Here is a 57,671-nt window from a genome sequence, read left to right as displayed (position 1 = left end):
CCGATGCTCTTTGACAGGTCAGCCTGGTAAGTACGGACATCCGCACCGGCCTCCATGCATTCCTTTGCTGTTCTTTCGGCGCCATCCCTGCTGCGGTTGTAGTGCAGGGCTACGTTCCATCCATTTTTTGCAAGTTCTACCGCTATTGCGCTTCCCAGTCCGCCGGATGAGCCCGTCACAAGAACAAATTTTTTCGTCATCTGACCGACATGGAAAAATGTTTTTTAATACTTTTACCGAAGAACAACTGTCACTACGCGGGAAAATGCGCATAAGAGCAGGGAACACCATGACACACGCATGCCGACTGGTGATGCCGGCAGTACCGGTTGTGCCGAGAGGGAATGAATTCAATCAACAGAAGAGAGCTAAGAGAGAAAGAATCGAGGGCGGATCAAAACCTTCGCGCTGCAACAGAATAGCCGTCCGATCGTAGGTGCGCAGTGTCGCGCAACTGCTCCCATAAACATTTTCAGCACAACGCGGCAATAGCGGCGCACGGATGCAAACGGTCTGCATGACAGGGTGGGGGGAAAATCCGGTTCCATCCATGCTTCCTGTTTTCAAAAGCGTGTGCAGGCGTATGCCCGGTGCACTTATGATACGGTTTATCCGGATTGTTGCAAGCCGTTACTGCCAACCGGAAGTGTAAATCTATGAGCTGGAGAGCCGCCGTCAAATGCCAGCAGGTGTTACCCATTATATAGACATGAAGAAGTTTATGGTGGGCAGGCTCTCTGAGGGGAGTGTGATACACGGGGAAAGAACGGGCGTTTTCTGCAGGACCCCACATCTCTGCACACGTTCATGCCTCTAACCTTAAGGAAAAATGGAAACAGGCAAATCTGTTTCTCAGACTGAAGAAACAGGACACTGCAATGATCGGACTTTTCCTGGCTTATTCGGCCGGATGGTCATGGATAACACTTTCGAAATATTACTCCCTGCATACATACGTACTTGACCTTGGCGTTTCATCGCAGCTTGTCTGGTCCGTTTTCAGGGGCAAATTTCTGTTTGTCCCTGAAAAGCTGATATATCTTTTTATTTCCCCTTTCTATGCCCTCTTCCCCTATCAGCCGGCCCTGCTCGTCTTCCAGAGCACATGGATAGGGCTGGGTTCAATACCCCTGTTTTACCTGTCAAAAAGACTGGGAACCGGAAGCTACTCGGTAATTGTGCCGGCGGCCTATCTCCTTTATTTTCCGATGGCCGGAGTCAACTGGTTTGACTTTCACTTCATGGCGCTGCTGCCGACATTCCTCTTTTTTGCACTTTATTTCAGGCTTAGCGGACACCTTGCGCTCTCATCGGTGTTTTTTGGTCTGGCCTCGATAACAGACCTGATGGCGCCTCTGATAGTGTCCATCACCGGTCTTGTCCTGCTGCTTGATTACAGGCTGTCCCGAAATCACAGTTTGTTTGCATCTGATGCCGAAGCGGCAGTGGATCACAGGAGGCTGGATTCCTGCATTTTTCTCGCGCCACTGTTGTTTTTTCTGGCGACAGTCGGTATATTCGGGACGGAAACAGTCCTGCAGTATCTGCCAGCCCATTTCGAAATAACCTCACTGGGCAGTTATATCGGCTACGAACTACTGTTCAAACTGCTGTTTGTGTTTCTCTCGCTGCTGCCGTTTATACTCCTTGCCTGGAGGGCTCCGCTCTGGCTTCTGCTCTCGCTCCCGTTCTTCCTGCTGGAGCTTGCCGGAACCTATGCGCCGTATTTCATCCCTTTCTATTTCCAGTACCCTTCGCTTTATGTTCCCGGTCTCCTGCTTGCGGCTGTCTTCGGACTCAGGAAACTGATGTCCGGCAGGAGGATTTCACGCAGCACATTGCGCAAACTGACAGCAGCATCTCTAATTGCCATATCAGTGACGGGCACGATGTTTCTGCCCTATTCCCCGCTGAACGGCAGGACTGCAATGCCTTTCATCAGCGGGAATTACTCTTTCAGAACACAGACGACAGTTACGCGGACGGAGCAGGAGTTGCTAGCAGTATTTTCAACAATACCGCCGAACGCATCCGTTCTGATACAGAACAACATGCCGCAGCTTGCTCAGCGTATGAATTTTTCGATGCCCGGCCTTTATTCGGGTTCATACCTGCCCCAGTTCGTTGTTACGGATGCACAGTCGAGGTTTCTGACACTGAATCTGTTCGGAAACTACAGCGGGAATATGCTCTACTGGGCCGACAGTTTTCTTGCTTCGGGCAGGTACGGCATTTATGCCGAAATCAGCAACGATCTGATACTTGAAAGAGGGTATGGAGGTCCTGTAAGATATTTTGCGCCGTACATCCTGCAACTACCGGATATGGCCGGCGCTCATCCGTTATTCACAAACGTGACGGGCAGGAATATCACGATGCTGCTTGCCGAAGGAAGTTATACGCTGAGGGTGTCGGGAGGCAGTTTTACAGATCCGGCACTTCTGACGGACGGAACAATTCTGCCACATCCGCATTGGAAAATATCAGACAGCAATGGATCTGCATATGCTTCAGTAAGCATCTATTGCAGTTCTGCCTATTCCTATGTTACAGTACGGCTTCCGCCGGCCGCGTTATTGAATGATACTGTCATCTCGGTTATCCAGACCGGATAGGCGAATAACTGGCATACAATGCGAACAGTTGGCAAAACACATGCCATCCGTTTCTATACCCGGACATGATTCTGAACAGGACGAAGAGAGAGGTCAGGTTAAATAACAAATTATCGCGGCTCCCTTTCCCGAGACCTGACATCCGTACAATCGGCAATCCATCACTTCCGGTTTCTCGGATACTTATAAGTGGAGCAGCTTTCATGCGACGCCTGAATGCCGAAGATACCCTTCCTCTTCTTTCGGTTTCTAGTATCCAAGATGCTTGTAAGCATCCTCTTCAGTGCTTTCACCGTATTCTTCCTGTGGGAAATAGTTGAGACATACCATTCCGTATTCCTTGCGGGGCTGGTTGCTACCATATACCTTGTCGTCCAAATGCTTGTATCCGTTCCTGTAGGACACATGATAGACAGGATGAACAGCACTGTCATCGGCATGATCGGCTCAGTGATAGTCCTGCTGAGTCCCCTCTTGCTGACAACAGGCTACACGCTTCAGGTTGTGTACTCCTCAACTGTGTTAATCACGGTTGGGTGGACAATGAAAGGGGACAGTTTTTCTGCAACGATCAAGAAGCATCTGAGCGAGGATCAGTTCATGGCATCAAATTCCTTTAACCTTGCAGCAACATACGCTGCATCACTGACAGGAACAGCTCTCGGTGGAGCGGCGATCCTGTACTTTGCGCGTCTTTTTCCCTACCTGCTTCTTGTGACTGCACTCGCCTCCCTTCTCCTGTCGATGCCGGTCAGCGAGGAGATGCCAAGGCGCGGGCACTCAAGAGTTGTCGGGGAACTGGCATCATCGCTTGCTTTCTTCCGGAAGATAGTCGGGTTTCTCGTCATAGCCTTTGTTCTGAACGGCCTTTTCATGGCTCTCGATGTCTACTCCTCAGGTCTGTTCCACATCATACTCCATTCCAACGCAATCTTCTACACCCTGTTTGTGATGTCCATCCCGGTCGGCGGAATATTTGGATCATTCCTGGCCAATTTCTTTAAAAACAGTATTCAGAGACCATTCACAGTCGCCTCTCTGGTCCTCCTATTCGCTCCTATGTTTCTTGTCCTCGGCATTAGCAGGAATGCTGTTGCGGACGTAATCGATGCGCTGCTGCTGGGCCTCCTGTTGCCCGTGATCAACCTGCCGCTGAACGTTAAACTGATGAAAATCGTACCCTCAAGGACATATGGCAAGATCATGGCCTTCCTGCGGATCTTTGTGGGCGGCTCCACTCCTGCAATGGCCGCTCTCTTTTCATTTATCGCGATATATTTCCCTGTCAGTGAAGTGCTGCTGTACGTCGGCATACTGCTCTTCCCGCTGACCGGTCTGTCATACATTGTTTTACCCAGATTCATGAACATGAGACCGGAGGAGGACTGAACCGGAAGATGGCAGAATAGCAGCGCTGATTGCGGCATGCCGTCGCGCGAATCCTGACTGAATGGAGATCCCCACGATCTCAGGACTTGCGGAGATGAAATGCACCGCAGAGAGATGGCGGACAGCACAGCCGGCGTCATCTGGAACATGACCTGTAACACTTGCGGACAAAGTCGAATAAGTGTCCTTTCCCTGAATTGAAATACAATGAGCAGGTCAGGCTTCCCTGGCAGTCCGGACACAGGAAAGAGAAGGTCACACAAGGTCACCGGCATGATACGGTCATCCTGGCAGGCAGACGGTGGGAACGAGTTCGGTTTCAATCTTTACATAGCATCTCAGGTCAGGTCGGGAAGACATCTCCATCCTTATTGGCCATTTAAAGGCGGCGGCCTGCGCGCGGTTCAGGAAAAAGGAGGCGAATAAGCCCAGGAAGATTCTGATTTCTATGGACCTGTAATCTGCTGGGCATGTCCAATTGAAACACACGTGACTGCTTTTGAAAATAAATGCCTGAAGGAACCAGTGCTGTGCAGTTAAAAAGTGATTTATCTTCACACGCAGCTCAGAAAAGAGTGAAGTCAATGGCAGAGGTGTATTACTCAGGTCCGGAATCTGTGAAAAATGGATATCCGGGAACAGACGTTTCATAAATGCTGGAAAAGATGGAGAACACAAACGAATAGGTGGTAGTCAACGGAGAAGCGGCCCATGATATGTGCTTCCGGCCATTCCACTATGGCTGTGGAAAAATTCATTCTGATATTGAAATCCCACTCCATCTCACTCGTTGTTGACATAAGGACAATTCCGCGTTCCAGGTACAAACTTCAATGATTGCTTTGCATGGTCTGACCCCTTATTATGAGACAGTGTCTGCTTATCCATCGGCTGCACGGCGGCAGCTGTTTTCCCGCCATTATCGCAGGCAGCTGCTCCTGTCACTTTTGATCTGCTCCACTTCTGCTGAAAGATTGCCTGCTCTGCGGCATACAATATGCCTGGATGTGTAATTCAGCATCAGCTGTGACTGAGGATTCTCTGGATCGACAGGCGTTTGCCTTTGCAGTATGAATGCAGCAACAGTTCCGGAGCTGCAGGTAATCACTCCGCTGTTGAAGGAGCCCTCCTTTCGATTGGCGATGACGCCCTCCTTTCCCAATGGACTCACTGAAGCACTGTGAGAGGGCGATGAGCGTTTCCGCCAGAGTGACTCATCCGCTGCCCGGAGGGCTCTTCCTGCGCCTCATTACAGCAGCAATCACGACAGCTCCGACCACGATGCCAGCCGCAACCCCGCCTGCAGCCGCTGTAAGCAGGCTTGCAGTGCTGCCCTGGTTGTTGCTCTTTGCCGCCTGAGTCGAGGAAGAGGTGACCTTGATGTTCACCGATTTCGTGACTGTCTTGCCGGCAGCATCCGTCACGCTGACAGTAACCGTGTAATTGCCCGGCCTGCTGTATGACTGTTGAGGGGACTGCTGCGTCGATGTATTGCCGTCGCCAAGATTCCAGGCGTAGGAATACGGCGATTCCCCACCGGTGACTGCAACTGTGAAGTTTACAGTGTTGCCTGCCCTGACTGTTGAAGCGCTGTTTATTGAAATCTGCGGATCCGGCAATACAAGGACCAAATATGCTGCTGACGCAAGCTGTGTGGACGAGTTGGAAACAACGAGGGTGACCTTATAATAACCGGGGGAACCATAGGCCTGTGTAACAACGGCAGATGAAGACGTATTGCCGTTACCCAGGCTCCATGCATATGTCAGGGCTGTACTGCCATACTCTGTTCTGGCGGAGAAAGTGATAGGTAGGCTTGCATCTGTCACATTGCTGCTTGCAATTATGGAAAGTGTCCCGCTTGCAACTGTCACCTCCGTCTGATTCGTTGCCGTGTATCCTGCCGCATCGATCACCTTCAGACTCACGTTGTAATTGCCTGCCTTGATGTACGTATGGCCAAGGGAACGCTGCGTGGACTGATTCCCGTCGCCCAGATTCCACTGGTAGATGTAGGGACTCAGACCGCCTGTAACACTGGCACTGAGGGTAACATTGCCTCCGGCCGCGACAGCCGACGGTGAGACGAATATGCTGACCTGCGGGTCAGGCATAACCACGATCAGATATGAAGCTGTGGAGCTTTCACCTGCGGAGTCCATGACGGTTACGCTAACAGTGTAGTTTCCACTGGATGAGTAGGCATGTGTGACAGTGGGCGATGAAGAGGTACTGCCGTCTCCCAGAGACCACTTGTAGGTGATCGGCGTGCTGCCATGCTGGAACTCGGCCGAGAAAAGAACCGGAATGCCTGCATCTGTCAGGTTGCTGCTTGCCGATATTGTAAGGTTCTCAGGAGGGAGGGAAACTATCTCCGTAATCGATGCTCTGGTCACAGTTCCAAGCGAGTCGGTGACGGTAGCGCTCACCGTGTAATTGCCGGAAGCACTGAAGACATGGCTTACCGGATTTCCATTAGCACCTGTTCCGTCTCCGAATGACCACTGGACTGAGTATGGGGATGTTCCGCCTGCTATGCTCGCGGAGAACTGGACAACCTGACCGGCGTCTGGTGTTGTGGAAGAAGCTGCTATCGAGGCGCTGAGCGGCGGACTGACTGTCAGCTTGACAGATGCATCTGTTGTCTCACCCGCGGCGTCGCTGACGGTGAGTGTAATGGTGAATGTGCCGCTTTCCGTGGGGGTACCGCTTATGGTGCTGGAATTCTGCGAAACCATGCCTGCAGGAAGACCTGAATACGAGTAGGTTATGGACCCTACGCCAAATGTGACGGAGGATGAAGCGGAAACGCTGGAGCCCTCATCGATTGTACTCTTTGAAAGGCTGAATGAATTGATCACTGGTGGAATTCCCGCAACAGTGTAATTTCCAACCATAATGCCACTGCTGATCAAACCGATAGAGGGGAACCACAGGGAACCTCCCTCAGAGGATGGCTGGGAGGGGATGAACAGGCCACCGAGCGGGAACGAGCTGGAGGCAAGCAGTGCAACCGGATTGGCAGATGTGGGGGATGTCCCGTTGATGACAGCTATGGTCCTGTTATACATATCCTGACCTTGGTAAATACCAGATGTGTCTATGAGCTGCCATGGCAGGCCGTTCTGCGTCAGATAGAGATCCTTGTTGTTTGGATCATAGGTAAGCATGCCTGCCACATTTGGCCCAAAAGGAGAACCCGCAGGCAGATCGTTGGAAAAGGTAAATCTGCTCAAATGAACGTCCGGCATTGAGAAATTGAGAACATACGACTGCGTGTAAGCATTGATGATGCCTATCCCTTCGGGATAGGGACCTGTTGATGGAGTGGAAGAGTTAATATAAGAATACGAGAAATAGACCGAACCATCGGCCGGATCATATGCGATGCCGCCAAGAGCTACATTGGATGTACTAAACGAACCCAGACTTGGCATCGAAATGAGATGTTCGGAATAGTTGTTCATATTGATTGCCATCACTTCAATATTGCCTGATGATGAATTAAGGCCCAGGACAAACAGTGTGGAGAAATTCGAGTTGAAAGTCATGGATTCTGCATAGATACTGGAGAGCGACGGGGGGTTTGCGTTCGTCAGGTTCTGTGCAACATTGTATATCGTTAAGACAGATGACACAGGAGTGGTTGTAGTTAACACCTGTAGAATATATGCCTGCCCGTTAATGGTGTCATAGAGTGTGTTTGCCACATATCTGGGATACGGCAAAGACATCGTCGCGATTGTTTTGTTTGCATATGTATTGTACACCTGAATAAACGCGTTCGTTCCATTGTTTTCGCCGAGGATGATGTTACCTGTGCCGGTGTCCCAGGCAGCGCTGGTGACCTGATGCAAAGTGGGTATGTCGCCTGAGAGCAGATATGCCGAGGTGGCATTAGCCTCAAGCATGCCGTTGAAAAAACCACTTGGATTTACTGAACCCTGTATTGCACCTGAATAGATCAGGCCATCATAAGGGTCATATGCACCCGGCACAGGAAAGGGAGCTGAAGAGTCGGTGGCACCAAAAGAGAGTGTTTTGATTATTCTGCCGGGATAGGAGGAAGGCTGGGATGCGGAGCTCGTGCCTGCTCCGGGTGTGAGTGAAACGCCCGACGTTGCCGAACCGGAGATTGCCACTGAAGTACGGACCTTGCGGTGAGCCTGACTCACCGTCAATAAACGTGTTCCGCTGTAATTGCTGTGCGTCAATGCTCCAGCGGCGGGGCCGATTGCAACAATGAGCACGACAAACATCGCAAGAAGCACCGCGCTCTGTCCTGAGCGACAGATTCCTGCGTTCTTCATTGGTTGCTCAGCAGACTCGTTCCAATTTAAAGGGCAAAAATTCATGTTTTTCAAAAACTCCTAAGATCGGAAGGGGCAGGTTACTGTTTTATTTAAACCCTTCCCTCAGCTCGTGAGTGGGACATAAGTCCCCTATCCGGAAGTCATGTTGAACAGATTATGCCATGTGCCCTTGCACATGGCAGCAGTCCTGATCCTGTCCTCTCTTCTCTGCTGTATCCTCCATCCCGTTGTCCTTTTGTCTGCGGAGAACTGAGACTCCGAGTTCTCCCTCCTGTAGTATTCGGAAAGGAACTCCATCGGCGAGTCGATGAGTCTGCCGATGAGTTTCTTCCATGCCGGCGGTTCCCTGATTGTTGTGCTGCTTCTGGGTATTATGAAACGCCTTTGTTCCTTCAGAGAAGTCGTCCAGTGTGTACTGTGTGCAGTAATACTGGTCGAGGCGGATGCTCCCGGCATCCGTCAGCGTGATGTCGAGCATCCTGAGCGCATCGCGGTATGCATCCTTCTCAGACTTCATGCTCACACCGTAGGCAACATAGAGATTGGTGCCCAGGTCGAGTATTGCGAACGCATATACGAAGAGTCTGTGGTCGGGATTTGTCTTTATGCAGTTGCCGTTCACTCGCATGGAACGGTAGTGACGCGTTATCGACAGGGAGCAGCCGGTGCCGTCGCCGGTCAGGTTGCCTCCTGTACCGGAGGCAAGGAGAATGAACATGTTGTGTATTATGAGCCTGACCGGCAGGGCGGAGTATGCCCTTTCCACTGTTTTGTAGCATATGTCTATGTCTGTCAGCGGACCGAACAGCGACAGCAGTCCGGACATCTTCCTGTTGCTCAGTGAGAATATCTCCTTCAGCAGCAGTATGACAACCTTCTGTTCAGGCGTCACCTTCGGCGGCCTGCCCATGCGGTCGTCCGTAGAGAATATGATCGATGACGCACTCTTCACTACAGAGTACACTTCAGCTGCTGCATGCCTGATTCTCTGTTCGTATGACCGCTCATATGCACTCCGGTCTCTTCCGGTGTGCCTGGAGTACTGTTCCCTGTACTTCCTTACAAGGAAATCGAACTCATTGTGAAATCTGTCAAACTGCTCATTCGTCAGCACAAACAGTAATATATCTGTACATATATCAACATGCCGGTCGTTATGAGAACAGTTGAGGTCGTTGACGGCAATCTGCGACTGTCAGATGAGGTTGTTGCAGTCATAGAGAAGGAAGTGACAAAATTCGGTACAGGGGCAAAGGTTGACTGCCCCAGGAAGTTCCTGGGGAAAAGGGTCTATCTTGTGATATGCGAGAAGGGAAGAGAAAAGTGACTTATGTCCCACTCACAGCAGGAACCATCGGTATTTTATATTAATATATTAATTGGTTTTCCGGGTGGGTAGCGGATGATGCATGTGTGGATGCGCTCCGTTGGACTGGCAGATTGTCCGTGCCGCATGTTGCGTACCAAAGCTGTCAGCATGAAACGAGAGAGAGCTACACAGTGATGCCGTTATCCCGAAAGAAAGATTGAAAGATAAATTGAGAGATGAGAAGATGAAGATATCAGACGGATCTAATGGAACTGGAAAGTTGAGGATGCTGGCTGTCGCGCTTGTAGCCGCAGCAATGATTCTGAGCGCGTTTCTTGTTTTTGGAGCGGCACTGTCGCTTGCAAGCACAGGGGTGACGCACATAAGCAACACTGTTCAGCACTATTCGGTCTGGACTGTAACGACACCGACTGTTGTCAGCAACTCAACCATATATGCGGGCAGTGTCGTGGTTACAAACAGCTCCCTTCTGTCTGTGGTTAACGGCAGTTCTGTTGTGGTGAACTACACGGTTGTTGTGGAGGGCGGTGCAACTATGAACATGACATCAAGCACGCTCATATTCAACTCCTCTTCTTCTCCGTCGGATGTCAATGTATATACAGGGTCCAATCTGCAGTTTTACAGATCACTCGTTACTCACGCCCCAAATTCAGGAGGTGGACTGGACGGTGCATCGTATTATATCTATGCGAACAGCACCTCCGCTTCTGCAAAGGCCCGAATTAGCGTTGTTTCCTCGGAACTCACTCAGCTAAGCCTTCTGGATATACTCGCCAACGCGACCGGAACGCTGTACAATACGACTGTCTATTCACACACCAGCTACTCACCCACAGGACCGGTATACAACGATACCGTCAACCTTTTTTTCAATGGGGGCTCCGGAAGCCTCGGGGATTCATCACTCTATGACACATTTGTGGCTGCACAACACGCTCCCGGCCTTCAGATTTCAGCCAACAGATTCGTTGAAACGGAGAACAGCAATTCATCACTGAAGGGTAATTACGTAATTAGTGTCATGGATTCAAATGGAATAAGTGTTGCACAAAATAGCCTGACAGGCATAGCTGGTGAGGGCATTATTTTGTTCCTGGTGAATGACAGCTATTTAAGCAGAAATTCGTTAAGCTCAGGATTTGCCGGAATAGGAGTAGTACAGTCAAATCATAACTTAATAGAAGATAACAGAATTGTCGATTCGGGCATCTACGGACTGGTTTTACTTGAATCATACGGCAATTCGCTATACTCAAACACCATGAGAAATGAATCTTTCAATTTTGGCAATTATTGGACATACGGCATGGACCCGCTCTACCTTTACAATACAGTAGCCTCAAACAATACGGTTAACGGTCTCAATGTCTACTACATTGTAAACGGAAGCAGCATGGCATTTTCAAATGCAGGATACATCACATTCGTCAACAGCAGGAATATGACGGTTACTGGAGCCAACCTCACTTCAAACATTGTAGCGGGCACAATTTACAACAGTTCTGGGATTTCGGTAAGCAGCGTATCAAATGCATCCATGGAGGCGATCTCAGGCCTGGATATTGTCAATTCCACGGATGTTGCCTTATCGAATTCTGATTTCAGCAATTTCATAACTGAATTTGCTTCCAATGAACCGGCAATCGGCGTCTACAATGTGAACGGATTCTCCCTTACCGACAGCACTGTAAACAACATAACCTCCAGTCACAATGACTACGCCGTCGATGCGTTCAATACAACTTCCTTTACGATTGGATACTCCAACCTTTCAAACGACTATTACGGTGCGCTGTCATTCAGCAGCAACTTCAGCGGTCTCACCATCACGCACAGCAAAATGACCGGCAACTACTACGGCGGCGTAGGATACAATGGAATCACATATGCAACCGATGTCAGTTTGATTGATTCCAACTTCAGCAACGATTATTACGGCGGTGTGGGTTACGGCGGACTGACAGGCCAGGGAAGCATTGCCTACACAAACAATCTGAAGATAGTTGATTCGCTGTTCGCGAACGATTTCGCCGGCGGAATAGGGTATCAGAGCATCGCATACACAAACAACACCTACATTCTTAATTCCACATTCACGAACGACTACCTTGGCGGAATAGGGTATGCAAGCGCCAACTTTGCATTCTATTATTCAAGCAATGTTACGATAATGGGAAGCAACCTGAGCAGCGACTACTACGGCGGAATAGGGTATTACCCGGATGAGCATACAAGCAATTTGAGGATAATCGACAGTACTCTCACAAACGACACTTACGGCGGATTTGGAAATATCGGACTTTTTGCAGTAAGTGGACTTGCAATAATGAATTCCAATCTTTCAAATGACCTCTACGGCGGAATAGGGTATTACGGCATATCAGGGTCTAACAACATTACAATTTGGAACAGCACCCTCTCCAATGACTATTACGGCGGAATAGGGTATTACGGATTGAGTTCGTCCAGCAACATACTGATTGCCCACTCCACATTCAACAATGACACATATGGCGGAGACGGTGCCAGTGGCATGAATCAGCTTGCAAACATTCACATAATCGATGACAAATTCACAAACAGCTACGCAGGTTTGAACAGCATAACATCCAGCGCAGGCGTGGTCATACAGGGTTCTGTATTCAGCAATGACGAGTACGGCCTGGGCAGCCTTGCCAACGACGGTAACGTTGTGATTGACAATTCGACATTTTCGCACAATATCCGCTCTGGGATTGGCTCGATAACCGATTCCTCTAACGTGGTGATAATGTCATCCGTCCTGAGCCACAACAACAAAGGTATTTCGGATGTTTACAGCAGCGACCTGATTGTTGTCAAATCGAATGTCAGTAACGACTACGGCGGAGGCATCTACGTCGGTTCATATTCCTATGTTTCAGTGCAGAGCTCGGTTCTTGATGCTGATTATTTTGGGCCGCTCGACATCTCAAGTAACGCGTATGTCGCTGTGAATAACTCTGTGATGACAGGTAATGAACAGGGCATTTCCATAGGATCAAATTCCTTCCTCCTGATTGAGAATAGCACAGTCAATGGACTGCTCTATACCCTGAGCATGAGCGGGTCCACTGTGATAGTCTACAACAGCACGGTGAACACCAACAACACCCAATTCAGCGGAGATCTCTTCCTTGAGGCGCAAATGGCCAGGGTTCAGGTTCTGGACGCTGCAGGCAATCCGCTTTCCGGAATCTATGTAAATGTCTACTCGGCAGGACAGAATGTTTATTCCGGCTTCACGGGCAAGGACGGCTACACGCCGTATTTCTTCGCATACACTTACGAAATGTCCTACACGTACACAGGCGTGCCTCTGACAACTGTGACGCCTCAAAACACAGGACCTTACACTTTCTCGAATGCATATAACTTCTATGTTACTTCCCCAATGACGACACTTGTGGTCAATGCCACATCAGGCGTGTCCAGGCCTACAGCACCCAATGACGTTTCAGCAACTGCCGGAAACGGCTACATACTTGTGAAGTGGCTGGCGCCTTCCAGCTCCGGTTCCTCTCCGATCACGGGCTACAATGTAACGCTGACATGGTCAGGAGGTTCAATGACGACACAGGTCTCGGCAAACACACTTGACGTCAACTTCACCGGTCTGACCAACGGAGTGACTTACACAGTAACTGTGACTGCGGAGAGTTCCCTCGGAACCGGACCTGCGAGCAGCCCTGTAACGGCAACCCCGACACAGCCCCTTGCTATGCCAGGCGCTACTGACCTCTCACAGGCAAGACTGACCGGCACTTCCCAGGTGACACTGACATGGAGTGCTGTTTCCGGCGCCACTGAATACGAAGTGTTGATGGGCACATCCCCATCCCAGATGGCTGTCATAGCCACTGTCAACTCAACATCATACACGGTCACCGGCCTTAGCCCGGGAACAACGTACTACTTCAGCATCAGGGCAGTGAACAGCGCAGGTGCCGGTCAGCAGTCCAATGTCCAGTCTGTGTCCACAGCGACATCGTCCGCACAGCAGTTTGCCGACTATGCGCCAGGCATATCGCTCATAATCATAGCAATAGCCGCGATTGCCGCACTTGCCGTTGGAGTGTATGTGACGAGGGAGAGAAAGAAGAAGTTGTGAAACAGCACATGCAATGCTGGACAAACCACTTAAAAAACACCTTATTTTTCTTAATATTTACACCAATTGAACTCGATATGGACATGGGAGCAGCAAATCATCAATGGATGGGCGTCATGACCTGCTATGCGTTCAAATTTTTCAAATGTGTTCCTGAGCAAAGGTATAAACTACCTCACAGGCGACCTGCCATTCACTGCAATGATGCGGTACATCGGACTTGTTCCTGGCGATGACATGCGCAGGCTCGGCAAGTATGTCTCAGAGACGCTCATCGAGGCGGCAACATATATCGACCATTATGAAAGGCTCGTTCTCAGAACCTGGGGACTGCCTGGCGGGAGGACAGATGAAGTCTGGCTATCACCCGACCACCGGAGAGCGCTTGGCGATCTGCAGGAGTTCGGACAAAATACTGTACCATGGCAACCATCATTGTTTTTCAACCAGTTTTTCCAGTCTGACCGCATGGCAGTCTTTGCACTCGTTCCTGAAGCTCCGCGCTATGATGAAATAAGAGGGTTTGAAACCCCTATGCGGATACTGCTTGCTCTTCGTCATCAAATCTGCGCATATCCGCCTGCAATCGACGTTCTCCTTCCATTTGACTTCAACAAACGCAATCTCCTTCCTTTCCTTGTTCAGGGCGACAGCATCAATTTCAATGCCGGATGACCAGAAAGCACCGCTCCTGTAGATCGGAAAAGGGATAAGCCGGTGCAGAAGCTGGCGTCGGACCAGATTCTCGACCTGTTTTCCGACAAAGGAGTTGAAATCATCATTGAAGTGTGCCATGGCATTGTTCAGGTTGCCTATTTCCAGATATGATTTGAACGGCTCCACAAATCTGAACCAGAATGAAAAGAAATTGTTTTCCAGCACGTATATCCCCTTCCTGCCCTTCGTGTCATGGACGGAGGTCAATCGTCTTATCAGGCCCAGGGAGACCAGATTGTTGATGTATTTTCTTATGTCCGTTTCTTTGATGCCTGTCTTGTCTGAAATGTGAACAAGCCTGCTGCTGCCGGTCGCAATGGCCCCCATAATGTTCTTGTATGTCTCGGGTGATCTGAACTCTTCCCTGAGGATGAAATCAACCTCTTCATAGAGGCTTCCAGACCTGTTGAAGATCACACTGGCCACATTCTCCTTTGTGCTCAAACGGTCACTGAACTTCCTGAGATAATGCGGAGTTCCTCCGAGGATGCTGTAAAACTCAACGTTTTTGAGAAAACTGTTATGCGGGAAGAATTCAGGAAACTTTGTAAAGGCAATATCATCCAGGCGCATTGACATTGTCCGTCTGCCGTATAATGGACTTCTGTGACTGAGAACGCTCTCTTCCATCATGGAAATGCTTGAACCACAGAGTACGAGCATCACTCTGCCCCTGAGGAGCAACTGATCAACTATCCTCTGAAACAGGGATGGTATGGATTCATCTTTCTCAATCAGATAAGGAAACTCATCGATGACTATCAGTGTACGGTCGTCGAATTTCTTTACGATGTGTTCAAAGATGTCATAGAAGTCATTACTTTCAATTGGCTGTTCACCAAAATAATCAGCGACAAGTCTCTTGAATCTCTCTCCGTTACGAAGTGTACCGCCCTTATCGCAGAGAAAATAGATCCCTTTTTTTTCAGAAAGCAGCTTTTCAAGCATGAATGTCTTGCCAACCCTTCTCCTGCCGTAAAGAATGACCAATTCGAATTTGCCTGAATCGAACTTTTCTGAAAGTGATGACAATTCGGTTTCCCTGTCAATAAAATCAAGGTTCATAATACTAATTATCGTAATCCTAATACTTAATTGTAGCTGATTATTGCTGTACATTCACAAGAGACTGTCCTTTTAGTCTGTCTTGGTATGGTGAAGTGCTCGAAGTGCATATGTATTTGACATGAAATTGCTGGCCGAGCCATGATTCAATCGTCTTTCAGGGAGTCTGCAAGTAGCCATACAAATCACTGTTGCAGCCGGTTCTGCCTTGGTTTGGTGCCTTTCCGCCTGCATTCGTGCCGATGCGTGCTTTGCATGGTCTGACCACCCATTATGAGACAGTGTCTGTTTATCCAACGGCTGCACAGCAACAGCTGTTTCGCCGCCATTATCGCAGGCAGCTGCTCCCGTCACTTCTGATATACTCAACGTCTGCTCAATGATTGTCTGCTCTGCGGCATACAATATGCCTGTATGTGTGATTCAGCATCAACTGTGACTGAGGATTCTCTGGATTAACACACGTTTGCCTTTGCAATACGGCCTACTTCTTTTAGACGCATCTTCTTAGGAATGAATAAGGAGACATACGAAAGGCAATTTAAGCCGTAGGACACAAAGCGGATGTCTTCAAAGGGACAGATAATCATATCCAAAGAAGGCGAGAGAAAAGTTCGACTTGAAAGCTGGTGAGATGATCTTTCTTTCGTAACTGAGGAGAAAGAAGTCATAATATCCGGGGGTGAACGAAAACCAGTTTCTCCCAAGTGGCCTTTGAAATTTGTATCGTTGTATAATTCATGTATAGCGAACGTGTAATACTGCGTTAGCACCCATAAATGGTTTATCTCTGCTGTTACTCCGATGTAATTGGTCCGCTTGTACTCGACAGGCAGACCAATTACCCCATGTCAAGGTAACGAGTAGGATATAAATCCGGAAAAGGAGAAGACAGCAAGTTAGAGCTACAAACCATGGGTTCAGAGGATAACAAGGCAGTGGTTCTTCATTTCGTCCAGGAAGCGCAGGGAAAGCACCGGTTGGATCTTGTCGCTGATATGTTGCACCGGGATTACATCGGCGGACAGTGTCCGTGCTGATGTTGGGTTACAAGTCATTGCCAATTGTTCTGATGATATCCTTCGAATTGAGCGGCGATAACGTGTGGGCGAGGCTGTTCGGACCTGTCGAACCTTTCAGTGCTTCCATCGCATTCTGCAGAGTGACAAGACATGGTCTATCACCCGACGCAAGCCACCTGAAGATGGTTGGCACGTTGGTTCCAAGCGGGCGGGTGCGCACACTTTGTGTCATAGACTTGTGAGTGTATTGAGGATAAACAAGTATCTGATAGACCATTATTTGTCTTTATCACACTGAAATAGACGCAAGAAGAAGCACTCCACCACTTACCATTCAGCCTGACAAATGCTCACAGGCTTTCGATGTAGAAAATTTCAGGGAAAGAGACTTGCAAGGCAGAAACATCACATATGGCAACTTGCGTCAGATTTGAGCGGTCTTAATGCAAGGAGATGGTAAAAAGCGTCCGGTTTGGCAGGTTGGGTATGAAAGACTGAATTTCCAGTTTCAGAGGGCAAAAGAGTCATCCGGTTCAGGCAGTTCGGAGGCAGTTCGCATATTCATGCAAATTCATGCAGCTAAGTCCTCTGCCTTCTTTACCGTAATGCCGGCAGATTTTCCCGCCGAAGCCATTTTCCTGTCGTTTGTCACAAGAGGCAAATTAAGTTTCCGGCTCTGGAATATGTAAGCCGCATCGTAGAAAGCCGAACCCTTCTCAAGTGAAAGCAGCAGCACTTTTTTCAGATCTTCCGGCTCAAGGTGAATCCTCTCAATGGCGCCCAGCACCCTGGAGAATTCACGAGAAAGCTCGAGGACACTATCACGGTGCAAGGCCCCTTATGCGGTTGTCCTTTCCCTTGCTCAGTATACTTCCGATTTCATACAATGCCAGATCGAGAATGAATGAGCTGCCGAGTATGGGTAAAATACTTTGATCCGAGCTTAAGAAAACAATTCAAACATTGAACTCCCATCGATAACAAAACCTTGCGGCAGATGCTCAACTCCTTTCTCTGTCCTTACGGAATTCAAGCACCAGTTGCTCCATGTCCACTCCCTTCAGAAGCTGGTGTATTCTGTAAACGCTCCCTGCGAGTTCCTCATCTCTCCTTTTCCTTATTTCCTCCTTCAGTGCCGCCCTGACCACTTCAGAGCAGTTGATTTTCAGCCGTCTCGATTCTTCGAGCAGATGCTCATCAATCCTTACACTCAGGAGTCTGGTCATACATCATTATATGACGATTGCTGTACATACTTATTCTGTTGTATGTTTATCACAGTCGGGCCGTTCCAGCCAGGCCGGCAGTTCCACAGAAATCTGCCGTTCAGGCGTTTTTCAGCCGGCATTGTAAATCTTCTGTTCAGTGCGAGCGGCGCGGAGACGCCAAGATGCCTGGCAGTTGTCCCCTGCCCTGACCCTTATGCCATGTGCCTCATGCCTGATGCTTCCTACTTCGTATAATGTGTACCATGCTTCCTTATCACTTGGCAACTGTCTGATAAACTGGCTGACAGCGCGACGACCGGACCGGTAAAAACATGAACTGAACAGAAGAGGAAGGCGATGACAGTGTCTGCTCTATCTCGATCCCCCTCTTCAGAAACTCGTAATATAAATGCCGGTTTGCCACCACTGTCATCGTTATTGCCGATACATCGTCTTTGTTCCATCGAAATATCCTGAAGAGTGATGGATGGCTTTCCCTGACAGAGGTAGGAAGCATAATGTTCGGATGCTGAACGCGGCCGCTGCCTGAATTGTGGCAAAGTGTGGCGGCCACCACATTCTCGCTCCCAGGGAACATGCCTGCCAATATTATTTGGAAAGTCAATCCGGCCTGTCCCGCACCAAAATTAACCTTCACTTCAGCCAGATTTTGCAAAAGCGCAATTGCCTGATTGGATGGCAGCGGGACCAAATTAAGCGGCGGCCGACAGATATTCATCAGGCCATCGTTAGGATAGCACACCGCCGTCCACAATGGAGATGCCGAAGGATATCCGGCCAATAACATCTGATTTCAACGGACTGACCCGACACATATATTGAACAACCATAGTGGGCGTATAGCGGGTATCAGCTGTCTGTTCCTGATAGTAAAAATTCTAATATAAGAGGATTGATCGTTTGATCAGCGGCCGGGAGGGTTGTCTCGACGATCCGTTGTGGGCCTTGTGCCCACTCCCGGTTGTCCTTCATTTATTCTGTTCGTCCTTTTTATTCATTATCGACTTGTCGGCTTGGTCGACTGAAACAGGTTGTGCATTTCACCTTCCGATTTCAACTGCGACTCCGTATGGTTCATTCAGGGGAGCGTGCTCTCATCGAAGGCCGGAAACGCCAGTTGATCCCTGAAATATTGATATATTTTCTGGGACCAAATTGCATGACTAATTATCGAATCGCATCAGATTTGAGAAAGTCGAGTTGAGCTAAAACCTCAATGTTCATTTCTCTGCTGGCCGGTCAACATTGTCTCTGCATATTCCGCCAGCCCTCTGAAACCCGAATCAAAGCTGAGAATGAATTTGATCTTCTTGTCCTCAATGTGGGCCAGGGAAATGCAGTCAGTGAAGCTGAGTCTCTTTTCACTATATCGCCTGAACATCTCCCAGGCTGAAGAGAATACACTCCTTTCAGTCCACAGAAGCCTAATCCGATCCGACTTGAATATGAAATCTCCTATATCGAACGCAATTTCTGGTTTTCCGGTTCTTGCGAGCGCAAGAGTAACTGCTTCGTCAATAACATAATCTGAGGTGTAAACCGCCCCGAAAGCACCCTTCAGCGCCTTTTTGATTACCTCGACACTCAGCCTGTGCCTGTCGTCTCTGGAGTTTCTTGCACCGACAAAAACACCCGTATCTATGAAGACAGAAATGGCATCATTCCTCCTGGCGCTCCAAGCCATACAGGTACTTGTCTACACTCTCTGCCGCGTCTCTCACTCCCCAGTTGACTGGTTTGCTTAGCATCTTCCATGCAGCGTCTCTTTCAAGGGGTGTTTTCTTGATTTGCCTTACAAATTCATCTTTGTGAGCGGTGCCGAAATCGATAAGGGTTCCCACCGCGTCCTGCTCATTGAGTTTAATTCCTTCCTCCAGAAATAGGCTCGCGAGAAATTGCTGGAGCGTCTGCTTCTTTTCTTGCTTTATCCTTATCGTTGTAGACGTCATATACATGTATATATGTATACAAAATATATAGTCTTTCAGTTGTTCTCCTGTATCTGTTTCCGATTTCGAGCAGACATAGATGAAAAACACATTTGCGTAACCGCTGACATATATCCATCAAACGGCAGTCCACTGTTTCCAATTTTAACATAACAGTATAGAAGTGACGTCTTCATCCGAATTCGACAGTTTACTCACTGTATAAACTGCTCGTGAAGGAGTAACTCGGGTAAATCGAGCTTCGTTGAGATTGACTATTGACATATGAATAAACATTTAAATGTATACTGCAATATACATAAATAGTATGACCAGGACAATAACAGTAAGTGTCGATGAAGAAGTCGAAAAATCGTTCAGAGAGGCAGCTGGCCGCAGATACGGGAAAAGAAAGGGCTACCTGGGGAAAGCCATCACCGAAGCAATGAAAGAATGGTCCGAGAAGAGCCGGGAGAGTGCTGAAGTGAAGTTCCTTGATCTTCTTGAGAAGGGAGCCAGGATGAAGAAATGGAAATTCAACAGAGAAGAACTGCATGATCGATGAAGTGTTTTTCGATTCCAGCATCATATGCTATGCCTTTGATTTGAGGGAACCGAGAAAAAGGGCCATCTGTCTTGAACTGATAAGACAGGTTCTTAACAGTGAAATCAGGGGTGTGGTGTCCAATCAGGTTCTGGGCGAAGTATTCTATGCAACCGTCAGGAAATTCGGTCTGCCTGCCGATCAGGCATTTACAATAGTAGACGGCATAGTCAGGTCAGACAAATGGAGAAAAGTCGACTATACCTGTGAGACAATAGATGTAGCGGCCAGAAAATCCAGCCAGTCAAGGATGCATTTCTGGGGCGCAGTGATAATGGAAACTATGAAGGAGAATGGCATCAGGAAAGTCTTCGCGGAGAACGTGAGGGATTTTGCCGACGTCAAAGGCATCGAGGTTGTGAACCCATTTCTTTGAGCATTGGTCTGTCTACAAATCCCGGTTGCGATCCAGGTTTGCTTCGACTTAGAAAATTGAGATTGTGTAGGACGGAAGTAGTCTTCTCGAAACCTTTTGCTGAAGGCATGAATTGAAGGTGCTTACCGACTTGTGTACGGTCTCGCACCAATAGCCCAGGCTAGTTGGCGGCTGTCCCCGTCGCTGCGTCAAAGGCTCATTGACGGCAGGTGTGAAATCGAGTCTCTCATCTGTCACTGGATTGTGGCCTTTACGTACTCTCCGAAGAGCGGTGTAAATAAACTGTAATTGCCCCGTCCGACTTTGCGTACGCAATCCTTGTTAACCAGTCGATCCAAAGCCACCCATACTGTTTTCAACGGAACATCGCAAATACGACTCACCGATTTAGGGGTGGACGGTCCATCCAACTTTGCAAGACCGCCCAGTATTTCCCTTTCCTTGGGGCTTGCAGAATCAAACCTCTCTTTGAAAAGCTGAACTGAAAGTCTGGACATCACCACCGGAACGATGCTGTCGAAGACCCTCGCATCTAGATTCTTTTCGCCTGTTTCAAACGCAAAAAATCCAAAGGTCTGGACGACATATGGATGCCCCCCACTTTTTTCATAAACTTTCTGGACCGCATCGCTCTTGAATTTGCGCTGGAATGCTTCCATCGGTCTTTCCAGTGTTTCTCGCGTCTCATCCAGCACCATTTCCTTAATTTCTAGTGGCAGAAAGAACCTTTCCATCGGGGAGTGAATTTCCCTGATGCCTCTGAAAAGGTCCAATTTACCGGCCACGACCAGCATGTAATTCATATTACTCTCCGCGAATCTCGTGAACAGAGTTCTCAGGAAACTCCATGAACCTTCTATTTGCTGAAGTCTCTCTGCTTCGTCAAGCAGAAAAACTATTGCAGGTATTTCGTTTTTCACTTCGGCCCATACCCTTGCGAACTCATCATAAAACACATCCTGCAGGAGTGAAACCCCTCCCTGCCTCTGCACGGATACACCGGAACCCATTATCGAGACGTTCAGTGAGTAGTTCTGGAAGAACTTCCTGGTTCTACTCGACGCTTTCATTCTTGCCGAGAATATTGAAGTACATGACGCCTTCAGCGCATATAGCATGAACTCCATGAGAGAATTTATTGAATCGACCGTCGTGTCCAGCTCTCTCCTGACCGCCAGAAAGCCACGATCTGTTGCGAGGTCATCGTACTTTCTTAGAAGGGAGGACTTGCCGATTCCGCGTTCTCCCATCACTGCCAGATGGTGCAGATTCCCCGTGGAAGAGTAATTCAGGCACTCTTCGAAAATATCCAGCTCTTTCTTGCGCCCTCCGAAGTACTTCGGGTCTATTGGCTGACCGGGCCTGAACGGGTTAGTGTGGTACATAGTCAACAATACCAACAAAAACATCAACAATATATAAGCATTGTTGGTTTCGTTGTTATTGTTGTACCTGCCATTGGAGGCAACACATGGCCGGGCAGCTTCACCGCGCTCATCGTTCCGCTGCAGCAGATGGGCAGTGTGGCATAAGTCATTTCAAGGATGCTAATGTCCCGCTCACCTTCGCCCGGGTAAGGCTGAACGCTACATATGCATAGATTCTCGTGATAACGCTCAAAATAAGCAAACAACCATCCTATAAGGCAAAACAGGCCCTGTTACAGGCTAATTGACAGATCCTCGCAAAGATAAGGAAGAAGCTGCCGGAGAGAAAGAAGATGTTACTGTCAGCACCGACCCGACGGGGATGAGGGGAAGCAGTGATGGTTTGGGACATCCTTTGTTATGCGTGAAGTCCACACTTCACCTGCTGGTAAGGGGCTGATCGATTTCCTTTACCGTTTCAGCAACCTTAATTCGTTTTTCAGCCACTGTTCTCATCTCCTTGCAAGTCCAGGCATCACCATCTGCCCGTCTCCGAACACGTCCAGCCGCCTCCGGTTGCTCCAAGCCGGCTTTGATTATTCGGGACGGAGATCTCCGGGTTCATTGAGCCTGTCTTGGTGTACCGCTCCAGGCTCCGGCCACAGCGTCATAGCTTCAAGATGCCGGTATGGCTCTCCGGCAATTACGCTCCCGTCAAATCCCTTCCCTCAGGGACCGGACTCTGTATTAACGCGACATTGTCTGATTTCAGATATGTGATGGATGAAGGATGACATCTCACAAGATGTGGGAATATCTTTCGATGCCACAGACTTGCTTCTCATGTTTGCAGAGCGCCCGGTTCTCACTAATCCAGCTCAAGCTTCCCGGACCTTCAAGATAGAGAGACAGTAGCAGCCTGGCCAGACCGGACTGCCTCTCCATCGCTCTAATCGGCTCGATTTTGTCCAAAGGAAGACATTTGAACGCCCAGTATCGTATGGTAAGAAATCAGGGATTGCTGAAAATTACCGAAACCGGAAGCAGTTCCCCAAACTCGATCAAACTCGAGCCGGAAAGCTGGCAAAGATTGATACGATAACCTGCAGGATTCTTGGTTCCAGGTGTGGTTATGAGCCTTATGAGAGGATACTTGAGCAGCCGGATTTACACTTCGGATGCGTTGCACTAGTTCTTTTTATAGGCAAGGCGGTTTTGATTGTACTTGAGTTTATCAGCTGAGTGAGCTGGATGTTTTCAGACCCTAATTCACCACAGATCCAAATTATCTGCTGGATGCTGAAAAGGGGCGGAACAGTCAGCTACCGGAAATTCAACGTAAAATGCGGCCAGTTGCAGGTTGACTCGCAAATGAGTTACGATCTCTTGCATGATAACGGCATCTTAACGAAACTCGATGCCAGAGGTGAGGATGTTGTCAAAATCGTTGATTTGGCCATTGCAGGCAGAATACTGGCGGAACTGAACATGAGGCCGCCCCATCATTCAGGCCGGTTTGGGCTCTAAATTAGAAAGTTTACTTTTCTATTGCAAAGTTATATTAAGCATTAATTTGTACGATAACACTGAGCAATGAATAACCAGAGGAGAGACAGCATGGCTGAAGATAAGGAAGCACTTGACTCTATATCAGGCGAGGCACAAAATAAACCCTATGGTGGGCTGCTCGGAGACAGTGTAACGCTGAGGGTCGTGGAAGAAATCGTTGCCGATCCAAACACCGTATTTAGCCCAACGGACCTTGCAGAATTGACAGATTCCTCTGCGCCTGCTGTGAGAAAAGTACTGAACGATCTCTTAACGTTAAAATTCATCAAATTGGCAAACAGGAATCCTAAGAGGCCGGTATATAGTGTTGTCAAATCGACGAAGAGGTTTCTGGCGCTTGAATTACTCGCCTACGCCAGGCTAGATGATCGCGAAGGCACGACGTTCTTTGATGAACGACTTAAGGAAGTGATTGGCAAAATCGAATTCTCCAACCATCAATAGTCTCTGCAAAAATTGTTCATAATCAGTACCACCGCTCCTGCGGGAAATCGGGAATCCGATACTGCGTCATCCTATGATGAGCCATATGGTGATTATCTATCCCTTCAGGCGATGGATGCCCAATGGCAAATACGAAGGAACAAAGGGTAGAGATCTCCGTTGAGCCATACAAACGAATTGTAATAAGAAGTTATATGCAGTTCGCATCGCCGGTTATGTGTTCAAACTGGCGAAGGGGTGATGCGTCAAGGCCCGTCTGGGCAGATCAGCACCGTTTCAGCTCATGCACTGCCTGCGCTCACCTTACGCTTGACGATTGGTGGACTGGACTATAGGGCTAACAATAAGCACGACAGCGAGGCGGACAGAATTGCATGCTGATTAGCTGGAAAGAAAGCATAAGAAGAGGACAGTAAACCGGTTGATATGTCTGGCATTTGATGATGTTACCGTGTTTAAACTTCCTTTGCCCTCTCTCCTGTTCGCATTTCGTTCTTCATCCAGTTGACCATATTGTTCAGCCCCTCCTGTATTCCTACGGCGGGTTCCCAGTTCAGTTGAGCACGCGCCCTGGATATGTCCGATATGTAGACTTTCTGGTCACCGTTGCGCCATCTGTCGAACCTGAAAGCAGGTTTGATACAAGTCAACTCCTGTATTCGTTCGAGCAGCTCGAGCAGCGATATCGTGTTTGCCGACCCTCCGCCCATGTTGAAAACACCATGTTTTAGATGAGAGTTGAGGAAGGCGTCATATGCCTTCACCAGGTCTGTGACATAGAGTACATCCCTCACCTGCCTGCCGTCGCCGTAAATGGTGATTTCCCTGTTCCTCAGTGCGGAGAGCAGGAAATGCGCCACCCATCCCTGGTCCTCGTTCCCGAACTGCCTTGTTCCGTATATGCAGCTCATGCGGAAGACACCTGTCTTCAGGCCGTACGTGTGACCGTACTCCTGCACGTATAGGTCTGCGGCCAGCTTGGATGCGCCGTATGGTGTGTGTTCGCACCCGTCAACCGGGAAGTCTTCCGGTATGCCCTGTGCATATTTGCTGTCCTCATACCGGTAACGGTTTCCTGTCAGTTCAACTTCGATACTGTTTACGTTCTCCCCATACACTTTGTTCGTGGAGCAGAAGACAACCGCAGGGTTGCGTCCTGATTTCCTGCATGCCTCAAGCACATTGAAAGTGCCAATCATATTGGTATCAAAGTCTTTCCTCGGATCCTTGAGGGAGGTTGTGACTGCGACCTGTCCGGCAGTGTGCACGACAGCGTCTGCGCCACTTATGAGATCGTTCATACTTTTCTCATCCGTGGTTGAGGCTTTCACGAGTTCTATTCCACGATTCTTTGACAGATAATTCCAGTTGTATGCCGATGTGTCTACACCTGTTTCCCCAAGGAGCTTTCCACGGGACAGGTTGTCAACAGATGCAACTTTCCAGCCAGAATCGGCAAAGTATTCAGCAGCATGACTGCCGATGAAGCCTGTGCCACCGGTCACGATCATTCTATTGTCTGCCATTTGTATCGACATTCCTTGTGTGTGAATGGGTTGTTACCAATAAAGTTTGCTGGCTGTGCAGCCAATGTGTATGTGTCCTGAGAATGGCTCAGGAAGCAAGATATCTTTTCCTTTCCTTCTCTTCCATCTCAAACATGTCAGCTGCTTCGATCTCTGAACCCCATCGTACCAGTTTGTCTATTCCCCTGTCCATTTCGGTGAATTTTATGTCACCGAATGTTTTGCGCAGCAACGAATTGTCCGCAAAGTCATGTCTGTTATCACCCGGTCTGAATTCTTCAGAAACATGCGCTTCCAGCTCACTTCCAAGATTGTTACGGAGCATGTTCACGACTTCAAGCAGGGACCTGGGTTTCCCTGTTCCGACATTGTAAACGCCAAGCCCCTTCTTCAGCGCTTCTGCATTGATCCTTGCGACATCCTCAACATAAATATAATCTCTCAGCTGCCTTCCGTCTTCAAAGAGGAATGGCCTGTTACCGCTTTTGAGTCTTGAGAGAAATATTGCAATGACGCCTGTGTACGGATTGCTCAGGCTCTGCCTTGGTCCATAGACATTGAAATACCTCAGCGCCACCGTGGGAATACCGAGCGCGTATCCAAAGTCCAGCGCCAGCTTTTCAGTTGCGTATTTGGACAATGAATAAGGACTCAAATTCTGCATTGGTTTGTCCTCCCTGATACCCACTGGACTTGCCTCCCTGCCGCATGCTGGGCAGACGACTTCCCATGCCCTGGCCTTAAGCTGTTTGACAGGGCGCTGTTCCGGGTTGAAAACATTGTGTTCCGTGCACTCATAGGATCCTTCACCGTAACAGCTCTTCGACGATGCCACGACAATCTTCTCTATCTGCTCCCTGATTTTCCGGTCTCTGGTAAGTATTTCATAAAACGTTGCTGTTCCACCCGCATTGACGTCCATGTACTTTCTTGCCTGCCAGAAGCTCTGGCCCACGCCCACCGCACCTGCCAGATGAATGACAGAATTTACACCCTTAAGCGCTCTTATCCATGATTGCCTGTTCCTCACATCCCCTTTGAGATATACAGCCTTCGGATTCATGTAAGAGGGTTTTCTGCCCCGGTGGACTTGCCTTTCCAGATTATCCAAAACAACAACCTCATAACCTCGACCCACCAGCGTATCTACTGTATGGCTGCCTATGAAGCCTGCCCCTCCTGTTACTAGAATTTTTTTCATACTATCCCTTTCTATGAAGTTTCAATACGTTTCAGTTCTTTCAGAAGCGGTTCCGCCATACGTGACCAGTCGGGGCACAAATAAACCGAGCAAATAAATTGTGGCGTACGGAAATTTGCATATTCCGGATGCATCTTAATACAGTCCCCTGCAGAGAAAGCTATCTCCGAAGAACTTCCATGAAACGTGTTGTTAAGATGCTCGAAGGCGGTTTCTGTCCGATAGAGAGCAGGGCCTTCCGTCCCCGTCGCCCGGGACATGCATTTTTTATCACAGGTCACGTTGAATACCCCTTTACAGGCCCCCTGCGGTTTACAATTCTCAATCCGATTTCAAGTCTTCATGATGGCAAAGAGGAATACGAGAACAGCAATGACTGCACCGGCGATAGCAGCAATGATGCTCAGAAATGCTCCCCAAATCACTAATGAAAGATTCGGGTCAGCATAGCTATAAATCTGGGCCGCGGCAAGCCATGCGATAGCGACTATTACGCCTACCAGAAGCAGAATGACACCAACCATCCTGCTTTTGCCTGTGCCAAAGTAGGATGTGAATGCACCGGCGAATATCATAAAAATGCTGAATGTCAGAAGAAGCACGGTAACAAAATTTCCAAAATTCTGCACTGGAACGGCATCTGCAGCAACAAGCGATATGATGGTTGGAAAAGTATGCATATTTCTCATCTGGACTATTAGTTGGGTATTTAAAATATTATGCTGCGTTCTGGTGATTCAGATTTTGTGATGAATTAGTCAATTGCCTTTTCCTCTTCTCCTGCGTATATAAACGAGCGTGAAGACTGCAGCAATGGAGACGGACAGCAGGATCACAGCCAACAGGTCATAATTGTTCTTTCCCTCCAGTGCTGTGTTGTTCCCAACAAACGGCAAAATATGCATCGAATGCAAAGTAAGATTCGACGAACCGTTTCTGGCATAAGGAAGTTTGCCGAACGGTATCTGGGGAACAGCAGGAAAAGTGTCATTTGCGCTTATGGACATCGGGCTCCTCCGAAGATTCCCAGAGGAATACTTCTGGCTGAAGTCAAAGAAGTCCAGGGGTATGTTTGAAAACGATACGAAGCCGTTGAGGGGGGGTATTTTCCAGTTAAAGTCAATGAATGCAAGCAGTGAATCGTGATTTAGCAGTGTACTTGAAATATAATCCTCCTTTGCGTAAGGGGAGATTACAATCAGAGGAACCCTGAAACCAAGTTGTATGTTATCGAGGACAGGAGGTGCAACCTGATCGTAATAACCACCTCCCTCGTCGTATGTAATAAAAATCGCACTGCTGTTCCAGATGGCGCTGTGCATTACAGCATTGACTATATTGAGCATCCATACCTCGCCCAGCGTCATATTGCGAGGCGGATGCTGGCTGTACTGTGAATCGGTTGTTCCAACTGGCATGACCCAGCTCACTGAAGGAAGAGTGGATGAATTGACAGCTCTGTAGAAACTGGTCCAGTTCTGGACATACTGAGCGCTGCTTCCGAAACCGGATATGAAATCAAGCGGTATGGAAGAAGTGCTTGAAGTCACAGTGTAATAGGACCAGCTTATGTTGAAATACTGGAGTTCATAGAATACTGTCTGATTGTAAGGGATATAAGGTGGAGGGCCGTTATCAGCCTCGACTGGTGTATATCCGGCAAGAGACATAAGCCTGTTTGGTATAGTTTCGCTCAGATAGCTGGAAAAGTATCTGTCTCCGAGCCCGAATTCTTCTGCGAGTATCCATTCCAGGGAGAGCTGGTTGGAGGTGAAGTATGTCATTGACTGGGGGCCTGAATTGTTTAGAAAGCCGTTCATGAGTCCATTGTTGAAATCATTGTGGTAAGTAGTGTATCCTTCAACAGGATCCGTTGTGCTGTAGGTGCCGTTGGGAACCGGGCTAAGGCTTGAAAGCAGGCTCGTGTTCAAAAGGTTCACCGGCCTCTCAATCCCAGCCGTTGCGTTACTATTGTTTCCCTGAACTTCCGGGTAAATGCCGAATAAGTTATCGAAACTATGATTTTCCATCATTATTATGATAACATGCTTGATGGGTGTTGCAGTGTTTCTCTGGCCGGCCTGAGCGCTTGCAATTGTGGTGAAGCCGGCAATGATTATGATGAATGACAGCAATAATGAAACGATCACGTCAAAGGTAAGTTGCACATCATCACTGCCGCCGTTTATGTCAATTTTGGTTATAAATCCCTGCGTGCAAATTTGGTCGGTGATGCGAAATGCTGTAATCGGCAGTAAAACAATGTAACAGTATTCAAGTCATGCGAAAAGAGGGTGCAAGCAGGGTATGAAGTTACTGTAAATGGTCAATCAAGACAGAATGAATGAGAGAATTGTTCCGGAAAGGAGATGTCGTAGATGTCCTATCAGAGCAGAAATACATATTAATACCTCATTCAGATAGATTCAGGGAGCCAGTATTGAGCAGTTTGCAAACGGGCTGAACGGTGTGGATGAGGTGTGATGAAAAAAGAGGAATATGCAGCATATTTAATTTTCATCGCATTTGCAACATATGTCACCGCTGTAAATGTAAAAGGCATTTACATCATTCATTTCATAGATCAGACCTGGCCTCTTAATCCGGCGCAGGATATCGTGACACTCCTTTATGCCTGGAAAGTAAAGAACATGGGCGGCAGCCAGATTCTGAACATTTTCAATCTGCCGGACATTGGTTGGCCTCTTCTGCTCAGTCTTTTCAGGATACCTCCAGCCTTTGGAGATATTTTCACATACATTCTCTCACAGAGCCTTGCTTCCATCTTCTTCTACAAGATAATGCGAAAATTCATAATTCCATCAGAGAAAAAAATTATCTGGATTGCTGCCATAGTTGCTTCACTTCTGTTCGTCTATAACTATGACATTTTGATAAATTACTGGTGGGACGCCACATCAATAGATTTTCTGTTCTCGGGGTTATTCATTGCCTTCATCTATTATCTAATGATAGAGCTACAATCCTTCATCAGAGGCAACAGAATAAACTACCCCAGATTTGCAGGTCTGCTTATCCTCTCTGAGCTCACATTCAGTATCAACGTGCCTGCGAATTTCAGTTATGCAGTTCTCACTCTTGCATTGCCTGGACTGCTTCTGTTCTATCCGGCGTTCACCTTCAAAGGGTTGAGGCGCTTTATCATTTTCTATGCAATATTTCTGGCTGCAGCACTCGCCATAAATACCTGGTGGATCGGTTCCACCATTCTTTTTTCCCGATTGGCTCCGGCCTTTGCAGGAAGCAGCACCTCTGTGAATTACAACCTGCTGCTCTTTATACAGACGACCAGACCATTGAATCTGATAACACTGCTGAGGGGAATGTATGGGATAGAAAGATATCCCGGAGCCACTGCAGCAGACACCTTCATATACAGCAGCTTTGGCTCCTACCTGACGTATCTTATCCCGATATCCATCGCAATTGCCTACTTTGGCAGAAGAAGGTACAATGTCCAATATCTGTACTTCCTGATAGTTTCCATTCTCCTCGCCATAGTAATGGCCGGAGTAAATTCTCCCGTATATTTCCTTGTGAAAATTTTAGTGAGCAATCCACTGATACTCCAGGCAATTCGTAATGTGCCGGTAGCATTCGGTTACTCCTTCTACACGCTGCTCATCATATTGCTGTCTGTCTCGGTTGTGAGAATTTTACTGCTGCTTGATCCCACCTCACGGTTCAACACCTCCGATAGCGGTTCCAAGAGTTTTCGACGTCTCTCCCGTCAAATTCCGGCCATTCCTGAAAGTGTGTCCTACATTCGTCCTGCCGGATATTTGTGGAAGAATGCACTTCCAGAAGCTAAATGGAAACTTGCGCGTGCATCGGACATTCCTGAAGTCGTTTATACGAAAAGTTACAGAAATCTGAAGGACTTGCAGGTAAGCGTTCGGCACAGAATGCTGAATAACCGGCAGGCGGACTATTACGCAACAGCAGTAAGGACCTACAGCGGAAGAAGGAAGTATCTTGGCCAGTCCTTCGCGCTCCTGCTGATATTCCTGCTCATAGCAGCGCCCTTTGTTTCCACCGCAACACCAATCTTTACCGGTCATGCGATCCCGGGAAGTCCGTACCGTGCAAGGATGTCTATCCCACCGTACGAATATGCGGTCGCTTCCTATCTCAAAACACATGTCGGCAATGCTTACGCTCTTCTCTATCCCGGAGGATTCCTGGAACAGAACTGGACCAACGGCTACGACTCTTACGATGTTCTTCCCTCCCTCCTCCCGGCATCAATGATTATTGACGGCAAGTCCAACCAGGTGCTTAATTTCATCTACAACTCAATCGGAAGCGGCTCGGCTGCAGGAGAAAATCTGAGCCTTGCACTTGCCCAGCTGAATGTGCAGTACGTGGTAATTGAAGGGATGGTTGGCGGCAACGTGCCCTTTGGTTTCGGCCCGCCACCGGACTATCCACTCATCCTCTCATCGTTAAATCACACGGCCAACCTGACGCTTGCAAAGGTGATATCCCCGGACTACATTTACAGGAATGCACTCCTGCCCGGCACCGTTTCGATTGCCAGCAGAATCATTAACGGTTCGGGGTTCCTGGATGGCTATGCTGTGCCTGCAGAGAACATTGGCTCCTCATACTTCAATGATTCTCTGGTCAATCCGATAACCACAGTCTCTCAGACATTGGAAAACAGGAGTCTTTTTGGTACCCATTTCCTGGATTCTGTCAACATGACGTCTGGCTATCTGTCCTCTTCCAGAGTCGACCCGGCGTTGAGCGTGAGCCAGATCGTAGACAACAACACTTTCTTCGGATCTAATTTTAAGGATTATTCCAACATAACCGGTCTGGTGTACAGCTCTTCCCAGGAAAACAGTTCGTTCGTAGCCGCCAATGACTTCAGCGCACAGTGGAATGGAGGCATATCGATATCGCTCAACAACTCCACCAAGGCATACATACAGTCCCATCCTGTATCCGGACCTTTGGGTTCAATGGGTGTTGTCTTCTACAACGGACTTCCGCTCCAGATAAACACATCTGTGTACCCCTACCTGGTAATGAATTTCTCAACAAACATAAACACGGCGATATACATACAGCTGTTTACAGCTCCTGTAATAAACAGCACGACATGGAATAACAACAGATTCCAGGTTGCGCTGTACGAATACTGGGCCTCTAATGGCGTCTACGGTGCCTTCAGATATTCCAGCCCGGGTCATTCCAGCATGCTGCTTGTCAACATGAATAATGCACTCAGCCGCAGCCGCGACAAGACAGTCGATTACATTCTCATCCAGATTCTGCCGCTCAACAACACAGGTGCCGGACTGCATGCATCGATAAGCGACTGGCCCGGATACCAGAATCTCACCATCAGTTATCTTGCCATAGGAAAGTTCTATACCAGCACGCTTCAGCCAGGTACATACATTTCGACGCCAACGCAGAACATACAAACTCAAAACGGCATTGTGACATATGATATTGTGTCGCCTGTTGATGTCCATGTTAACGTGGGTGGTCTGAACGGTACGCTTCCTGTTCTGGTCGTCTTCCATCAGAACTATAATCCATACTGGATGCTTGAGAATACGAAGGGCATATCAAGCTGGAAGCACGTGCTGATTGACAATAGCATGAACGGCTATCTCATTTATCCTGTCAATGGCAGCAACGGCATTTCATTTGACATGAAGTATACTGTCCAATCCTATGTTTACTGGATAGTATATCTGCCTCTTTCATTCAATGTGCTGCTTATCGGTGTTATTATTTTCTCAAAATCATCGAGGACAAGACTGCGCTCCCTGGTTGATCGTTTAGCGAAACACTCAAAAGTGGACGGAAAGACATAATTGAATCCGGTCATCTTCAAAAAGCTTCAATGAATACAACAGTCTTCAAAGGCAAATGGAGTTCTGAATGTCGGGCATTTGAGGGTGATTGTATCGGATTTCGGAAGCGGAAAACATGAAATTTGATGCTCACTTAACAAATATAATCGGAACAAAAATGGCAGCTGATTTAACAGTTTTTAGCAGGAAAAGCATCTGTTATAAAAGCACATTGCGGTTGGGTCTGGCATCATAATAGTTAAATCCCAATGGATGTTCGCTCTACAAGTGTAGGCTTTGGGCTTAAATGTATTGATCATTAAGGATACTCTTTCTGCCAAAACCGGTGCGACGAAACTTGCATTCGACATAGCAAAGTCTTTTATTTCATCCGGTGACCGCGTCAGAATCGTCTTCTTCCACGATGATGGAACATCGTATCTGGTTAATCTTCAGTCTATGAAGCCTCTTGATGTTGATATTGAAGAAGACAATATCTGGTTCCGGGTCTCCCAGCTTTTCCAGGTTCCGGTTTTCAAACTCTTCCTGAAAGGTGCATTCTATATTAAGGACGCAGTCAATATTTTCGGGCAGTTGAAATTTGCAAAGAAGATTAACAGAGGCAACATTGATTTCGACTTAATCATCTGCATGAGCATTTGGACAGGAATTGTCCCAATTTTAATGAAACAGGAATACAGGAAGAGGTTGATCCTCTATTTCCATGAGCCTCCAACTTTCTCCGGTCTTCCATTTGCAATCAGGAAGATTCTGGGACTCTATCTCAGCAAGTTGATGAAAATATCCGCTGTGAACATCTCAATCACGGACAAAATGCGAGATGAGATCCGCTCATCCCTTGGCATAAACACCCATGTAGTAAAGGATTATTTTACACTTAAAAAACTGAACATTCAAAAGGAGAAATTTGTTCTGCTTGACACACGATGGACATTTGTGAGAAATCCCTTCTTTGCAATCGACATAATGAAGATTCTTCCGGAAGTGAAATTCACCATGTGCGGCACATTCGGCTCTTCTGAGCTGAGGCAGAATTTCATCGACAGGATCAACTCGGAAGCCCTAAATGAAAGGATCTCCATCATGGAAGACCTGGCAGAGGAAGCGCTTGATGAGCTTTATTCCAGGGCAATGTGTTACATAAGGTGGTCTAATCCTGACATTGTCGAAACCGGACCCAGTTACGGGCTGATACAATCGATTTCCAACGGATGCGTGCCGATAGTCAGCTCAGAGCTAGGATCTGCCAGCGACGTCCTGGAACACATGGGCAGGGATTTTGTTGTCAGTAATACTCCTCAGGGATTTGCGTCTGCAATAGAAAGACTTTTCAGAGATCGGGATTTTTTAAATGAAGCTGTTCAAAAAGCGGTGAAATGGAGAAACGGATATACGGCAAAGGAGTACAGGGAGTCTCTCCTGGAAAAGTTCAACGGAAATCAGCCAGTTGCATAGCCCGTGTGCTCATGCTGCACATTCCGGAGGCCAACGGAAGGCTGTAAAATATCAGGATGACTTTCAGGGCAGGTACGTCTACTATGTGTCGTAGACAATAGCAGGAATCAACTACGTCCCCAACCTGAATTTAAGATCGTAGCTTTGATGCACTGTGGCTTGTTTTATCCCTCTGACTAACGGTGTGATGGATTGCAAATTCCTCACAGGCAAAAACATGAAAGATGACGGAATCAAACCGTAACTGATTTTAACCCTGATGTCAATGGCGCATCTCTAAAATTCGCTATTTAAATGGAGAATGGCTGTTTGTGTAACTTCAGTAATCAGTTTACCAGGTTTCTGCGGGATTGACGAGTGTGAATGCCATAAACTCTGAAGCAGAGAATTCCACTGTTGAACGCGATCTTCTCAGGGACACGATATTTTCAATGGGTCGCGGAACGGCGATTACACTTTTTGCATCGCTGAGCTATTTCATCATTGCCTTCATCAGCCGAGTCATTATACTGAGGCTGATAACGGTAGAGGAATGGGGGGAGTTCACCCTGGCCTTGTCACTGATTGCACTGTTCAGCATGATTGCACCCCTGGGAATGGATGCATCAGTGGCAAGAAATCTTGCGTTCTTCGGCGGTGAACGGAAAGAGTCCATTGCCTTGAACGGACTTGCGGCTTCCGCTATTCTCGGCGCTCTTTTTTCACTTGCAATATTCTCAATTTCACCCATCATTGGCAGAATTTTCCATGAGTCGTACCTTGCCTTTATAATCGTCATATTTTCTCCCGCGCTTTTCTTTGGAATTGTGACGCAGATGGCAGCTTCTATCGCGAGAGGATACAGAAATACCGTCGCAAACGCCCTATTCATCAACCTGCTTCCACCAACTCTTTTCACACTGTTATCCGTGCTCCTTTATTATTCCGGGCAAGGTTTTTACGGTATCATACTGGGCAATGTGATTGCAGCGGTTGTTACCTCATCCCTGTCTCTTGTTTACATCCTTAGAAAGAAATATGTTAAATTCACGGGGCATCTCAGCGCTTCGGAAACCAGGTTTCTTCTCCTGTTCGGCCTTCCCATAATGATGGTTGGTTTCTCATCATATTTCATGTTATACGCAGACACGCTGATCCTTGGCCTCTTCAGGGATGCCGCACAGGTCGGATATTATTCGGCTGCGCTGTCTCTGAGTAAGCTAAGTTTTATCGGTATCAACGCACTGGGCTTCATCATACTTCCGGTAGCATCCGGGCTAATTTCGCGTAACAGAAGGGCAGAGCTCAATCTTCTCTATAAAACAATATTGAAATGGAATCTTGTAATTTCCGTTCCAATTTTCCTGCTGTTCTTCAGCTTTCCCGGTGCAACGCTTTCAATTGCGTTTGGCAGCAGGTATGGAAAGGCGGCTGTTGCACTGCAGATACTCGCGCTGGGTTCGTTTATTAATTCTGTCATCGGCCCATCCTCTCCCTCACTCGCAGCGACCGGAAAGACAAGACTCGTTGCCTTCTCCGGCCTGCTGGGAGCAGGAGGAAACATTTTACTGTGTGTTGCCCTCATACCTTATTTTGGCTTTGTCGGAGCAGCGATAGCGTCTGTTTCGGGATCGTTCATTTACCGTATCTTTTGCCTGACCTTCTTTGCCGGAGAAAACAAGCTCCAGCCCTTTACCCTAAATCTTCTGAAACCGCTGATACTCTCCATTTCAGTTCCAATCGTCCTGTTTGCGGCATTCAGACCTGTCCTGAATATAACTACTGCATTAATCTTCCTCGCCGGCTCGTTCGTTTTTTCCATAGCAGCGATACTCTTAACAGCAAGTTTAGAAGAATCGGATATCTTCATCCTCGAATTCATCGAACACATTCTCAAGAGGAGGCTCCGCCTTGTAAGGAGCATAGGCAGGGCATTCATTACATTCGGTCAGAAGAAATAGGGCATTTGCCGCACCAAGAGAAAAAGGAATTGCTCTCCCGGTTGATGCATCGTTACATCATATGCCGCCATCGATTCCCAGCTTGAAGAAAGGCTTGTCCCGCAGAATAACTATCTCCCTGTCGCTGCACAGGCGGGAAGACTGAATTGCTGCTCTCTTTTCCAGAATTTGAGGAAGCATCCTTATGAATTCGGCGCTTCCCTTAAGCCTGTAGCGCGCCTCCTCGCTTCCGCCGGTTAAAGTCAGCTTCAGGACAATAAGGGATCTTGATGCGAAATATGATAAAAGCAGGGCTGCAGCTGTAGTGGCTCTGAAATCCTTGAGCACAAGCATGGGGAAGTTTCTGGACATGTTGACGAGCGCGTATCCTGACATTTTCTTGGTGGTCGCAGAACCTAAGTGGAAGACCCTGCCTCTCGGCTCAACCATTACCTTATACCCTTTCAGGAGTGCACGCACAGAGAAGTCCTTCAGTTCGAAGTATGTGCGGAAATCCTCATCGATTCCGCCCAATTCCTCCCAGACAGTCCTTCTGACAAAAAGGGCAGCACCAGCAAAGTCAAGAGTCTCGTACAGCAGGTCGTATTTCTGCGGTCTTCTACCGTTTTCCTTCATGATTCCGCAACCGCAGATGTCTATTCCGTTCCTGACGATGGAGTCCATTACAGTTCCGAAACAACCATCGAGCACAACCGTATCATTGTTAAGCAGGAGTGCCACGTCACCGGTTGAAGCTTTTACACCCCTGTTCATACCTCCTGAAAAGTGGTAATTCTCAGCGAGTCTCAGTAGTTTCACCGAGGGAAATTCTCTTTCCACAATTTCACATGATGAGTCGGCAGAGCCGTTATCCACCACAATGATTTCGGTTTCAGGATAGTTCTGCGAAATAACACTGTTTATGCAGTCATGAAGGAAACGAGCCCCGTTGTAGTTGAGTATTATGACCGAAAGCCTTGGCAAATTCAAGGAAAGAACCTCACTCTGGAGGTCGCGGCCACCTATTATGCTCAGGCTGCCTACAATCTCCAGTTTGTTTGGGCTAGACACATTCTGTGCATAAATTATTTTTGACGCCTGCTGTGCTGGGCAGCGCTGTATTTTCTTTTACTGGCTCAGATTCTCCCAGGCTGCATTAGCTTTCCGCCATTCAGCTGGAAATAAACAAGAGTCAAAAGAAGGTTATCATATATTGCAGGCAGTGCTTAGAAACCAAACAGAGAATCGAGAAATTCAAATGAGCGTATCACGAGAAGTCCAGGCAACAGATACAACGCCTCAGATGGCCGGTAATCCTGCAGAGCATTGTCTATCAGCTTCAACCTCCTGCGGAATGACTTGAGCTCTTTCCAGTAGACCGGGTGCCTTGAGGCATATATTTCTCTTCCTGAAGCGTACTTTTTCCGTTTGGAAAGATAACTTACGAAACCAACATCCTCTTCGTTGTGCAGTATCGTCGCTTCAGTCCATCCAACGCTATATCCGTGCTCTATAATTCTAGCATGCATATCCAGATCCTCGAAACCCTCGAGGTGTTCATCGTAACCTCCAACGCTTTTGAACACATCCTTCCTTATCAGCCGGACGCTTTCGAAAATTCCGCTCATGTACATGGCATTACGCTCGATCGCGCGGGCTCTCGCCCAGTAGTTGCACCCTGTAATCACCTTTTCCCTGAGGCACAGGGCGTCATGCCTGACCGCATCATGGATACATCTGCTGATTGTTCCTTTCTCGAGCGTCATATCTGAATCCAGGAACATGACATAATCTCCGAAAGATTTCTCGAATCCAAGGTTTTTCGCTGCAGATCGTCCTTCTGCGCATATCAGGTATTTCGCTCCCTCTTTATCGCAGATAGATGATGTTGTTGCATCCCTGACCCTGTCAACTACCAGAATTTCAATTTCATCAGTTTCATCGGCATTAATGGAGCGCAGCAGAATAGAAATGCCTTCTGGGTTGTTCCAGACTGGAACTATTACTGAAATTGCCTTGGATTGCATGCATGCTCCTCCATTCGTCCTTTGAAGCAGTCGGATGAATTGCTGTTTTAAACTTATAGCTGTTGTGTCAGGACGCAGGGAAATTTGAAAAATTTGAATAAACCTGAGTATTCCTGATGGGAGCCTTGTTTCCAGGCGGCCTTTTAAACTGCATCCTGTATCGAGCTGAAACCGGCATATGCCGGATTTGCACTTGCATTACGGACTGAATGAGCGTTCCGGGACACGAATGCCTGCAGTCCGATGCTTTTGCGATTTGCCTTTTCCGTATTGGCGTGCAATCATTTATGTATTTCAAGTGCACAGTAATCTCTCCGTAATACATATGAGACATCACTTCAGACAACTGGCTCTATGTGTTTTCGCAGGATTAGTTGCATTTTCACTGGTTACCACTTCGCTGTTCCCTGGCGCCGATACTGCCAGGCATCAGCCCGAAACGCGCGCCAGTTCCGCTGGTATCGGTGCATTTTCCTTCCCTTACACATACTCTGTGCCGGCAGTGCCATCCTCGCAGGGTGCACTGGGAAATACAGGTCCTACGATTCCCATTTCAGATATAGGCATAAACTCAGGCAACCCAGGTTATGTCGGCAAAATCGGAAATCCATGGACAGGCGTTCCTTATCCCAGATTGCCCGCCGCTCTTGAAATTCACGTTCTTAATGGAACTGCACAGTCTGCATCGAACTCAGTCCATGCAAGGATCAAGCTCGTCAACATTACAACAGGTTCTGCCGAGTATGCTTACACGGGTGCTTCAGGTTATGCAAATTTCAGCATATTCGAAGGCAGTTATATTCTGGAGGTTGCTTCGGCCTCCTCAGCATTTGTAAATTACACATTTGAATATACATTCAACAGGCAATCTGAATCACTGACTGTCTATCTTATGCCATCCTCGTACACCAGAGTTTCAGTCGGCGGCCAGAATTCTGGAACATTATGGGTAAGGCAGAGGGTAAACTGGGGAAATAACGTCCTGATGCCGCAGCTCGAGGTCGAACTTCTGAACGCGTCCTCTTCTGATGCAGTCATTGGCACAGCGTACACCGCATCCAATGGAAGTGCTGAATTCACCGGCCTGAGTTCCTCCTTCAGGTATGAGTTAAGGTCTATAGGATACTCCAATCCCCTTACAGATACATATTACGGAATGACAAACGCAACATCAAGCGCATTCTCTATTGCTGGTGCGGAGACAGTTTACACCGCAAGCGGCATGTTTGGAATTAGCAGGAGCACTGCTCTGCTTACAAATGTAACCGTTCCCCGAGGAGCAGGCATGTGGAACATATCCAGTCCAGCCACCATAGACGGCGGCATAACATACATATCGTCAAAAATTGACTTCCAGTCGCCTGTTCCGCTAAAGATCGAAAATGCGACCGTTTATTTCAACGAAAGCTACAACCTCACCGGGAACCCATCGAGCATTTCGTTTTTAAATTCCAGAATTATCTTTCTGGGAGAAAACTCGTATGTGTTACAGAGCTCGACTTCAGGCAATATCAATTATGCCAAGGATTCCGTTTTCATAGGGATGAACATGAAGGGTTACAGTGGAGTGACATTGCACTTCGCCAACGCTTCAGACAGCGTCTTTTTAGGCATATATTCTAACGGCGGGTCATTCATATCCGGCAACTTCCTGAATGATCTGATAACCAATTCCTCAGGGTTCGACCTCACTGGAAAAGAACAGACATTCTCCAACCTGACTCATGTCAGTATTGTCAATACCATATTCCTCGGCGGTGCGAGCAATTACGGCACAATTAACATGAAGGATACTGCCATGTTCAATTCCTCCACCAACATCAGCGCTGAGAGGTTTGACCTGAATAACTCTCTTTTGAACGAAACAATACCATATGAGCATCTGCCGAATTATGGCTCCGTATTCGGATACATCAGTGTGCGGTATTTTGACGCCAATCATTCCGTATTTACCATTTCGCCGCCTTCGAATGTGTCATTCCAAAATTTTGTTACCAACATAACGCCTAACAGGCCAAACGGAGCATACCCCTCTTCTCCTTACGTTGTTTTTTCATTTCCCGGCACTCCCGGAGTCAATAACTTTGTAAACTTTACAGCTTCCAACCTGACAAGAGCATTTCCTCCGGTAAATATGAACATACAGTTTGGCAATTACTTCACGATTGCTAACCTGTACAATGACAATATAAACTACAATTATTCCTACTCCCAGGTGAACCAGATTATGGAGAGTTACACTTCCACGCCGTTCCTGGGTGGAAGGATAAGCCTTACATTCGACTCAGTGATGAACATAAACAATTCAATTATAAACGGCGGCCTTGGACAGAGGATCGTACCTTATCTCCAGAACGGAATACCTGATTACATCACGCATGACCTGTTCCCCTTCACCTACGATATCCAGTCCTACTCATTCTTCAGATTCTTCCCTTCGGGTTCAGGCGGAACATACTTTGTAGAAAACAACTCTTTCCAGTACATCTACTGGAACCTTACCTGGTGGAACATTGGCCAGGACGGTGCCGGCTTTACGGACTTATGGATGGAAACACTTGCAGGCGCTTCCTTCGCCACCGGCGCAGTCCCGGAAATCTACATTGATCACAATACCTTCTGGTCTCCCGCGTTCGGAACCGGAGGGAATGGAATTTCCGGCAATGTCGAGTTTGCGAAAAGCGGCATTAAAGGTTATGTGGCTAACAATTTATTTGAAAACAGCCCGCGATATGTTTTGGGCATTCCGGACAATTACACCTATTATTTCTTTGTTCCACATATGGATGACATCCTTGCCACCGCTGCCAACGTCACAATTTCCGAAAACACATTTCTTAACCTTACCAACCTGACAGTGCCCATTGGGACTGATCAGGCATATCAGAACGGCGGGAGCGGCGGCAACATCACGCTGGAAGGCAATCAATTTTACTACTATCCTGCCGTTGGCGGCATAAACTTCATAAATGCTTCATGGGCGTGGGGTCCCGGTGGGTATTACGGGGCAAAGGTCAACTTTCCGGGAGGCTACGGCTATGACGGAAGCAACATATCATACGAAATTCCAATGGGATATTACAGCTCGCTTAGATTGGTCAATTCGATGAATGGCGATTATATTTTCAACACAAGTGTGGGGCAAAATGCGACTTCCCCATATGTTACCAACCCGAATTACCAGATCAGGGTACCGCAACAGTGGTCCTGGGCAATCGAACCTGATTTCACCTGGAATGGCACCGCATATGTTGCACAATACAACGGCATGGGCGGTCCGCAGCCCGGCCTCAGATGGGATGGCTATCTCTATTCTTGGTCGTTTGAACCTAACATGACATACATTGCAGCCAATTCCACCCGGGCGCCAGCGATTCCATTGAAATGGTCCATACGAAATCCGGTATTGCAGGATATGACTGTAAGCCTGTATTCACACAACCTGACAAGCGGGATTAACACATTCATTGAGAGCAGGGAGTCGACGGCATCGGTGATCAACCTTACTTACAAGTATGCGCCCTCCATAGACGGCTTGAAGTGCATCTTCTTCCTGAATACGAGCGTTAACCAGAGCACGGGAGGACAGTCGTATCTCCTTTCCTTTGAGGAGGAAGGTCTCCCCCCAGGTACACAGTGGGGCATCAAGATCAACAATATCTCCAGACAGTCGACTTCAAACGATATACAGTTCAGCCTCACAAACGGGTCGTACAACTACAGTGTCTACCAGCTTCAGGGGTGGAGTGCCAGAAACGGCTCAGGAACAGTGACTATACATGGCGGCAATTCCACCGTTTTCGTGAGCTTCAGTCAGATTACATACAGTGTTGATTTTAAAGAAAATTCGTTTACCGGAAAGAAGTGGAGCGTAGAGGTTGGAACCCATTCCGCAAATTCAACATCTGATTCTATTTCCATTTCGCTGCCAAACGGCACTTACGCCTATAACATAACCCCGCCTAAAGGATTCGCGTTGATTGGCACTGATCGCAATATTACCGTTTCAGGTTCCAGCGTAATAGTATTTCTGAATTTCACCGAGACTTCCATTTATCCTCAAAAGAGCAGTTACGGACAGAAGATATTCATGCTCGACCCAGCTGTCGCGGCACTGATCGCTGTTACTGTTATCCTGGCGGCTGCAGCAGTTTTCTTAATTTTCATTTTGCCTGCAAGGCGTAAGCGCAACTGAACGCAAGGCACGTATTGAATCCTCAGTTTCTGCTGCGTACCAGACCCAGCGGAGCGCTTGTTATGCATGTTTCGAAGTCATTTGTTACCGCCTTCCAGTCATATTTGCTTGCTGTCATTCTACCGTTGTTTCCCATCTCCAGCCTTGTATCCTTCAGATCGAGAAGCTGATGCATAACATCCGCCAATCTGATTATGTTCCCCACGGGATAATAGACACCATTCTTATGATCTGATACAAATTCAGACGTGCCGAACACTTCAAGCTCTTTGGGGACAGCAACAATTACGGGAAGGCCCAGCGCCATCGCCTCGAGTGTGGCTATGGAAAACCCTTCGCGCTCCGAAGTAAGAACGAAAATCTTGGAGGAAAGAATTGTCCTCACCTTCTCCTCGTCTGAAACGAAGCCCAGGAAGTCTATCTGATCTGCCACTCCTGCTTTAAAGGCATGAGCCATCAATCTTTCCCTTAGCGGACCGCCGCCGATGATCGCCGCCTTTCCAGTCCACCCGTACTTGAATTTCAATCTTGAAAGTGCATCAATGAAGTCCCTGTGCCTCTTGATTTCCACCAGTCTTCCCACAGTGACGAAATCATAGTAATCCAGAAGTGCTGGTATTCCATCTGTCTCTCTGTTCAGCAGTCTGTCAAGATCGACGCCACATGGCACTACACTGACTTTCTTTGCGTCTACCTGAAAATTCTGCTTCAGGCTGTTGGCTGTTACACCTGAGATCGCAGTGACAACATCGGCAGATGTAAGTCCGATCTGGAGAAGCCGCTTGATCGCCCTGTTAGAAAGCTTGCCAAGCACACCTCCAAAATAATTGTAATTGTGCCATGCTTCCGGGACGTCAAGTATCTTCACACAATTAATATCTCTTACCCAGGCTCTCATAGTCAGCAGATGGAGATAAGGAATCGCTTCAACTACAAGGTAATCCGGTTTCCAGTCATTCATTGGATTCTTTGACATAAGGGCAGAGAACAGCAGGCTGTGTGGATGGCTGCGCCGCCCGGAACTGTCCCTCTGGAAATAGTCAGGGAACGCAGGATAGAACCTAGTACCGCCTTCTTCTGTGAAGGCTTTCCGGCAGGTAGTGTAAACATGCACCTCATGACCTTTCCGCGCGAGCCGATTTGCAAGCTCCAAGACCCTTATTTCATAACCCCCGAAATATATCGGAGCACTCTTGTCGGTTATGAACCCAATTTTCAATTGTTCCACATTCTACACCTCGTCTCTACCATTCCAATCATATTGCCATACTTTGGATTCTCACTGATACAGGCAGGCCGACCATTCGAGACAGGCTCACCCTGTCTACAATCTTCCTGCGCTCCGGCGCATCACTGTTGCCGCCCGAACACAGTTGCTCATTGGAATAGCCCGCGATACCTTTCATATACGATTCCCTTTCTTTAGAGAAGACTCAGAAGGAAGATTGGTCAGTAGCGCAGTCTACAGCCCGCAACATCACTCTTGCACCGGCGTGATTTGCAGGCATTGAGCGAAAGCATCAGCACAGCTGGCTATATCTTCCCTCCTGGCTCTTCCTGCTAGGTCTGGAGTGATTATCAAGATTGACGTTAATGAACATTGTGGATATCCAGTAAACATGAGGTCGTAACTGGCCTTATGCCGGTTACCCCCCCCCCCAGCCGCTCAGCACTTACCGCAATCTGCTCGGAATCAATGCGCGCACGCCTTTATTGCTTCGTTCTCAATCAGTGCAACCCTGTCGTAAGATAGGTAGTCAAGTGCAAATTGTCTTCCCTCCAGCCCTATTTGCAACCTCAGATCATCGTCTTCCAACAACTTTGTAACTGCTGATGAAAAACCGTTTATATCCCCCTCTTTTACCTTCAATGTCCCCTTTGAGAAAATTTTCAAGCTTTCAACATCATAAAGGACAACAGGCAATGATGATGCGAGAGCCTCTGCTATCACAATTCCAAATCCTTCTTCCCTTGAAGGAAAGACGAAAATCCTGCTTCTGGCGTACAACTCCCGTTTTTTGTCTTCATTGACGTACTCCGTAACAATTTCAATATTACCTTCCAGCCTCTTGGTTTTAACCAGCCTGCGCAATTTTTCCAAATCGCCCGAACGGGACATTATCTTCAATTTAACGCCGGAATTGGATATCCGAACCCGTTCAACGATCGCAGGCAGTTCAAAGGCTCCCTTTCTATCTTCCGCTATTCCAATGAATAAAAGATCGTTGGATTTCTCATTGGACGAATAGAAATCGCTCACGGAAACACCGTTCGTAGTGAGAGCGATTTTGCGATTGGTCGCGAACAATTGTTTGAATTCTCTTATGAGGCTTTCATTGTTCAGTATCATGATCCCGAAGGACCTCCTGAATACGAAGCTACAAACGAGTCTTTCAAGTGAACGTCTGTTCCTCATTCCTGAATGAATTATATTGACGAGGCAGACAAGTTTCCTTCCTGTCAGAAGATGTATCAAGTAGGAGTACAGCAGGCTGAGGTAATATTCCGAACAATTTAGAAGGAGATCGCAGCCGTATGCAACCCTCAGCGTGTTCATGAATCCCCTGGTAAGGTCCAACAAGCTGCCGCCGGCACAACCGACTACAACCTCTAAATTCTCGAGCTTCGACTTGAAGTATTCATCTGCATCCTCATATGTTTCCGAGTCGACATTTATTACGAAGTTGAAATCCCTACCGCTGATTCTTGAGTATATTTCAAGCGTCCTAACCGTTATTGAGTTCAGGTACCTGCCAAACCTGAATACGGGGAGAAGCAGCACTTTCCTTTTTTCCCATTTATCGAAACGGTTCATAGACGTCTCGTCAGGAGTGCTGTTGACTTTAAAACATTTCTTTATAATCTCCCCGATGAACACTTATCCCCGAACTTTCAGTCACATTCAACTTCCAATTCTCACACTTTGCAAAGCATTAGTTCAATTATTGCGTGCCGTGTACAGGGTCCAGTTTGTGACGGTTCGATTTAGCAATGATTCTTAGGACTGGTCACATTGAATTAACAGAGAGAACAGTTAATAAACCACATACTCATCGGTTATGAGGAGGGGGATTAGGTTGTCCGGGACGGAATTGAGCAACGGTGTCTCCGTCATAATACCTGCCTATAACGAGGAGGACAGAATAATCAGGTCCCTTCAATTATACATTCCAGCACTGAAAAATATCGGCTTGCCTTACGAAATAATAGTTATAACTGATGGAACTGACAGAACCTACGATGTGGCGACAGCCTATTCATCTGATCACGTGTCAGCGTTCAAATTTGAAAGAAAACTTGGCAAGGGAGGTGCCCTGAAGGAAGGAACTGCAAGGGCGAAATACGACACAACATTCTGGATCGATGCAGACGGCAGTTTGTGTCCTGATGATATGTGCAAGATGATCGAAAATTCTGGGCATTACGACTGTGTGGTTGCCTCCCGCTGGCTTCCCGAGAGCGTCTGGGATAAGAGAGAGCCTCTTTTCAACATGGCTGTTGGAAGGGTCTTCAATTTCCTGGTCCGTGGTCTTCTCTTTCTGTCCATCAAGGATACCCAATGCGGCGCTAAATTGTTTGATACCCGCTTGATAAGACGTGTGACAGCTGCTACACTTGTGACAAACAGAACATTTGACGCCGCCATCCTCTACCATGTAAAGAAGGCAGGGGGAACAATAAAGGAATTACCTGTCCGCTGGAGACACGACGAGGATACAAGGATGCCAATTTTCCGAGTGATACCCATTATGCTTATCACTCTGATCGGCGTAAGGCTGATGAATTTACCCATTAAGAGATATATTCCCACGAGGCTTGTAGGATTTTTCACTCAGCGTTACGCTAGAGATTGATAGCGGCGGTGCGATTGCATCTCGGCGTATGTTACCAGGCCGACTGGTTCTGTCGACTCTGAAACACAAACTGGCGTGGTCAATAGAACGTAGAAATCAACTCGTGGATGCGCATTCAATCTTCAGATCCTTGTAGATGCCGATTAACTGGCTTATCACCTGTTCCCAGGTAAGGTTTGTGAGAACAAATTTGCGTGCTTCGTCTGCAATCTTATCCAATTCTTCGGCATTTGACAGGTAATACACTATTGACCGGGCAAGCGACTCTGCGCTTGAATTTGTGTTGAGCTCCCTGAGCAGCGGTCCATAACTGGTCATGTCAAGGATACGCCTACTTTCGCCGAATACCACAGACAACAACGGTGTACCGCTTGCAAGAAATTCTGTTAATCTGACCGGAAGCCTCGCTCTTTCCCACTCCGTGTTTTTCATTGAAAACAGCACTATGTCAGAAGCTACGAGCATTTCGAGGAATTTTTTTCTTTCAACTCTGGGAAGAAGGAAAGTGCTGTTCACATTCTTACCGTTTGTCAGCAATTTTTCTGCCGGGTGCCTTGTGATTGCTCCCGGGATGGTTGAAACGATATTAAATCCTTTCTTTCTCACTAATTCGATAGCCTCAATTGTCGTTTCTTCCTGCTCCTTGAGAACCTGGCTGAGCAGTAGTTTTACGTTAATCTCCAATCCCAATTCATCAATCAGAGTATCACGTGCCTGTCTCTTTGAAATTGAGAAAAGGTCGTCTTCTGAAATGCCGTTCCACAGAATTTCAATTTCTCTGGAACAAAGGTGATCATAGCGGTCCTTCAGATATTGGCTTATCGCAGTCACCCTACTGGCAGCGCTAATTGCCGATCTGATCAGAAATTCCTCAATTGCTGACTCGAAATGTGATCTGTCATTGTTCCCTGTATATCCCCAGAGGTCATCTATGTCAACAACTGTTGGGATCTTGAACAATTTACCAATCATGGAGACACTCCAGGTGTCAAGGAAAGCAGGGCTTGACACATGCAATATGTCGTATCTCTTCCTGGAGAGATGCAATACAATAAATATGGCCCTTAGCAAAATACCCGCGTAGTGTGTTTCGGTTTTAAATCTTGGCAGCAGGATCAGTCTGAAATTGTCATTTATCAGCCTGCTCTCGATGCTCGGATTAGAGTACTCATGCGGACAGATGAGAGTGACATTATAACCACTTTCCGATAAGCGCGCAGCCATCGGGTAGAGACGCATGTAACTGCCTCTGTTCATTTGCGATTTGGTCACCATTAACACTCTTGTCATTGTTTGCCCTTCCTGCTTCGGTCTTCGTCGCCGGTTTAACAGAAATATCAACTTCAGGTTCACCTTATTTGAGCTGTTGCATTGCCGTCCAGCTTAATCGAGTTACGACCGCTATCTTTTTAATTGTTGCCAAACTCCGTTGAATACATGAAACTCTGCTTCTTCACCATTGTGTATTCAGGATAAAATTGTCAACTGGTGAATGGCTGATTCATGGGAAGGCCGTTAAAAAATTCTCACTTTTGTGGATAGCATAACCTAAACAGCATTTAGAGTAAGCCATTTTCAACCAATACTGCTTTTGTTCCCTGGACCTGTTGTCAAATCGCGACTCGCCTGCCTCGTCTACGACAAATATTTATGCAAGTCACCTGCCCTTCGAACGGTTTGGCAGCGCACCAATCTCTCTTATAAATTTCACTGTTTCTCTGTAATTGCGAAAGATTACTACATTTTTTTCCACTCCCAGTGACTTAACGAGTCGTATGGTTTCCCCTCTTTCCAGGGCAGGGTATATCCAGAATATTCTCATAAGTCTCATTAAGAAATGCCTGTCGAGCCTTTCACTATTGCCGGCCGACATGCCGATTCTCTCACGCCCATAGTGCCTAATCATCCTAATGATTGCGTTGCGGAGACATACTGACATTGGCATGTCAAAAAATATGATGCTGTCTGCTGCACTTAACCTGATGTTAAGCGTTGTTCTATAATTTCCTTCAACAATCCAATATTCACCGGAAATCATCCTGTACTGCAGTTTTATCCAGTCTTCATTACTGATTGCAATATGCCCTGGTTTCCAGTATAGAGCATCAAGATGGTAGACAGGGATGTTCATTAAGTGAGAAAGCGTATCCGAGAAGGTTGATTTTCCTGAGGCAGGCCAGCCGATGATCACTATCTTCTTCATTGCCAATTGATTATATGACAGGGGGTCGAGCAATCCTTCCGCCTTTCCTTTTGCCATTCAGTGCAGCCCGTATGTGACATAAGCGAACCGGTCAAAAATGCTTCCTGTTAAGACGGACACTGTTCCGAGTTAGGAAATGTGTCTTCAGGCTGTACTGCCAAACGATTGGCTGCGCAATCATTGAAAGGCGAAAGTGAGCTCCGCATCAAAACCGCGATTCATTCATAGCATCATAAACCATCGCGGATATATGAGTTCAAGATAATTTCACCATTGGATTCGCTGAACTTTCGTTCAGCATAAAGCCGGCAATTGGCCGCCAGTCTCCCGAGAATGGATCTGTCTTTTGATATTGTTTCCAATACACTAAGTATTGACTCCACTTCCGGTTCCACCAGAATGCCAACGCTATCGTCGATTGCCTCTACTATCGCGCCCCGCCTGGAAGCTATGACCGGAGTTGCACAGGCAATCGACTCCATAATAACCCGCCCATAACCCTCTTCATGAATCGAAGGAACTATTGTCACATCAGCATCGCAATAGTATTCTCTGAGTTTTTCCGGTCCAAATGCGCCCAGATAGAAAACGTTCGTTCCGGTTTCAGCGGCCTCGATTATTTTCTGCTTTAGCGGACCCTGTCCAATGAAGTTGAATACAATGTTATGGTCAGATTTTAATCTCTCTGCAACCCTAAGGAGCAACAACACCCCCTTTGTTTCAATGAGCCTTCCCACATAGAGTATTGAAAATTTCCTTTCAGGGTGGCGGAAATATTTTTCTGAAGAGTTTTGGCACGGGGTGAAAGCAGTGGTGTCAATCCAGAATGTCATTACCATAATTTTTCTGGTGTCAACATTTAATGACAAAATGTCACGCTTTCCCCTTTCAGATATAGCGATTATCGAATCATATGAAGAGAGCAGTCTTCCGGCAAATCTTCGAAGAAACATGGGACTGTTTTCACCAAAAAAATCGTGTGTGTCATAAACTGTTATGACAGATCTTGTGTTAAAAATTTTAGACATTACAGCGGTCGTGAACGCTGTTACGTAATTGTTTGCATGTATTACGCCTATTTGACTTCTGTATTTTGCAAGGATTGCGGATGCAGATATGAAAAGCAGAGGCGAAAGGATTAAAAATCTGACAACCGAGTGCCTGTCAAGACGATAAAAAGAGTCGAAAAGAGGATTCGGAATGCGATAAATTTTTGTCGAATTGGAGTGTTCTACAGTCTTTCCTCTTTTCGTACTGGTGAGCGGCTGAAATGTCACAACATATATGTTCAATCCCTTTGACTCTATCAGCCTGATAAGATCATTCAGATGAGTTTCAATTCCTCCTATGTTGGGTCTGAAAAAGAATGAAACTATCATAACGGCATTTTTAGGCAATTGCAACCTTCAGGAAGCTGAAATGATTCTGGGTTAATGAAATTGTCTGATAGCCCTCTTACAATTGATTCCTTTATACCATAAATGGCTCCGGCGGAATTTATTAGGGAACTATACCGTGGGGGTGAGTCTTATAAAAATTGTTCTGGATAGTTTTGGTGCTATCCCATAGGCAATCGTGCTCAGCAATGAAAAGATTGTCGAACTTTCCATAAGCAGGTTGACTGTATCGGTCAGACTTCTCTTCGCAACGAATCTTTTCCATGCTGCCACAAGTTCTTTTCGTGAGGGGTTTGGGTTCAAAATCGAGCATGATACTGTCCTCGCAAGAAGCACACCTTCAATATACCTCTTCACGTGGATATGAGGCGATGCGAGTGTAAATTGCGAAAGTACCTCGTATCCGTAAGCTGAATCTACCGCTCTGGAATGGATTGTATTTATCCCATCGGGAGTCTTGTCCGTTCGATAGCTGGACCACTGCAATTCCCACACTCTGTAATTTGTCAGTTTTCTGTTGTCTGAATAAACCGCACCCGTCGCCAGCATTGCACAGGTCGTTATGACAATATCAGGAGAGACTCTAATTAATTTAATGCCATCAAGGTACTGGTCGAACGGTGATTTTCTTATGGATATGCATGACGATCCAAACCTGTGGACATGTTGCAGAAAATTCTTCAGCGAAATATCCTTCTCGTTTTCTTCCAGGAAAATTGATTCAACCTGCTTTGTATTTTGCATATTTAATGACTCAATGGGATTCATATGCAGGTCAGTGTAGATCCCGTCGTTGTGGTAATAGATTAGCTTCGGATTGCTGATAAACAGATCCCTGACGTAAAGGAGTTTTCCTTCATTGAACGTATCATCATCGTCCAGAAAGCAGATGACCTCGCCCTTAGCTGCCTCTATTCCGAGAACCACCATTTGACCCATTCCATTTTCAGAATATCCAAGACTCAGAACGTTGTTAGTTTTGCAGAAGTCATCGAATTCGGGATCGTTGAAATTATTCACTACGATTATTTCATACTCATCTCTTACCAAATTCTGTTCAAGGACAGATTCAACCGCTTCTTTGACAAAATTCTGTCGATTGAACGCTGTTACAATGACGGTAATATACGGTTCCATTGACAATCGTACTGACCATATTCGGCGTAACCGGTATAAATCTTGGTTACTCCAGTCACTGCGATCGCAATGCCGTTCCCGTCGCGGCAGTCTTCGGATTCTTCACCATTAAATTTGACTTCGGATCTCATCATTCGCGGTGGGTTTCTTCCTCTTTTGCATATTTTGCAAGGTCGTGCGTAACTCAAGAAGCATCTGTAGTTGGAACACTCGCTACACATCGGTAAAGCCTTGTAACAGGAGTGGCAGTAATGCCGGTCAGAGAATTGGGATCGATCCGAGACTGAAATCGTTTGCTCTACGATCGATCAAAATCCGTCTGTTTACAGTCGCCACAATTTCTTCAGTTTATTATGTCTGTTCCATCTATTAAATACTCGATTTTTCTGGAAAACATTTTCATATCAAACTCACTGGCGCTTCGCTTTAGATTTGAATCGGCGAGCTCTGCCCTGAGTGAAGGCGATCGGTAAAATTCCAGGATTTTATCGTGTAATTCCTGTATGCTCCCCTGATCAAATACCTGCTCCTGCCTTCCCACTATTTCGGGTAGCGATCCGCTGTTGCTGACAATCACAGGCAAGCCTGATGCCATGGCCTCTCTAACTGCAGCCGCGGTCTGTTCTTCCCATCTTTTCCTCCTCCCCAAGGTGATCTGATCTTCACTCGGATAAAGAAACAGATCCGACTCTGAAAATAATTGCCATTTCATATCTCCGTATACGTTTCCAACATAATTTATTCTGTTATTGTTCCTGGCAGCGTTTGAGACCTTTTCGGCAAGCGGCCCATCGCCGGCGATCACAAGCTTCATGTTGCTGTATCCTTCATCTATCAACATTTGAAATGCGGCAATGAGAGTTTCGATTCCTTTATTCCTTCTAAGTCTTCCCAGAAATAGCAGTTTAAATGAATTGTCGCCGGGAATCATCTGATTACTCCCTCTTTTGGAATGGGAATAAACGCCAGGATATGCCAATTTCACTTTGGACTCACTCGCACCAGATGCCAGTGAAGCTTGCATAATTCTGTTGCTGAGTGCAACTATTGCGTCCGCCCCCTTCATTACTTCCCGGGAGAAATATCTCGTTAAAGGGAAGACACCCCATAGCGCAGCATCTGCCGGAATTGTGTCGTAGCAAATCACAATGTGTCTCAGAGAGTACCGGTTCTTAATTTTGGAAATTTGAAAGGAGAGAGAGGAGTACAATTCGAAGGTTATGACGGCAGCGGGATCGGTTTTTTGCAGAATTTCTTTAATGTTTTTCACAAAACCGAGCTTGTAGGTGAGTATGCCTCCAGTAGGAAGAATCAATTTATCAGGTCGTATAATGCGAGCGTTTCTGTCGATTTTTGTCATAATGTCGGTTGAATCAGTTACAATGAATGCAGCAAACTTATCCAATTCACAAAATGCATCAAATTCGGGTAGATAGCTTTGTGAAAACGGGAAAAGCACCAGTATATTACGCTTCTCCTCTCCCTTTCTGGTGATACCTTCCATTGTAATCACAAACCAATCTCTTCTATATTACCGAGTTATTGATGGTTTGCATGCAATTCGATTCATGCGCCGCAATAAATTAATCGCTCCGCAGTCTTTCCTATGAATTGTAAAAACATCTCAGGCACTGCTAACGCTTAACAAACTGTAGATATTTAATTCCCGCATCAGTGGCATCGGCAGGTAATGACTGCTCGTGTTCCTCCGAACTATTTCATTTCAGGGTGCCTGATTAGTGTGCTGCCAATAGACTGTCTGCCGCCAGCATAATTTGCCTTCTGTTGGTAAGCGCTTTGCGACAGGGAATCTTCCCTTTAGAGTTTTGCCAGACTGCTTGCTAAAATTAGCGTATAAGGTGTTCTTTATTTTTATATGCGTTCTGTCGGAGCTCCGGATTTGTCATGCATTTTCAGTTGAGCAATGAGGATATCCTCGCTTGCTATTTTATTCACATTGATCATATGACTGCATTGCGCAGGGCAACCACTTTAGCCGGGAAATCAATTCCGTTCATTAACCGAGGTTCTGTGGATATAATTCTGTCGTTCTGTGAATAACAAATCGATTTTGTTAACGCTTCTCATTCCCGTTGTAGCCGTTTTCGAATACACCATGTTATTGACCAATCAGGTTTCGAAAAGCCCGTCTGGACAGTGATTTCATGGAGAGAGGGATTTATGTAGCATGAAATTACTTGGCACGAGGAAATGGGAAATGATAACTTCAGGATTAGGCTAGTTGCCCCAGCGCCTATGGTTTTGACTGCCGCTTCAGGCCGCCAGAAACAGTCAACGTTATTCGAGAAGCACGTCGAGCTGTAGACAGACCCGAGGAATAAACACATGCTACAAAATAGCAAGCATTTCAGAATTGTTATTGTGTTTTTTGTAGCATTGCTTCTTTGCCTAACTTCCTTTGCAGCCACAGCTCAAGACCTGAAACACACTAGCCTCTTAAATAAGGTTCAAACGACTGGAAGTAAAACATATCAGCAGGAGGCTGTGGGAGCTAACAGTTCCACATCCTTCTATGGCTTCAATTTCCCTTACATTTATGAGCAGCCTAAAGTCCCGAGGAATGTAGGAGTCCAGGGAACCGGCGGCCTTTCTGTTGCCTATTCGAATCTCGGACCGATCGGCAAGGTTGGTCCAACTGGCCATCTTGGCCCCGCCAACGTTAGCGATCCGCTTGACCTTGCTTCGTCATACGCCTCAGTTTCCGTTCTCGCCTATAACGGAACGCTTCATCCGTTATCCAGGTCGGCTTCCGCCGACTCGACTGTGACTTTTCAGAATATATCTCTTTACAAATTCTATTCCAATGTAACATCCAGCAAGGGTTACGCTAATTTTACGATTCCAGAAGGATGGTATTTCCTAACTATTAGGGGCGACGGTTCCGCACACCTTTCCTTTTCCCAGGAGATAGATATATCCGGCAACAAAGAAACGCTTACAAGGTATCTGATGCCCTCCTCCAATGCAACGTACCAGGCAGTGGGAAACGGACCCGCGGGCACTTTGAAAAACGGCTACATCAACGTAAACTTTGGTAATGGGCAGGAAGCTCCCCAAATTTCGGTCTACATATACAATGGAAGCAGTGAGTCAGGAACTCCGCTAATAAAAGAAGTTACAAACAGTCTGGGATATGCAAACTATTCAGGACTGAGTTCGTCTTACAGTTACAGCTACAGGGTGGCAGGTTCAGTGCAGTCTGCGACCGGGACAGACCTTTATCTGACCAATCAGAGCGGAAGTTTTTCGGCTGGCAATGACATCTCTGTTACACTCAATGGCCGCACATACTGGACGGCTTCTGTTTCCGGACCTGCACCTGCGGAGGGCTATGAAAACAGCATAGCTCTTTCCGGAAACATAGAATACAAGGATGGAGCGGTGGTTCTTTCTGCACCATTTTCATCTTCTTCATACAGCATCAGTTTTGTGAATACAATTGTATATCTTAATTCGACCGTTACCTGGTTTAACACCCCTAATCTCTATTTTTACAACACCACTGTCTTCGAACTTTCAGGGCTGAATCCGTTCGGAATGGACGGAATACCGACGCAGATGGTCCGATTTGACAACAGTATTGTCTTTTTCTCATCCGTAAATATTACTGCAGTCCAGTTCATTCCATCAGCTGATTTGCAGATGAATGATGTCCAGGGCCCATGGATCGCCGGCAGCTCATCCGGCTCGATATTCGAGGCCCCATTCTCGGGCAATCCAAATTACGCAAACCTTGTTGGCTACTTTAACAATTCTGAATTCTATCGTTTCAATATGACATCTAGCAACGTTCCGGGGACACACGCCACCGGTTATGCACACCTAAACAATGTGGAGATTATCAACTCCACGATCGAAGGTGCATATCTGGCCTTTGATCATAGCAGTATCAGGGGATTGTATTCATTCAACGAAGTCAATACTTACTGGTATAATGACTCTAATGTTAGTTTTCTGAACTATGGTGATCAGTATATCACCGGGTCAGAATTGTTCGCGACTCATGATACGTTTTCTACCATGCTTGCCACTACCGGCGGGGTAACCCTAAATCCGCAGTTCGCGAACGTGACTTATTCAATTTTCAATTTCACACCGGAATCAACATCGCTTCACTGGACACATGTCGGCCTCGGCGGAACCCATCTTGAGCTCTATGATGACTATTTTATTTCTTATCCCAATATCACGATAAGGAAGCAAATACTGAATTTGGAAACAGGCAGCTATCAGGGCTGGGGGATGTTAATTGACCCCCAGTACTTGCAGATGGATTATAACTGGCTTTATGGCATGGACGCAATCGGGTTCGAGGCTACAGGTCAATTCAATTGGAATTTGACTCATGATAATTTCTCTAATGGCTGGTCTGATCAGAATTGGAATCCCTTTGAAACCTTTACATCAGTACAGACTCCTTATATCCCACAAATTGTATTCAGTAATGACACCTTCTATAAAATGCACTTTAATTCCACTATATGGTGGAAACAACACAACCTTACAACTGACAATGGGGCAGGTTTCTTTCAAGATCTCAATGTTCCGAATCCGCCTAACACCTTGTGGGGCAAAGTTTATGTTAATCATTCAGACATTTACGATCCGGGTGTTGGCGTGGGAAGCGCTTCCGCTTTTGGTGTTCTTGAAGGGGGCATCGGTTCTTACTTCAATTCAGATGTCTTTTTTAACAATCCTTATGACATCGCGACAACCGCAGGACCGACGACATGGCACAATGGTTCATATTCATCTGTTTTAGAAACTGATATCGGGCATTCGGCCGGTTACTTGTACATAAATAACACTTATTTCTTGAATCTTACAAACCAGACAATACCTGTTGATTTATTCAGCTCTTCACAGGGTCAAGGAGTTTACTCCTCTACATATTTATCAGGAGATCATTTCTTCTATTATCCAAATCTTCTTCAGGAGAACATTCCGACTTTTCAATATCCTTTATATGTTCCATTCAATAATATTAGCACCAAATACTACAATTTTGCAGGTTACCATTTTCCACAATATACAAATTTGAGTTTTGAAATACCCATAAAGAACATTGATGCAGTTATGAGTGTTTCGAGCTTACAGAATGAATACATATTTAACTGGTCAAAAGAGCAATATGTTGGTCCTCTGGTAGGTTTAACTGGCGAGAAGGCGTGGGCTTGGGAAATTGCACCGGACGTCAACACATCAAGTGGGATTCCCACTATTTCATTTTCAAACGGGCTGGTCGGTGGAATTCAACCAGCTTTCGAGTGGAATGATACTGTTTATAATTATGCGGTTGAGAGCAACGTTACATACATTTCGGCAAATTCTAGTACAGCGTCTCCGGTAGACATACAATTCACTATTCCTGCCGGCCAAAACATTGTAAGAATCTGGATGTACAATCCTACAACCGGCAAGTCGGAACTAATTTCAAGTTCACCTGAACAAAACTATCCTTCAAAATTGACTGTTAAATACAATCCCTCATCCATGCCGCTAAGTGCGATTTTTTTCATCAATTACACAGTGTCGCATAATCTCACGTTTCGTGAAATTGGATTACCTGAAGGAACAAATTGGTCAGTAAACCTGAACGGCTCAAAAGAGAACTCGGCGAACAGCATCATCAACTTCAAAGTCAGTAACGGGGAGTATGTTTATGCAGTGAACAATGTGGAAAACTACGATCCATATCCGAATACGGGGCATGTATGGGTAAATGGATCTGATGTAATTGTCATTATAAATTGGACTGCAATTTCGTACAATTTAACTTTTCGTCAAACTGGCCTTCCCTTAGGTTACGAGTGGAGCGTACAACTAAATAATATAAGTAAAACTTCCAGTAATAATTCAATTACATTTGATGTGAGGAATGGATATTACACCTATCAAATACCCAGAGTTTTAAAATTTCAAGCAAATGTGACATCGGGCAATGTCAGTGTAAAAAATTCAAGTGAAACTGTAGAGATTCAATTCAATATGAACACCTATCAAATAATTTTTAAGTCCAATGATTTTTCACATGCTGAGTGGACAGTAAATTTGAATGGTACAAGTATTCATTCTAACTCCTCCATTGTAGTATTTAATGTTTCAAGCGGCATTTACCACTACTCAGTCGCAGGTCCGCAGGGAACTAAGGTGAATTCACCTTCTGGAATTCTTGTTGTTAATAATAAAAGTCTATTCGTTAACATTACTTTTTACCCTCAGGCAATTCTCAGCTTGAGCTTGTCGGTTGGTCTCATTCCGCCTATTATATTAACCCTTTACATTGCCATCGCAATGGGTATAATTTTCACAACTACGTCGTTCTATTTTAGAAAGCGATTCAAAGAAAAGAGCTAATGAGCCGAGTCAAAACTTACTTATGCCGTTATCAAAACATTTTGCATTTGATCATTTTAATTGAAATGTATCGGCATTTTTGCCATATGTTCCTGAGCACTCTATGTACTCCCGTCCCGGGATTGCATTCACATTAAATTTGACAGGGAGGCGTAGATAATGAACTTACACCAAGCGATACAAGCAAACAAAAACGAAGACATTAGATGATCTGTGTGCCCGATACCTCAGTAGTCCCGCATAGGGAAATTACTGCACTGGCACTGTTTTTTGATGTGAGAGTGCATTCCGTTGTTTGGAGGCAATGGGATGCACTCCACGGAAGATGTAAACGAAAGAAGGGTTAAGGATTTTGTGCTCAAGCGGTTTGAACGCCATTTTCAGCTGCCTGCAGGCAATTCGGACTATCCGGAGGGAGCCTATC

At 46.7% G+C, this 57,671-nt stretch carries 40 protein-coding genes (1 of these 40 running past the window's edge); 14 read left to right on the top strand and 26 right to left on the bottom strand.

Translation table 11 applies throughout. From position 1 onward, the window contains the following. Positions 1 to 200, bottom strand: partial view of an SDR family oxidoreductase gene (locus tag KIS29_08270; protein ID MBX8640314.1) — the 5' portion only. 538 nt of this gene lie to the left of the window's left edge; 200 of the gene's 738 nt are visible here — the first part of the coding sequence; the start codon lies at positions 198 to 200; its stop codon lies beyond the left edge, outside the window. 678 nt (positions 201 to 878) lie between these two features. Here KIS29_08270 and KIS29_08265 point away from each other — a divergent pair. Both KIS29_08265 and KIS29_08260 read left to right on the top strand, forming a co-directional pair. After that, the gene (locus KIS29_08265; protein ID MBX8640313.1) at positions 879 to 2,615 is read left to right on the top strand and encodes a DUF2079 domain-containing protein; all 1,737 of its coding nucleotides are present in this window, start codon (positions 879 to 881) and stop codon (positions 2,613 to 2,615) included. A 216-nt stretch (positions 2,616 to 2,831) separates the two neighbouring features. Further along, a complete protein-coding gene (locus KIS29_08260; protein MBX8640312.1) occupies positions 2,832 to 4,004 on the top strand; it encodes an MFS transporter in 1,173 nt (390 codons plus the stop codon). A 919-nt stretch (positions 4,005 to 4,923) separates the two neighbouring features. Here the strand turns inward: KIS29_08260 and KIS29_08255 are convergent. From KIS29_08255 to KIS29_08245, 3 genes are all read right to left on the bottom strand, one after another. Beyond that, positions 4,924 to 5,175, bottom strand: a complete 252-nt coding sequence (locus KIS29_08255; GenBank protein MBX8640311.1) for a hypothetical protein — start codon at positions 5,173 to 5,175, stop codon at positions 4,924 to 4,926. Between the two features lie 43 nt (positions 5,176 to 5,218). Beyond that, positions 5,219 to 8,314, bottom strand: coding sequence for a PKD domain-containing protein (locus KIS29_08250; protein ID MBX8640310.1), 3,096 nt, complete (start codon positions 8,312 to 8,314; stop codon positions 5,219 to 5,221). Positions 8,315 to 8,471: 157 nt separating this feature from the next. Next, positions 8,472 to 9,431 (bottom strand): hypothetical protein, encoded by a 960-nt coding sequence (locus KIS29_08245; protein MBX8640309.1) that lies wholly within the window; start codon positions 9,429 to 9,431, stop codon positions 8,472 to 8,474. 42 nt (positions 9,432 to 9,473) lie between these two features. Here KIS29_08245 and KIS29_08240 point away from each other — a divergent pair, with 42 nt between their 5' ends. Beyond that, complete coding sequence (locus tag KIS29_08240) at positions 9,474 to 9,644, top strand: DUF2080 family transposase-associated protein (GenBank protein ID MBX8640308.1); 171 nt, start codon at positions 9,474 to 9,476, stop codon at positions 9,642 to 9,644. A gap of 211 nt (positions 9,645 to 9,855) precedes the next feature. After that, positions 9,856 to 13,779: a fibronectin type III domain-containing protein gene (locus tag KIS29_08235; protein ID MBX8640307.1), complete on the top strand. Its 3,924-nt coding sequence runs from the start codon at positions 9,856 to 9,858 to the stop codon at positions 13,777 to 13,779. A 432-nt stretch (positions 13,780 to 14,211) separates the two neighbouring features. Here KIS29_08235 and KIS29_08230 read toward each other — a convergent pair whose 3' ends face one another. The 7 genes from KIS29_08230 to KIS29_08200 form a co-directional block, all read right to left on the bottom strand. Next, entirely contained in the window at positions 14,212 to 15,561 is a 1,350-nt protein-coding gene (locus KIS29_08230; GenBank protein ID MBX8640306.1) for an ATP-binding protein, read from the bottom strand. Between the two features lie 1,047 nt (positions 15,562 to 16,608). Continuing rightward, on the bottom strand, positions 16,609 to 16,815 hold the full coding sequence (locus tag KIS29_08225; protein MBX8640305.1) for a hypothetical protein: 207 nt from the start codon (positions 16,813 to 16,815) through the stop codon (positions 16,609 to 16,611). Positions 16,816 to 17,154: 339 nt separating this feature from the next. Then, positions 17,155 to 17,415, bottom strand: a complete 261-nt coding sequence (locus KIS29_08220; protein ID MBX8640304.1) for a type II toxin-antitoxin system VapC family toxin — start codon at positions 17,413 to 17,415, stop codon at positions 17,155 to 17,157. Between the two features lie 169 nt (positions 17,416 to 17,584). Further along, on the bottom strand, positions 17,585 to 17,809 hold the full coding sequence (locus KIS29_08215; protein ID MBX8640303.1) for a type II toxin-antitoxin system CcdA family antitoxin: 225 nt from the start codon (positions 17,807 to 17,809) through the stop codon (positions 17,585 to 17,587). A 256-nt stretch (positions 17,810 to 18,065) separates the two neighbouring features. Next, the gene (locus KIS29_08210; protein ID MBX8640302.1) at positions 18,066 to 18,389 is read right to left on the bottom strand and encodes a hypothetical protein; all 324 of its coding nucleotides are present in this window, start codon (positions 18,387 to 18,389) and stop codon (positions 18,066 to 18,068) included. Positions 18,390 to 19,025: 636 nt separating this feature from the next. Then, positions 19,026 to 19,496, bottom strand: a complete 471-nt coding sequence (locus tag KIS29_08205) for a PIN domain-containing protein (protein ID MBX8640301.1) — start codon at positions 19,494 to 19,496, stop codon at positions 19,026 to 19,028. After that, complete coding sequence (locus KIS29_08200) at positions 19,471 to 19,761, bottom strand: hypothetical protein (protein MBX8640300.1); 291 nt, start codon at positions 19,759 to 19,761, stop codon at positions 19,471 to 19,473. Before KIS29_08200 ends, KIS29_08205 begins: the two co-directional genes overlap by 26 nt. A 307-nt stretch (positions 19,762 to 20,068) precedes the next feature. Here KIS29_08200 and KIS29_08195 point away from each other — a divergent pair, with 307 nt between their 5' ends. Both KIS29_08195 and KIS29_08190 read left to right on the top strand, forming a co-directional pair. After that, positions 20,069 to 20,305: a MerR family transcriptional regulator gene (locus KIS29_08195; protein MBX8640299.1), complete on the top strand. Its 237-nt coding sequence runs from the start codon at positions 20,069 to 20,071 to the stop codon at positions 20,303 to 20,305. Next, a complete protein-coding gene (locus tag KIS29_08190; protein ID MBX8640298.1) occupies positions 20,295 to 20,720 on the top strand; it encodes a hypothetical protein in 426 nt (141 codons plus the stop codon). The genes KIS29_08195 and KIS29_08190 overlap by 11 nt, the downstream gene beginning before the upstream one ends. Positions 20,721 to 20,953: 233 nt before the next feature. Here KIS29_08190 and KIS29_08185 read toward each other — a convergent pair whose 3' ends face one another. After that, positions 20,954 to 22,111, bottom strand: a complete 1,158-nt coding sequence (locus KIS29_08185) for an AAA family ATPase (protein MBX8640297.1) — start codon at positions 22,109 to 22,111, stop codon at positions 20,954 to 20,956. 1,347 nt (positions 22,112 to 23,458) lie between these two features. Between KIS29_08185 and KIS29_08180 the strand changes: the two genes are divergently transcribed. Both KIS29_08180 and KIS29_08175 read left to right on the top strand, forming a co-directional pair. Beyond that, a complete protein-coding gene (locus tag KIS29_08180) occupies positions 23,459 to 23,614 on the top strand; it encodes a hypothetical protein (GenBank protein MBX8640296.1) in 156 nt (51 codons plus the stop codon). A 90-nt stretch (positions 23,615 to 23,704) separates the two neighbouring features. Next, positions 23,705 to 24,100, top strand: a complete 396-nt coding sequence (locus tag KIS29_08175) for a hypothetical protein (GenBank protein MBX8640295.1) — start codon at positions 23,705 to 23,707, stop codon at positions 24,098 to 24,100. Between the two features lie 455 nt (positions 24,101 to 24,555). Here KIS29_08175 and KIS29_08170 read toward each other — a convergent pair whose 3' ends face one another. The 4 genes from KIS29_08170 to KIS29_08155 all read right to left on the bottom strand — a co-directional run bounded on the left by KIS29_08170 (position 24,556) and on the right by KIS29_08155 (position 28,995). Then, positions 24,556 to 25,626, bottom strand: coding sequence for a GDP-mannose 4,6-dehydratase (locus KIS29_08170; protein MBX8640294.1), 1,071 nt, complete (start codon positions 25,624 to 25,626; stop codon positions 24,556 to 24,558). Between the two features lie 88 nt (positions 25,627 to 25,714). Next, a complete protein-coding gene (locus KIS29_08165; GenBank protein ID MBX8640293.1) occupies positions 25,715 to 26,827 on the bottom strand; it encodes an SDR family NAD(P)-dependent oxidoreductase in 1,113 nt (370 codons plus the stop codon). Positions 26,828 to 27,159: 332 nt separating this feature from the next. Further along, a complete protein-coding gene (locus KIS29_08160) occupies positions 27,160 to 27,516 on the bottom strand; it encodes a hypothetical protein (protein ID MBX8640292.1) in 357 nt (118 codons plus the stop codon). A gap of 69 nt (positions 27,517 to 27,585) precedes the next feature. Beyond that, entirely contained in the window at positions 27,586 to 28,995 is a 1,410-nt protein-coding gene (locus tag KIS29_08155; protein ID MBX8640291.1) for an alkaline phosphatase family protein, read from the bottom strand. 315 nt (positions 28,996 to 29,310) lie between these two features. On the opposite strand from KIS29_08155, the gene KIS29_08150 reads away from it, so the two are divergent. The 3 genes from KIS29_08150 (at position 29,311) to KIS29_08140 (ending at position 36,077) form a co-directional block, all read left to right on the top strand. Next, complete coding sequence (locus KIS29_08150; GenBank protein ID MBX8640290.1) at positions 29,311 to 32,682, top strand: hypothetical protein; 3,372 nt, start codon at positions 29,311 to 29,313, stop codon at positions 32,680 to 32,682. A 276-nt stretch (positions 32,683 to 32,958) separates the two neighbouring features. Then, on the top strand, positions 32,959 to 34,137 hold the full coding sequence (locus tag KIS29_08145; GenBank protein MBX8640289.1) for a glycosyltransferase family 4 protein: 1,179 nt from the start codon (positions 32,959 to 32,961) through the stop codon (positions 34,135 to 34,137). 350 nt (positions 34,138 to 34,487) lie between these two features. Beyond that, positions 34,488 to 36,077, top strand: a complete 1,590-nt coding sequence (locus KIS29_08140; GenBank protein MBX8640288.1) for a flippase — start codon at positions 34,488 to 34,490, stop codon at positions 36,075 to 36,077. A gap of 57 nt (positions 36,078 to 36,134) precedes the next feature. On the opposite strand, the gene KIS29_08135 is transcribed toward KIS29_08140, so the two are convergent. Both KIS29_08135 and KIS29_08130 read right to left on the bottom strand, forming a co-directional pair. Continuing rightward, positions 36,135 to 37,127, bottom strand: coding sequence for a glycosyltransferase family 2 protein (locus KIS29_08135; protein ID MBX8640287.1), 993 nt, complete (start codon positions 37,125 to 37,127; stop codon positions 36,135 to 36,137). Positions 37,128 to 37,282: 155 nt separating this feature from the next. Continuing rightward, on the bottom strand, positions 37,283 to 38,083 hold the full coding sequence (locus KIS29_08130; GenBank protein ID MBX8640286.1) for a glycosyltransferase: 801 nt from the start codon (positions 38,081 to 38,083) through the stop codon (positions 37,283 to 37,285). A 325-nt stretch (positions 38,084 to 38,408) separates the two neighbouring features. Here KIS29_08130 and KIS29_08125 point away from each other — a divergent pair, with 325 nt between their 5' ends. Next, on the top strand, positions 38,409 to 42,278 hold the full coding sequence (locus KIS29_08125; GenBank protein ID MBX8640285.1) for a hypothetical protein: 3,870 nt from the start codon (positions 38,409 to 38,411) through the stop codon (positions 42,276 to 42,278). Positions 42,279 to 42,300: 22 nt separating this feature from the next. Here the strand turns inward: KIS29_08125 and KIS29_08120 are convergent, their stop codons facing one another. The 3 genes from KIS29_08120 to KIS29_08110 form a co-directional block, all read right to left on the bottom strand. Continuing rightward, complete coding sequence (locus tag KIS29_08120; protein ID MBX8640284.1) at positions 42,301 to 43,506, bottom strand: glycosyltransferase family 4 protein; 1,206 nt, start codon at positions 43,504 to 43,506, stop codon at positions 42,301 to 42,303. Positions 43,507 to 43,534: 28 nt separating this feature from the next. Beyond that, complete coding sequence (locus KIS29_08115; GenBank protein MBX8640283.1) at positions 43,535 to 43,684, bottom strand: hypothetical protein; 150 nt, start codon at positions 43,682 to 43,684, stop codon at positions 43,535 to 43,537. Positions 43,685 to 43,971: 287 nt separating this feature from the next. Next, a complete protein-coding gene (locus KIS29_08110) occupies positions 43,972 to 45,093 on the bottom strand; it encodes a glycosyltransferase family 4 protein (GenBank protein ID MBX8640282.1) in 1,122 nt (373 codons plus the stop codon). A 262-nt stretch (positions 45,094 to 45,355) separates the two neighbouring features. Between KIS29_08110 and KIS29_08105 the strand changes: the two genes are divergently transcribed. Continuing rightward, positions 45,356 to 46,132, top strand: a complete 777-nt coding sequence (locus KIS29_08105) for a glycosyltransferase (protein MBX8640281.1) — start codon at positions 45,356 to 45,358, stop codon at positions 46,130 to 46,132. A gap of 96 nt (positions 46,133 to 46,228) precedes the next feature. On the opposite strand, the gene KIS29_08100 is transcribed toward KIS29_08105, so the two are convergent. The 5 genes from KIS29_08100 to KIS29_08080 all read right to left on the bottom strand — a co-directional run bounded on the left by KIS29_08100 (position 46,229) and on the right by KIS29_08080 (position 52,373). Then, positions 46,229 to 47,389, bottom strand: coding sequence for a glycosyltransferase (locus KIS29_08100; protein ID MBX8640280.1), 1,161 nt, complete (start codon positions 47,387 to 47,389; stop codon positions 46,229 to 46,231). Between the two features lie 400 nt (positions 47,390 to 47,789). Then, complete coding sequence (locus tag KIS29_08095) at positions 47,790 to 48,392, bottom strand: AAA family ATPase (GenBank protein ID MBX8640279.1); 603 nt, start codon at positions 48,390 to 48,392, stop codon at positions 47,790 to 47,792. Positions 48,393 to 48,565: 173 nt separating this feature from the next. Then, on the bottom strand, positions 48,566 to 49,732 hold the full coding sequence (locus tag KIS29_08090) for a glycosyltransferase family 4 protein (protein MBX8640278.1): 1,167 nt from the start codon (positions 49,730 to 49,732) through the stop codon (positions 48,566 to 48,568). A gap of 111 nt (positions 49,733 to 49,843) precedes the next feature. Further along, on the bottom strand, positions 49,844 to 50,875 hold the full coding sequence (locus KIS29_08085) for a glycosyltransferase family 2 protein (GenBank protein MBX8640277.1): 1,032 nt from the start codon (positions 50,873 to 50,875) through the stop codon (positions 49,844 to 49,846). 337 nt (positions 50,876 to 51,212) lie between these two features. After that, positions 51,213 to 52,373: a glycosyltransferase family 4 protein gene (locus tag KIS29_08080; GenBank protein MBX8640276.1), complete on the bottom strand. Its 1,161-nt coding sequence runs from the start codon at positions 52,371 to 52,373 to the stop codon at positions 51,213 to 51,215. 842 nt (positions 52,374 to 53,215) lie between these two features. Here KIS29_08080 and KIS29_08075 point away from each other — a divergent pair. Next, positions 53,216 to 57,247 carry a hypothetical protein gene (locus KIS29_08075; GenBank protein ID MBX8640275.1) on the top strand — a complete coding sequence of 1,344 codons (4,032 nt, stop codon included), beginning with the start codon at positions 53,216 to 53,218 and terminating at the stop codon, positions 57,245 to 57,247. Positions 57,248 to 57,671: the final 424 nt, after the last annotated feature.

The organism is Candidatus Sysuiplasma jiujiangense (assembly GCA_019721075.1).
Lineage (GTDB): Archaea > Thermoplasmatota > Thermoplasmata > Sysuiplasmatales > Sysuiplasmataceae > Sysuiplasma > Sysuiplasma jiujiangense.
This window is presented reverse-complemented; position numbering and strand designations above follow the sequence as displayed.

Excerpts from the sequence above, each read along its gene's own strand:
- KIS29_08265 (MBX8640313.1), top strand. The coding sequence starts at position 879 with ATGATCGGACTTTTCCTGGCTTATTCGGCCGGATGGTCATGGATAACA.
- KIS29_08260 (MBX8640312.1), top strand. The coding sequence starts at position 2,832 with ATGCCGAAGATACCCTTCCTCTTCTTTCGGTTTCTAGTATCCAAGATG.
- KIS29_08250 (MBX8640310.1), bottom strand. The coding sequence starts at position 8,314 with ATGAAGAACGCAGGAATCTGTCGCTCAGGACAGAGCGCGGTGCTTCTT.
- KIS29_08240 (MBX8640308.1), top strand. The coding sequence starts at position 9,474 with ATGAGAACAGTTGAGGTCGTTGACGGCAATCTGCGACTGTCAGATGAG.
- KIS29_08230 (MBX8640306.1), bottom strand. The coding sequence starts at position 15,561 with ATGAACCTTGATTTTATTGACAGGGAAACCGAATTGTCATCACTTTCA.
- KIS29_08225 (MBX8640305.1), bottom strand. The coding sequence starts at position 16,815 with ATGACACAAAGTGTGCGCACCCGCCCGCTTGGAACCAACGTGCCAACC.
- KIS29_08215 (MBX8640303.1), bottom strand. The coding sequence starts at position 17,809 with ATGACCAGACTCCTGAGTGTAAGGATTGATGAGCATCTGCTCGAAGAA.
- KIS29_08210 (MBX8640302.1), bottom strand. The coding sequence starts at position 18,389 with ATGTTCCCTGGGAGCGAGAATGTGGTGGCCGCCACACTTTGCCACAAT.
- KIS29_08205 (MBX8640301.1), bottom strand. The coding sequence starts at position 19,496 with ATGGCTTGGAGCGCCAGGAGGAATGATGCCATTTCTGTCTTCATAGAT.
- KIS29_08200 (MBX8640300.1), bottom strand. The coding sequence starts at position 19,761 with ATGACGTCTACAACGATAAGGATAAAGCAAGAAAAGAAGCAGACGCTC.
- KIS29_08195 (MBX8640299.1), top strand. The coding sequence starts at position 20,069 with ATGACCAGGACAATAACAGTAAGTGTCGATGAAGAAGTCGAAAAATCG.
- KIS29_08190 (MBX8640298.1), top strand. The coding sequence starts at position 20,295 with ATGATCGATGAAGTGTTTTTCGATTCCAGCATCATATGCTATGCCTTT.
- KIS29_08180 (MBX8640296.1), top strand. The coding sequence starts at position 23,459 with ATGAGTTACGATCTCTTGCATGATAACGGCATCTTAACGAAACTCGAT.
- KIS29_08175 (MBX8640295.1), top strand. The coding sequence starts at position 23,705 with ATGGCTGAAGATAAGGAAGCACTTGACTCTATATCAGGCGAGGCACAA.
- KIS29_08170 (MBX8640294.1), bottom strand. The coding sequence starts at position 25,626 with ATGGCAGACAATAGAATGATCGTGACCGGTGGCACAGGCTTCATCGGC.
- KIS29_08165 (MBX8640293.1), bottom strand. The coding sequence starts at position 26,827 with ATGAAAAAAATTCTAGTAACAGGAGGGGCAGGCTTCATAGGCAGCCAT.
- KIS29_08160 (MBX8640292.1), bottom strand. The coding sequence starts at position 27,516 with ATGAGAAATATGCATACTTTTCCAACCATCATATCGCTTGTTGCTGCA.
- KIS29_08150 (MBX8640290.1), top strand. The coding sequence starts at position 29,311 with ATGAAAAAAGAGGAATATGCAGCATATTTAATTTTCATCGCATTTGCA.
- KIS29_08130 (MBX8640286.1), bottom strand. The coding sequence starts at position 38,083 with ATGCAATCCAAGGCAATTTCAGTAATAGTTCCAGTCTGGAACAACCCA.
- KIS29_08125 (MBX8640285.1), top strand. The coding sequence starts at position 38,409 with ATGAGACATCACTTCAGACAACTGGCTCTATGTGTTTTCGCAGGATTA.
- KIS29_08115 (MBX8640283.1), bottom strand. The coding sequence starts at position 43,684 with ATGAAAGGTATCGCGGGCTATTCCAATGAGCAACTGTGTTCGGGCGGC.
- KIS29_08110 (MBX8640282.1), bottom strand. The coding sequence starts at position 45,093 with ATGAACCGTTTCGATAAATGGGAAAAAAGGAAAGTGCTGCTTCTCCCC.
- KIS29_08100 (MBX8640280.1), bottom strand. The coding sequence starts at position 47,389 with ATGAACAGAGGCAGTTACATGCGTCTCTACCCGATGGCTGCGCGCTTA.
- KIS29_08095 (MBX8640279.1), bottom strand. The coding sequence starts at position 48,392 with ATGGCAAAAGGAAAGGCGGAAGGATTGCTCGACCCCCTGTCATATAAT.
- KIS29_08080 (MBX8640276.1), bottom strand. The coding sequence starts at position 52,373 with ATGGAAGGTATCACCAGAAAGGGAGAGGAGAAGCGTAATATACTGGTG.
- KIS29_08075 (MBX8640275.1), top strand. The coding sequence starts at position 53,216 with ATGCTACAAAATAGCAAGCATTTCAGAATTGTTATTGTGTTTTTTGTA.